This is a genomic window from Pontibacter roseus DSM 17521 (assembly GCF_000373265.1).
Lineage (GTDB): Bacteria > Bacteroidota > Bacteroidia > Cytophagales > Hymenobacteraceae > Pontibacter > Pontibacter roseus.
Genome location: NZ_KB890762.1, coordinates 922,745 through 978,989, shown reverse-complemented (window position 1 = coordinate 978,989; position 56,245 = coordinate 922,745). Strand labels below are relative to the sequence as shown.

The following is a 56,245-nucleotide window of genomic DNA, read 5'->3' as shown; positions in this document are numbered from 1 at the left end:
GTCACTATACTTTCCTGCAGGAGCTGCAGGACATGCCCATGAGCAAAGCCTGGCGCGATGCCAGCGCCTATACCCTGGCTATTTACGGAGAAGCCGATGTAGCTGCCATTGACCCGGATGGTGCCCAGCAGTTGGCTAACTTAGTGAACAACTACTATCCAGGCAAAGGAACCTATGAGTTTCTGCCCCGCACCGACCACGGTTTTATGGAGGTGGGTACTATGAAAGAGTACCTGAGTAGTCAGGAGAACCCGCAGCAGTCCCCAAAGTTCAACCAGAAGTTGGTAGAGTTGGTGGATGCCTGGATGAAAGACAAAATCAAGAGAACTTAGCTTGCGGAACGTCCTACGATATGCGCTTTCCTTCCTGCTGCTGTTCGTGTTGAGCGGCGGCGGGTTAGTCAGCGAAGACCAGAAACTGCAACAGGCGCTCCAGGAGTATGCCAGTGGGTATAGACAACTAGGTATAGCCAACCGTTCGCTTAGTTACTCCCAGAACCTGCGGAACATACAGCAGGCGGCAGGGCTGGCCAGGCAGCTTGCTTTTTTCGCACAGGCGGCTGAGCAGGCAAAGCAGGTGCAGGAAAACAAACTGACAGGTATAAACCGGCTCCACTACCGACAGTGGCTGTATGAACTGGACCTCCACCAAGAGCGGGTGGCGCTGGAGCAAAGGTATAGAGCCGTCAAACCGGATGTGACGGAGGAGGGTCTGCTCCGTCAGCCGCTGGGCAAGGAGTGGTACCGCTATTTCCTGAAGGAGTTCCTTAGTCTGGACCGCAGCCCCGAAGAACTCAAGGCCTTTGGAGTGCGCGAGATACAACAGGTGCAGCAGGAAATGAAGCGGGTGCAGCAGGAGACGGGTTTCGCGCAGGACAGCACCGGCTTCTACAGGCACTTGCAGGATACGCGTTTCTTCCTGACTGATGAGCAGGAGGTTGTGCAGGCCTACCAGGCAAAATGCGCTACTGTGCTGCAACATCTGCCCCGGTTGTTTAAAGTCACGGATGTGCCCAGACTTGCCTTCTCCCCAGTGGCGGACGCCAACCAGGACACACCGCCCGGCCTCTATTCGCAAGCCAACCATACCTTCTTCTTCAACTTTTACGAGCGGCGGCACAACAAGCGGTCCATTGATTTCCTGCTGCTGCACGAAGGTATACCCGGCCACCACTACCAAGCAGGTATAGTAGTGGCAACCGGAGGGCAGAACCCTTTTCAGGATTTGTGCTGGTACTTTGGCTACTCGGAGGGCTGGGCAGCCTACTCCGAGGAATTGGGGCAGGAGCTGGGGCTGTACGAAACGCCCTATGACTACTACGGTAAGTTGGAGTGGGACCTAGTGCGGTCGGTCAGGGTGGTGCTGGACGTGGGCCTGAACTACGAAGGTTGGACGAAAGAGCAGGCGCTGGCCTTCTGGAAGCGGCACATTCCTAACCAAGACGACATTGCCCTGCGCGAAATAAACCGGATGCTGCGCTGGCCTGTGCAGGTGCATACCTATAAAGCGGGCGCTGACGCCATCCTGAAGCTGCGCCAAAAGGCGGAGGCGGCGCAGGGCCAACGATTTGACCTACGTGAGTTTCACGACCAGTTTCTCCGGAACGGCCCCTTGCCGCTGCAGGTCCTGAATGAGTCAACCATGTTATAAAAGGCCGAAGCCCCCGCAAGTGCGGGGGCTTCGGCCTTTATGCTATACCTACTGGTATTGGATGTAGAGTGGTTTCGGGTTCAGCTTCAGGATTTCCTGTGGCGTCATCAGACGTGAGTTGTTGCGGGTGTCGTTTTTGTAGAAGACCTTGAAGCCTGTGTACTGCACCGGCTCCTTCACGATGAAGCGGCGGTAGGTGTCCCGCTTGAGGGCAGGAGGTCCCCATCCGTCCATGTGCATCACTACCTGCACCTCTGGCCGCAATACTATATCTTGGTGGTTCGTGATCATGCGCTGGGTGAAACGGTGCACGATGAGCAACTTGGGAGGCAGGTTGTGCTCCTTTGTAATGTCAGCCAGCAGTTCGGTGGCGTAGTTGATGTCAGCCGCGTCAAAGCTGCCGATGCTCCTGCCGGGCACTCCGTTCTCTTTCATGGCGAACTCCGCGTCTATACCCAGGTGCACGTTGGGCAGCTGCAGGAACTGCTTCAGGCGTGGCAATTCCTCTGGCAGGGTGCTCCGGCCCACCTGCACGTCCAGAAACACGATGGCATCCCGCTGCCTAGCCATTTCCAGCACATCCTCTATCATTTTGTCAGTCATGCGGAGGCGGTATTTGTCACCGCGGCCTGGGTGCCCCTGTGCCGTCACCACAATGGCGTGCAGCGCGGGTTGTACAGGCGTCAGTGAGTCGGCCTTGGTCCAGTTGGCTACCTCTTCGTCCAGTCTGGCTAGCATCTGCTCCGGCGGCAGCTCGCCCAGTATGCCCATGCGTTTGCTCAGCGGGTTGCCGTAGTAGGCCAGTATGCGCTTGTGCGGCAGGATGGCACCCGGCAGCGGCTCCGGCCCCGGGTAGGTATAGGTTTTAGGTTCGGGTGCAGCGGTCGCCTCAGGTACGGCTGTTGACACTGTGGCAGTGACGGTGTCAGCTGAAACGGTGGCTGTGGTATCTGGCAGCGCTGGTGTGGCCGGTACCTCATACGCCTCGACCTGGGCTGGCAGGGTGGCTGAGTGCGCCTCTTTCTCTTGCGTGCAGGAGGCGGAGGTCAGTAGGAGAGCGGCAGCGATGGCGCGTGTGCTGTGCTTCAGGTAATGGTTGAAACGTTGATGGGGTAAGGCGTTTAATCCGAAGCGGTTAAGGGTTTTGGTTTTAAGCGGTACTAAAGGACTCATGTATTGGGTGTAAAGGATGTCGGGAAACTGTTACTCAAAGTATGGATATTATATGAAGAAGCAGCGCCCAGCGCCTCTTTTTTAGTTAAAGTGCCTGCCGCCCCCTAGTCGTGGGTGTAGTGACGCTTCAGCCACTGGCTCAGGCCCGACAGACCCGGAAACAGCACCCGTTCCGTAATATTGGCTTGGTCGAGTTTATCCCGCACTTCCCATTTCAGCTTGGCAGGTATAATGACCCGGAAGTATAGCTCCGGGTGCTGTTCCAGCCATTCGCTCATGTTGGCCTGCGCCGTGGACATCAGTGAAAATAAGGCGTATTGGTGCACGATGCGGGCATCTAGCGAAGGCGGCTCCAGGAAAACCACATACTCTTTCTCCTGCAACAGCGCCAGTTCCTTGAGCGAGGAAATGACAGGCTGCAGCATGTCGGGGGTGAACACATTGGAGCCTTCTTCCTCAATGGCCGTCTTCAGGGACAGCGGCAGGAACTCACTGGACTTAACATAATCTACGCACCATACGACACCGTCTTCATCGTACTTGGAGAGGTCCTGGGTGGCGAAGTGGAGTGCCACGTAAGGGGAGTAGGTCCAGTCAAGCAGGCGGGTGGGTAGCCCGTGGTGCTGCGCCACGGCTAGCCAGTTCCAGATAGAGTCGCCGGGGGCGGCGTTGCTGTGGGCGTACTTCTTGAAGTTGCGCAGGATGTGCGGCTCCAACTCATGGTAGCTGCTGCCCAGCCGGGTGAGGCTCGTGCTCAGGTTGTAGTGCTTGCTCCAACTGCCACGGTATACATAAGAGGAGCGGAAGCGTTGGAGCTTCTCGTTCCAACTATGGTCAAACAGCGCGGACTGTACTTCCGCCCAACTATTCACTACGAGGTCTTTTCCTTGTTCCATCCAGAGGGTTTTTCTGATATGTTCCGGCAGGCGATTGGGTGCCTAAGCGTATACATCCCGCAAGGCATAAATGTTGTGCGTGTATCTACCCCACAAGGGCACTTTTTATATAGCTATACCTATAAACGAATAGTATAATGTTTATTGTTATTTCGATGCGTATTTGTACTTAATCGATAACGAGCCACTCTGATTACCGTAAGTTTAGGTTATGTTTTATGTATAAGCTCTAAGCCTATGTTTTATCATGATCACAAACTACAGTACAAAGTAAGGGTTGAGAAGCCCAATCCGACCTTCGCCAGGATGTTGCAGCAGGCCATTGGAGGCATAGAAGGGGAGATGCGGGTGTGTATGCAGTACCTCTTCCAGGCTTGGAACAGCAGGGGGCCCGCCCGATACCGCGACATGCTGCTGGAGACCGGCACAGAGGAGATAGCCCACATCGAGATGCTGGCCACCGCCGTGGCGCTCAACCTGGAGGGGGCACCCCTGTCCTTGAAGGAGGAGATGGCCAAAGACAAGATGATTGGGGCCGTCATGGGAGGTATGAACCCACAGCACGTGCTGTCGGCGGGGCTGGGTGCCATGGCCGTGGACAGCAACGGCAACCCCTTCAACGGTTCTTGGATTGTGAGCAGCGGTAACCTGGCCGCCGATATGTACGCCAACGTGATGGCCGAATCGACCGGACGCCTGCTGGCCACCCGCTTGTGGGAAGCCACCGATGACCCGGGTATGAAGGACATGCTCTCTTTCCTGATTGCGCGTGACACCATGCACCAGAACCAGTGGCTGGCGGTGCTCGAGGAACTTGGGGGCCTGCACGGCGTACATCCCATCCCGAACAGCTTTCCGCAGGCACAGGAGAACCAGGATTTCAACTATACCTTTGTGAGCACCCACATCGACCGCATGTCCGAGACCGACGCCCGATGGGCGAAAGGCAAGTCCATGGACGGCAAGGGCGAGTTCAGTGTAATCCCTGCTGACCCTATTGGGGGCGAACCAAAGCTCAGCCCACCGGACCCACGCGGCCATGCGCAGGTGGAGCAGCTAGACGGTCGGGCCGGCATCTTTAACAAGATAAAAGGCGCTTTCTAAGCTTGAGGCTATACCTAAAAGTTGAAGCGGATGCAGGTCTAGATTACCTGCATCCGCTTCAACTTTTAGAACAGGGAGGTCTGTATACCTGCTCTGGTACAGAAGTGGTTATAGTTGTAGGGTTTCATGCTGCGGCCTGCCATGTACCTGTTCCGGCTCATCTTGAACAGCCTGCTTATCGCTTCGGCAAACTTCCCCTCGCCGTGCATGCGCGTACCGAAGCGGCTGTCGTTGAGCTGCCCGCCGTGGCAGTCCGCAATCTGGCTGAGCACCTTGTCTGCCCGGTCGGGAAAGGCCTGCCGAATCCAGTCTTCGAAGATGGGGCCGATGCTGCCGTTGAGCCGCACGATGGTATAGGCGGCGCTGCTGGCACCTGCCTCCGCCGCGCTTTTGATGATGGCCGGGATTTCGGAATCGTTGAGGCCGGGAATGATGGGGGCCACCATCACGTTGACAGGTATACCGGCATCTGCCAGTTGTTTCACTACCTGCAGGCGTTTGACGCTGGAGGCGGTGCGGGGCTCCAGTTTCTGTCGCAGCTGCTCATCCAGGGTGGTGATGCTGATGTTCACGTGGACCAGGTCCAGTTGATTGAGTTGCTGCAGCAGGTCCTGGTCTCGGAGGATGAGCGCGTTTTTAGTGATGATGCTCACCGGGTGGCGGTACTGCAGGAGCACTTCCAGCATGCGGCGCGTCAGCTTTTTCTTCGCCTCGATGGGCTGATAGCAGTCGGTGTTGCCGGCTAGCATGATGGGCATCACCTGCCACTTCTGGTTCTCCAGTTGCCGGGCCAACACCTCCGGCGCATTTTCCTTGACGATGATTTTCCGCTCGAAATCCAGACCAGCGCCGTAGCCCCAGTATTGATGCGTGTTGCGGGCATAGCAGTAGATGCAGCCGTGCTCGCAGCCCTGGTAGGGATTCATGGAATAGGTGAGACCTAAGTCCGGGCTGTCCACCTTATTCACAATCTTCTTGGGGTGCTCGGTGAAGAACTCCGTTTTGCTGTTGGAGAGCATCGGCTCGTCCAGCCCCTCGATGTGTGCGGCCACGTATTCCTGTTTGAGGTATGGGTTAGCGGGATTGTACTGCGCGCCGCGTCCTTTCAAGTATTCTTCTGCCTTCATAGTGTCCATGTTTGATGGTTTCACTGATTCTAATCTTGTCATTTCGGTAGCAACGAGAAATCTGGCATGCTTCATAGTCGCCGGCTGCTACTTCTTTAGCGTTTATTCAAGTCTCGTTGCAAGTCTGCTGCTGGCGTAGTCCGCGCTCTCCCGGTGCTCCTATACCTATCGTTTCATGGCTCTAGCTTGAGCGCTCCAGCCGCGGGGGTTTCGTCCTTTGGCCTCGCGCTGTGTATCATGCCTGTCTATCGGCTGCCGCTCGCGCTCCACCTGAGGATTGGATAGGACACTTCTTAGCTGCAGGCTCTGGCTGCGCGACTGGTATTGATTCCCTCTCTAGTGCAGAACCCGCGCACCGATTAACATCCCCCTGCCCCCTTCGAAGGGGGACTTTCTGGTATAGCTCTTTCTAAGGTATAGGCGCTGTAGCAAATTATCACTGGCAGGTATAGCAAAGCATACTTACAACAGCAGCAACAGAGCGGCGGCGTGGGCCAGGTGCACTTTGTGGCGCTCCACTGTTCGAGCGTTCAGCGAGTTTGGAGCGCCTTGATTTTTTTTGCCTACTTTTTCATCAAGGAAAAAAGTAGGTGCCCGCCGCACAGGCGAAGCGATGAAACGATTCAGCGAGCAACTGGGAAAGCTCCCGCTACGAAACCTAAATCAGGAGTAGCATCATGCATGTCAGGTATAGCCTAGCTGCGGTGCCAACGGTAGGTGCAGTTCTGCCCCTGCTCCAACCCACAGGAGTCCCTTTAGCTGCGTGGTATAACAGGGAGATTTCTTCTCGCATTTCAGTTGCCAGGGGCGGGTGGTGCCTTGGGCGGCGCAGGTGACCGCATCGCGGCCCCAGGCGCTGTTGAGCTTGTCGAGGGTCTGCATGAGGCGCTGGTGCTTGTCGCGGTCTATGGTGTCGAGGAGGGAGGCCTGCACCTGGTTCTGCGGCCGCAGCTCCGACACAATCACACCGCTCTTCTTGTAGCGGTAGCCGGGCTTATAGAGCGCCTGCAAGGCCAGACTAGCATAATGGATTAACTCCAGGGTGCTGCTGCTGGCTGTGGGCAGGGCGATGGTCTTGCTGTTGAAGTACTGGGCGTCTGCCTCCCGAAAACGGTTGGTTTCCAAAAACACCGTGATGGCGCCCGCGCAGCTCTTCTGCCGCCGCAGCTTGGCGGCACAGCGCGAGGCATAGTTGGCTGTGGCCTCCTGCAGCTGCGAAAGTGAGGTGACGGCGCTGCCGAAGGAGCGGGAGGTGCAGATGTTCTGCTTATTCGGCGCTGCCAGCTCCAGGTCCAGGCAGGGCTCGCCACGCAGTTCCCGCACGGTGCGCAGCCCTACCACCGTCAGGTGCTTCTTGACGAACGTGTCAGAGGCGTTGCGCAAATCCAGCGCGGTATGGATGCCGAAGCCGGCCAGCTTTTTGGCGTAGCGACGGCCAATGCCCCACACGTCGCTGATTTCGGTTCGCCGCAAAGCTTCCTCGATGTGCCGCTTGTCGGTTAGCACCAGCACCCCATCCGCCTTTTTTGATTTCTTGGAGAGCCGGTTGGCCAGCTTCGCCAATGTCTTGGTAGGCGCCACACCCACCGACACCGGTATACCTGTCCAGGTCCTGACGGTATGGCGCATTTCCCCGGCGTACTGGTTCAGGTCGCGGCCGTAGAAGTTGCCCAAGTCCAGGAAGGCCTCGTCGATGGAGTATACCTCCAGGTTAGGTGTGAACTGCCCTAGCGTCTGCATGACCCGCGCCGACATATCGCCATACAAGGTATAGTTGCTGCTGAAAACGTGTACGTTGTGCTGTTCTATCACATCCTTTGCTTTAAAGGCCGGTTCGCCCATCTGTATGCCCAGCGCCTTGGCCTCGTTGGAGCGCGCGATGATGCAACCGTCGTTATTGGAGAGCACCACGATGGGTTTGCCTTCCAGCTTTGGGTCGAAAACTCGCTCGCAGGAGGCGTAGAAGTTGTTGCAGTCCACAAGGGCGAAGAGACTAGTCATGGCAGCCGTTCACTTTGTGGAGCGACCATACCACCACGCCCCAGGGTTTGAAATCCATTTCCTCGGTTATCTCCATGGGCGGGTAGGCCTCGTTGGCCGGTTGCAGGTATAGCTTGGGCCCTTTCTGGAGCAGCCGCTTTACAGTGAACTCGCCGTCCACCACCCCGATGATGATGTGCCCGTCGCGCGGCTTCAGGGAGCGGTCCACCACCAGTATATCGCCATCGTGCAGGCGGGCGTCGCGCATCGACTCGCCCCGCACCCGCATCAGGAAGGTGGCCGTGGGGTTGTGGATGAGGACTTGTTGCAGGTTTATCTTGTCTTCGAGGTAATCATCGGCGGGTGAGGGAAAACCGGCGGCCACGTAACTCTGGCTGATGGGCAATTCCAGTAACTCCGCCGGGTGCAGGGGCAGCAGCTCCAGGCTGTAGGGCAGGGGATAGGGTGTATGTATTTTTTCCATAGTGTTGTTTGGTGAGGCCGCTCTCGCGGCACAAGGCTCAAATATATATAGGTTTTGCTAATATAGTTGTCATTTTATACTAAAATTTTTAGTATTTAGTTTTACAGGATGTCAACTCAGCAGCAGCCATGCCAGTAAAGGGAGTAGAAAACCAGGGAAAGCAGGGCATGCAGGCGATTATCTTTTGCGGAATACAAGCCAGTGGGAAGTCCTCCTTCTACAAGGAGCACTTTTTTGACACGCACGTGCGCATCAGCCTGGATTTGCTGCGCACCCGCCACCGGGAGCACCTCTTTCTGACAAGCTGCCTGAAGACCCAGATGCGCTTCGTGGTGGACAACACCAACCCCACGCTGGAGGAGCGGAAGCGGTACATTGACTGGGCGAAGGCGGCGCGTTACGAGGTGGTGGGCTATTACTTTGAGACGGGGGTGAAGGAGGCGGTCGGGCGCAACAGCCAGCGCAGTGGCAGGCACCTGATTCCGGAGCGCGGCATCTACGGTACCCTGAAGCGGCTCGTCAAGCCCACGCTCGACGAGGGGTTTGACAGGCTATACCTGGTGCGCCTGCTCCCGGAAGGCGGGTACGAAGTGGTGCCCTTGCATTCGGAGGAAGCGCGTTAGGAAAAAATCAAGCAGGTATAGCAGAGAAGGAAGAGCCTGACCCGATAGCTTAGTGATGCTTGTATAAGAGATTAATAGACATGCTATACCTGGAATTCAGATAAAGCCTAGGTTTAACATGAGTCGTTGCATAGCCATACCGCTGCATAGCATCTATTGTTAATCACGGGAGACGCTGCGGGGAATCTTAGATGGAGGCTTTGTTGTTGCCGGATAGCACACCTGCTTTTAGCCAAGGCTCTTTGTTTGTAATATGGCCTAAAGCGCTAAATTTGGAGAAATTTATACCTACATGATACAGCGCAGCACGCGGCTCGATGCAGTTCAGTACGAACTGTGCGGGCCTATATATGAGAAGGCGAAAGAACTGGAGTCTGAAGGCCACCGCATCACCAAACTGAACATCGGCAACCCGACCCCCTTTGGATTCGATGCGCCGGAGGAAGTGACCCAAAGTGTGATAGAGAACCTGCGCCAGGCCCAGGGCTATTCTGACCACAAAGGCATCCTGTCGGCCCGCGAGGCCATCAAAGACTATTATTCCGCCAAAGGCATACACGGTATCCATACCGACGACATCTCCATCGGGAACGGGGTGAGCGAGCTCATCCTGCATGCGGTGCAGGGGCTGCTCAACGAGGGCGACGAGGTGTTGGTGCCTTCGCCGGACTACCCGCTCTGGACGGCGGCGGTGCGCTTTTCGGGAGGTAAGGCGGTACACTACCTCTGCGATGAGGCCTCGGACTGGAACCCGGACCTGGCCGACATCAAAAGCAAGCTCACGAGCCGCACCAAGGCCATCGTCATCATCAACCCGAACAACCCAACCGGCGCGGTATACGCGCCGGAACTGCTGCAGGAACTGGTGGAACTGGCGGCAGCGCACAACCTGGTCGTCTTCTCAGATGAGATTTACGATAAGATTCTGTACGATGAGGTAGAATACCGCTCCACGGCCACCTTCTCCGACGAGGTGCTGACCGTAACCTTCAGCGGCCTCTCCAAGAACTACCTGGCGGCTGGCTTCCGGGCGGGCTGGATGCTGGTGAGCGGCAACAAAGCTAAGGCAAAAAGCTACATCGACGGACTGAACACGATGGCCAGCCTGCGGGTGTGCAGCAACGTGCCGGCGCAGTTCGCCATACAGGCCGCCCTAGAGGGGCCCCAGCACATGCACGATCTGGTGCTGCCGACGGGCCGGCTCCGGCAGCAGCGCGATATCTGCTACGACAAACTCACCGCTATACCCGGCATCACCTGTGTGAAGCCGAAGGGCGCCTTTTACCTCTTCCCGAAGATAGATGTGAAACGCTACAACATTGCCGATGACCAGGCCTTTGTGCTGGACTTCCTGCGGGAGCAGCATGTGCTACTGGTGCAGGGCAGCGGCTTCAACTGGGCGCAGCCCGACCACTTCCGCATTGTATACCTGCCGCAGCCGGAGGAACTGAGCCAAACCATGGATAAACTGGCCCTCTTCCTGCAGCACTACCAGGGAACCGGTGCGGCGGCCGGCAAGCAGGCGCTGGAACTGGCTTAAGAACACTGCACAATACAAAAAACAGGCGAGGCTCCTGCAATGGGAGCCTCGCCTGTTCTACACCTATACCTATACCTATACCTATACCTATACCTGCTCGCGTTCCAGCAAGCAGTTCTGTTCCTGGTAGGCTTGCAGTTCCTGCAGCAGCGGGAGTAGCCGGTCGATGGTGACATGGTCCATTACCACCACTTTGTACCAGTTAGGCTGCTGGTGGTTGTCGGGCACAAGGCCGTAGCGGGTAGCGATTTCCTTGTTCAGAAACCCGCTCCGGATGGTGATGATGTTGGAGAAGGGGTCGCGGTAGTAGGCGATGCCTGCTTTGTCCAGTTCATGGGTCAGCCAGGCGGCCCGATTCAGCAGGGTGGTGGTTTTCTCTTCCCAGCCGTAGCGCCCGTAGGTCATCAGAATCATCCACACGGCGATGGCGTTGGCACCGGAGCGACTGCCAATTAAGGTATAGTCCTCGCCCTCGACGTAGCTGGCCTCCTTGGTGTTGGCGTGCTGCATAAAGCCTTTCCGTATCAGGAAGATGCCTGTGCCGTAGGGTGCCTGCACCATCTTGTGCGCATCAAGCGTGACAGAGGTAATATGTTTATTCCGGAAGTTGAGCGTATTGTCCGGGTTGGTGAAAGGGTAGAGGAAACCTCCGAAGGCGGCATCCACGTGCATCCTAAACAGGCAGCCATGGGCTTCAAGTGCTGCTGTATACGTGTCTACGTTATCCACTGAGCCAAACATGGTTGTCATCATGTTGGCCACCACAATAAAATGGTTCTTGCCTTGTGTTTTTTTCTCTTGTATCACCTGCTGCAGGTGCTCCTCGTTCAGGCTTCGAGTGTCGTCTTCTACTTGCACAAAAGCGATATCTAGATTGAATACGTTGGCGGCCTTGCTCATGGAGTAGTGGCTGTCGCGGGAGCAGAGGATGCAGATGCTGTCGTTGCTGACACCGTAGCGGTTGCGGAAGTAGTTGCGGTAAATCCAGATGGCCTGCAGGTTGGCCTCCGTCCCGCCCGCCGCCACGTAGCCGTCGCAGCTCTCTGCCTCTGCCTGCAGAATCTGCTCGGCGCACAGGGCTATCAATTCCCGCTCCAGCTGGTGGGTGCCCTTGAAAAACGACTCCGACTTCTCGAGGGTATGGCAGCCGATGTGGTTGGGATTGTGGATGAGCGCCGTCAGGTAAGGGGCATCCTTCAGGAAAGGGGCGTCCTGGTAAAATACTTTGTTGTCGAGGTGGGAGCCGGGTATACCCAGGATGTTCTCCTCATAGAAGTTCACGTTCTCCTCCAGGGCATTGAACACGATGGTCCGGATGGTGTCTTTGCTGAGTTTTGGCCACTGCTGCATATAATCAAGCATAATGTTTCAGGCTGCGATTTAAAGGTATGCTTGACCAAAAGCAATGACATGCATCATTAAAAATAGATTTGGATTCAGAACATATCAATGCTTTACTTTGTATTGTAATAGTAAAGCTATTGTTTTAAGGCGATTACCAGCAGGCGGTCACCTCTACCCACTGAAAAGCAGCAGCAACCCACCATAGATATAGCAAATAGATGAGAACACAGAACAGAGAAACGCAGGCGGAACTGACGCCGGAAAGGGCAAAGGAAATCCTGCTGGAAGGCAACAGAAGGTTTGTGAGCAACCTGAAGGTGAACCGCAACCTGCTGCAGCAGGTCAACGAGACCTCCGAAGGGCAGTATCCTTTCGCTATCGTGCTGAGCTGCATAGATTCCCGCACCTCCGCTGAGTTGATTTTCGACCAAGGCCTGGGTGACATCTTCAGTACCCGCATCGCCGGCAACATCGTGAACGAAGACATCCTGGGAAGTATGGAGTTTGCCTGCAAGGTGGCTGGCTCTAAGCTGATTGTGGTGCTGGGGCACAGCAAGTGCGGCGCCGTGAAAGGCGCCTGTGACCATGTGCAGCTAGGTAACCTGACCGGCCTGCTCGACAAGATAGAGCCTGCCATCAAAGCCGTGGCGTACGCGGGGGACAGAACTGCACAGAACGCGGAGTTCGTGGAGAAGGTGGCCGAGGTCAACGTGTTGCGTATGGTGGAGGAAATCAAGAAGAGGAGCCACATCCTCCGGGAAATGATTGAGAGCGGTGAGATTGGCATCGTGGGCGCCATGTACGATGTGGAGACAGGTATTGTCACGTTCTACGACCATACTAAGGGCATAAGCGAGGTATTGAATGAAGAACTTGCTGGCGAATATTAAAATCAGGGTAGAGGAGAAGGTATACCTCAAAGACCCGGAGACCTCTGCAAAAGGGCGCGACATCGTCCGGCACGGTATCGTGCTGATAGACGAGCTGGGGCTGGAGGCTTTCACTTTTAAAAAGCTGGCGGACAGGATAGGAACCACCGAGGCGACCATCTACCGGTATTTTGAGAGCAAACACATGCTGCTCTCCTACCTGATTTCCTGGTACTGGAACTGGCTGGAATACCGGCTGGTGTTTGCCACCAACAATGTCCGGCCGCCGGAGGAGAGGCTCAGAATCGCCATCCGCATCCTAGCGGGCAAGGTGGAGAACGACCTGGAGTTCGGACACATCGACGAGGCGGCGCTGCAGCGCATCGTGGTGGCGGAGTCAGCCAAGGCTTACCTGAACAAGGAGGTGGACGAGAACAACAAAGAGGGTTTCTTCTTGAGTTACAAGCGGCTCTGCAAGCGCATAGCCGACATCGTGCTGGAAATCAACCCAGACTACAAGTACCCGGCCTCGTTGGTGTCTACGGTAGCGGAGAGCGCCCATTACCAGAAGTTCTTCGCTCTGCACCTGCCCTCGCTGACTGACCTGCGCGATAGCAACGAGGACAAGCTGGAGGATTTCCTGACCCACATGGTACTCCGGACTATTCAGAAGTAAACAACTAGGTATAGCAAGAGAGGGATGGCGCCGGCTTCAGAGAGCCGGCGCCATCCTTTTTTGTTTTCGGGACCTCTGCTCATCCTATTTGTGTGTCGTGTGCACGCGGAGGCGCTTTTTCTGACAATACCATAACCCAGGCAGTGTGTTTCGCATAAAAGTAGGTATACCATAGAGCAGATTATGAATACGAAGAGCATTTTACTGAAGAGTCGCCCACAGGGCATGCCTACGGAGGAGAACTTTGAAAGCAGGGAAGAGCGGCTGCCGCCCCTGGAGGAGGGGCAGGTGCTGCTGAAGGCACTCTACATCTCCGTAGACCCCTACATGCGCGGCCGCATGAGCGAAGGGGAGTCGTACGTGGCACCATACAACCTGAATGAGCCCATAGCTGGGGGTGTGGTGGCAGAGGTGGTGGAGAGCCGCCATGAGCGGTATAGCAAGGGCGCGGTGGTGCTAGGCAACCTTCCTTGGCAGACCTACAGCATCTCCAACGGCAAAGGCCTCAGCCAGCTGGACCCGCACCTGGCGCCGCTGAGCTACCACTTGGGTATACTGGGTATGCCGGGGCTCACCGCCTACTGCGGCCTGCTCTACATCGGGCAGCCGAAGGAAGGGGAGACGGTGGTGGTGTCGGGTGCGGCAGGTGCGGTGGGTACGGTGGTCGGACAGATTGCCAAGCTGAAAGGTTGCCGGGTGGTAGGTATAGCCGGCTCCGATGAGAAGATAGATTACCTGCTGAACGACCTAGGCTTTGACGAGGGCATCAACTACAAGACCACCCAGAACATGCGCGAAGCCATAGCGGCCGCTTGCCCCAATGGGGTGGACATCTACTTCGACAACGTGGGCGGGGAGATTTCTGATGCCGTTTATGCCCGGCTGAACAAGTTCGCCCGCATCGCCATCTGTGGCCAGATTGCGCACTACAACGCCACCTCGCGCCCTACTGGTCCGCGTGTGGAGCCCATCCTGCTGACTAAGAGCGCCCTAATGAAAGGCTTCATTGTGGGGGATTATGCCGCTCATTTCGGGGAGGCGGCCCAGGAACTGGCGGCATGGGTGAAGGCCGGGAAGCTGCAATACGAAGAGCACGTCGTGGAGGGCTTCGACAACCTGCCGCAGGCTTTCTTCGGCCTCTTCAAAGGCGAGAACACGGGTAAGCTGTTCGTGAAAGTGGCTGAGTATGGCCAATAAGGTAGAACCAATCTTCGAAATCTGATGGAAGTACTGTAAAAGTGAAACCGCCGGGCTATTCAGGTCGGGCGGTTTCCAACAATTAGAAGTGGGCTATTGTTTGAGTGGGCGGAGGGCGGAAGTCTCATCAATGAAGAGAAAGGCATCATACCGCTCGGGCAGTATGGTGGGAACATAGTTCCCTGCCTCTGCCCCTGGGCTGTATGAGACGCCAATGGCCCGGTGCCCCCGCCGCTGCAATAGGTTTGGGTCCTGCCGAAGTGGCCTCAGCAGCATGATTTTGTTTGCCGGAGGAATCTGGTGCAGGATGTGTTCCCAGGTGCCTGGTTGTGCCTGCGGCACGCGAATCTCGCGAAGCGGTGCTCCCCAGCGTTCGGCGGCAATCACGCGTCCAGCGTAGGAGCCAAAGCCCACCAGGTATACCCCCTGAGCGGCGTGCTGCTCCCGGACGAGCTGCCCCACGTTAACCATGCCTGCGTTCGCCATGTCGGTATAGCGCGCGTCCCCAACGTGGGTGTTGTGTTCCCAGACTACGATTTTTGCATCTGGCCCATGGTGCTGCGCCAGGTTGTTAATGGTCTGGAGCATGTGCCGGTCGCGTACGTTCCAGGATTCGACGTCGCTTTTGATGGCGGTGCGGTAGTAGCGTTCAGCGTTCAAGGCTACTAGGGCGTTCTGCAGCGCGTTGAAGGCGGCCTCATCTCCGGCGGGGCTCGCCTCGGCCTGTTGCTGTGCCACCTTCAGCAGGTTCTCCAGTTCATCGGCGCAGGAGGCGGAGGCAATGGTGGTAGCGGCCTGCGCATAATCCCACTCGTCGCGGTTGTAGCTGGCAAAGCACTGCAGGGCTGCCGCTGCCGCCTGCGCGCCGCCAGGGTTCGTCTGACGCATGTACCGCTGCACCTCCTCCATAGACTCCCACAGGCTGTAGACATCCAGCCCATAGAAACCCACCTGCCTGTCAGTCGCCTGTGCCTGGTTATGCCTTTTCAGCCACTCGGCCAGTTCCGCTACCTCTTCGTTGGCCCACATCCAGGTGGGCCAGCGTTCAAAGCTCTGCACCAATGTCTCCCTGGCGCTGCCTGACGTGCCGGTGCCGCGTATGTAGCTGTTGAGTTGGTAGGCATCCGGCCAGTCTCCTTCTACGGCCACCAACTTGAATCCCTTTTCCTGAACCAGGCGTCTGGTGATGGCGGCGCGCCAGGTATAGTACTCGGAGGTGCCATGGGAGGCCTCGCCTAGCAGCACGTAACGTGCGTCGCCTATGTCGTTCAGCAGCACATCCAGGTCCTGTTTTGTGTCCAGTTTGGAGATGGCCTCCGCCGGAATCTCCACTTCCGGACTTCTGCTTGCCTCCACGCTATCCTTGGAGCAGGAGCCCAGCAGCATGACCACCCCCCACACCAGTGCGTGCATCCTTAGCTTTGTCATGTCATCCTAGCATTGGTGGATAATCGGCTTTATGCCACGGCGAGATTCTGGTTTGGCCCACTCACTTCTATTTCTGAATTTCCTTGCGGCTGATTGATGAGCAGGTAGGCGTCTTCCAGGGTGGGTACCTGCCTGAACATCTTCTCCAGGTGAAGTAGCCGCAGCAAGTGCTGGGTGTGGCCACTCACCCCGAACAGCACGACCTCTATACCTTGCCTGCGGAGTTGCAGCAATTCGCTGATAAATGAGCTGAAACAGGTCTGTGTAAGCTGAACGCGGTGTAAGTGTGTGCAGTCAAGCCATACCTGTTTTGTGTTTTCCGTGGGAGCATTTCTGACCTTCTCATTTACTTCTGAGAAAGTGCTCTCGCTAAGCAGTCCTTGTGCCACAACTACTGTTAGCCCGTTGTATGTCTGAATTGTAATGTCCATTGCGCCTGAATTTTTGTAGTGTTAAGTCAGAACTCAGGACAGGCAGGTATAGCAGGCGATTGCTTTGCTCTACAGGCTGATGAAGGGTGATGACCTACACAGTTGCCGTTCCCGTACTTTCTGAACTGTTGATTTAGGTGTTGGTAGTAATTGTATTTTATTAAACGGGGTAGAACAGGAGAAGTAATGGCCTGTGCTTGTAAATCAGTGTATATGCGAAACAGAATCAGCTTATATACTGAGATGTTTTTCTGTGCGGTTTGTAAAATATTGTATTATATCAATAATAAGTCAACTAGTTTTTGAAATGATAGGTATAGATGCGGCACAGTGCGGCAGCGTATTTCAGAAGTGGTAGGCATAGGGAAGAGGTGTAGGAGCGGTATGCCCAGAAAGGGGGGGAGGCAGTAAAGCAGAGCGGGTGCCCCTGCAACCAAGGGCACCCGCTCGTTTATCGGTGGAGTTACCGCTCAGGCGGCAACTAGTTGTTTATCTGGAACGAGTGCGTCCTGCAGGCTACGGGCTTTCCCGAAGAGCATATCCAGTTTGAGTAGGATGAATAGCTTTTCGGTTGTTTGGTCCATACCGCAGAGCACGACCTGTACCTGTTCATTCTTGAATTTGAGAAGCTCGCCTACAAACAGGCAAAGGTTGCTGGTGGTAAGTTGGGTGCGGTCTACGTGGGAACAGTCTATCCAAAGCTGCCTGACGTCGGCTTGTGGCGCCGTGGCAAGCGCCTGGCGTATCTCGGAAAAAGCCTGCTGCTTTACAAGGCCTTGTACAAACGTGATGTGGCGGTTGTGGTGGGTGTGGTTGGTTATGTCCATCTCGTTTCTAATTAGTTAAAAAGTGCAACGATACAAAGCCGAATGGAGTGTAAAGCAATACCGTGTTGCTAATCATCCTGGCTTTGATTTCAGTTTAAAGAACAACAACGCCTGTTGATGAGAGTTATTGCAGGGGTTTTGTATTTTTCTGTTACGCTCCAAATTATATATAGTTATTTTATTTGACCATAATTTAGTAAAGAGCCATGGACTTGCTTATTAAGTTAGATTATGCGTAACTGATGGCTTTGGTCTTGGGAAGCAGGTATAGGATAATACTGATTAGCGCTTTGTTTTATCTGGGATAGCTGGAGAAGAACAGGGACGGTTTTATGGAAAGAAGCCTATGGTAAAACATGTTTTGCTGCGCTTATGGCTAATTTTGATGCCTTCAAGGAGTGCAATTGCAGGTATAGCAAAAAGCCCTCGCGTGTAGGCAGGGCTTTTATAGGCTGGGGAAATCAACAGGAAGGTTTACTTTTCCTGCAGCACACCCTCGAAGATGACTCTGACCAAGCCATCGAACACCTGGGCAGAACCCTCAGGCATCTGGCGCGTCAGTTCATCGGGCACCTGCTTTGTAAAATCCGGATTGAAAATGGTTTCAAGTGCACTGGCGTACAGCACGACAGCCAGCGGCCGGTTGATATCCTTCCGCACATGCCCCTTCTGCACCCCCTCCTCCAGCAGGGCGTTGAAACGCAGAAAGGCAGCTTCTACCTTGTAGTTCTGGAGCAACTGCCAGCTGCTGGGGGCGTTCTTTTTGATGTCGGCTATAAACTGTCCGTTCACCGCTGAAAGACGCGTACCCACATAGCTGAAAATCTGGCTGATTTTATCCTTGAAGTCCAGTTCCCTGTCCTGTAGGATGCGCTCCACCTTGCGCGTGCTCTCTGCCAGGTACTCTTTCATCACGGCTTTCAGCACGTCTTCTTTACCATCAAAGTATTGATACAGGGTTTTCTTGCTCATACCCAGTTCTTTGGCCAATTGCGCCATGAGCACTTTTGTGTAACCATGGGTGAAAAAAAGCTCCCGGGCCTGCCGGATAATGCTCTGCCGGATGTCTTTTGGGGTTTCAGTCTGTACTTCCATAGGAGAGAGTAACGCGCGGCAGGGGTGCGGGGTTAAGGTATAGCCGCCTGATGCGGCGCCAAAAGTACGACAGAAGCCTATAAATTTTGTCTATCGGCCGCCATTATTTTCACCCGCGGCAGAGGACAAAAAGCACGTATCAGCTGTTTATGCGTGTTGTTTCACTGAAGAACCCACCGTGCTGAATGGGCCAAAACCTGCGTAGGAGCGAAGGCTTAGAAAGGTGCGGCAATGTTTTGGCTGAAGTTCCAGTTCCGGCAGACTGCTCCTATGGTGGGGAAGGAGGTAGGAGAGGCTATCAGGTGCGTTGGACGTACCCACAGGCAGAGAGCAACTGTCTTCGCTAGCCATTCGCCTAAGGGAAACAAAGTTGCATTATAAGACTGCACCGAGAGTTTAATAGTACCTATCCCATCCTTATGGTCAGGGTCGAACAAGTATACTTTCATAGCTCTAACTTGAAATTAATATATAAGCGGGTGCAGATGAGGTAGTTATAATATAAGGATGTGGGGTAAGGTTGGCCTATTCCGGGAAAAGTTGTAGCTACTATAGTCAAGTATAGTGAAAAGCTATCCACCAATCAGCCTAAAAAAACTGCGAATAGGCCCGTTTCTACGACAAAGTTAAAATTTTGTTAAATTTTTTGGGGGAGGTGCTTGTGAATTAAAAGCTAGCCTCCTAAATTGCACTATGCAGTTTGATAAAACGCATGCTGTAATTCATTTCTAACCAACTATTTAGGGTTTTGATATAGCCAAAGATTAGCTGAAGCCATAGCCAAGTTATGGCACGCTAGTTGGTTATACCAACAAAAATTTAACTTTTAGCCAATGTTAGATATCATCAATTTCGTTGCCCTTGCCGGAATCTTCAACATTTGTTTCTTTTGGTATGCATCCACTAAGATGAAGTCGAAGCCAGACCCGGTAAAGACCCTGATAGTATCGTTTGTATTTTCCATTCCATTGAGTTTCCTATTAATCGGTGTGTATACCACCATGCTGATTTACGCTGCCAGAACTGGCGCCAATGAGGACGCGATGTGGGAGTACATGGAGCAGGAAGAATTACAGTAACAGCTGCTGATTCCGGTTAGCGCCGGTTTCAGAATCAAACCCCAGGCGCGGGCATTTGTGAAGAACAGATGCCCGCGTTTGTCATTTTTAGGGAATATCTTTCTGATGCTTTTCTTGGCAGTTGCTTCTTCTGAGTTATTGTTTTATTGCAGCTGTTTTTGCTGCCTGCTCGCTGAGTTGCTCTGTAGCTTCGCCTGTGCGGCGGGCACCTACTTTTTTCCTTGATGAAAATCGAGGGCCCCTACCCCCAAAGTAGGCAAAAAAATCAAGACGCTCCTTTCTCGAGGGCCCCTACCCCCACTCGCTGACCGCTCGGACAGTGGAGCGCCAAAGGGTGCACCGGGCTGTTGTCTTCGCTCCGTGGCTACATTGGAGACTCTCCCCTTGAGGGGAGTCAGAGGGGTGTCAAGGCTATACATGCCAGCGGTATCTTTCCTAGCCTTCGCCTGCCATACCTGCTCAAGCTCCTGTCACTCTTGTACCCTTTCCCGCAATTCCCATACACTCTTTGTCATTCCGACGAAAGGAGGAATCTGTTACCCTGCCTGCCGCCGGTCAAGCGCAGCGGGAACCGGCGGTGAAACATGCGAGCCAGTCTGTACCTGGTATAATTCCTACTTTCCTCGCTAGTGTCCTCATAAAAGCCGCATCTGCGCTGGCGCTGGATGTACGGCTCGAAAGGTATAAGATTCCTCCTTTCGTCGGAATGACAACATCGTCTAATAAGATTCTCGCAGTCGATTCCCCTCTGGTGAGGGGGTGAGTTAACCAGTAGCAGGAAAGATTGTCGCTACAGCACCTTAACTGAGAATTTGCAGGTCATCCCGCTTGATGAGAGGGGTAGCAGCGTAGCGGTGCTCGCGCGGGCCGTTCTCCAGTTTCAGCACGCCTCTGGGGCAAACGTGGGCACAGATGCCGCAGCCGACGCAGGAGGCACGGATGATGGGCTCGCCTTGCTGCGCGTACCAGCGCACGTCAATACCCATTTCGCAGTAGGTGGAGCAATTGCCGCACGAGATGCACTGGCCGCCGTTTGTGGTGATGCGGAATCGGGAGAAGTGCTTTTGCAGCAAACCCAGGTATGCTGCCATAGGACAGCCAAAGCGGCACCATACCCGGTTGCCCATGATGGGGTAGAATCCCACGCCAACCACTCCCGAGAATATCGCCCCAATAAAAAAGCCATAAGTGCTGGCGAAGCCGCCGGATAAATCTCCCAGCAGTTTTCCCTCACTCCAGGAGTTGACCCAGAGCGCCAGCGTCGTGATGATGACGAAGCCTAGGATAGGATAGAGGATGGCCACTTCCCAGCGCCAGGCCGAGCGGCTCTTGTCAGACAGATGGCGGTAAGGGTCTCCAGCAGTCTCGGCCAGACCGCCGCAGCCGCACACCCAGGAGCAGTACCAGCGTTTGCCGTAGAAGTAGGTGAGCACCGGCGTAGCCAGGAAAGAAAGCACTGCTCCCCAGAAGACCATGAACACCCCCAGCGCCGCACCATCCTGCACCAGATACCCCACTGTGCTTGGGAAAAGGTAATCGTACTTGAGGGGCCAAAAATAACTGAAGTAGAATTCTGGCTTGTTGAGCAGCAACAGCAGCCCAGGCAGCAGGAAGGCGAACCCCAACTGGAAGAACATCACCGAGATGGTCCGGATGATGTGGTAGCGGCTGCTGCGGTACTTTAGCAGGGCGAACACCCCCATGATGAGCACCGCCAGGGTATAGAAGGTGCCGTAGAGGAACCACTGGTCAGCGGGCCTGTTTCGGAGCCATTGGCTGAACGGCTCCACCGCCTGTACCAGCCCCTGCAGCGTTTCCGGAAACCAGTAGAGTAGCACGTAGAAACCTGTCAGCACGAAGCCAATGACCCATGCCGAAGCACCCCGGGCAGTTGCGTCCTGCCGCCATACCTGGTTGTTCTGCTCCGACAGCGCTTTGCCTTGGCGGCTCTGCCAGATGTAGAGCAGGCTACCCAACGTAAACACCAACATACCTCCCCCTCCGGTCAGCACCGGGCTCACCGCCTGCGCTCCAACAGCAGCCACGAGCACACCCAATAGGCCCAGGCTGATGAGCAGCAGGCCGGCGGTTTTACTGAATTGCTGTGTAGGAGGGGCTAAGGTGGTCGTAGTGGTTTGCATGGGTCTAGAATTAGCAGGAGGCAGAGTCAGACAAAAGGCCGAAGCGCTTGCGCAACTGCCACCAGGTGTTCTGGTGCACCGGCGGCGCTTGCTCAGGAAAACGAGTATAGTATTGGTTTAGAAGTTCTTGCTCGTAGCGCTGGAAAAACTCCGGGTCGAAGTTGACAGCCGGCAGTTCTTGCATCACCTGATCCAAGGTATAGCCCTGCTTCAGCCAGTGGTGGCACAGGTCGTGGCGGTAGCGTATGCCCAGCAGGTTGATGCCCAGCAGCAGGTGCGTGTTTTTATCATACACCAGGCGGATGGCCTTGGTCGCTTCGTCATTCTGCCAGTACAGCGACTCCTGCTCTTCTTTGAAGCGGGCCGGCACGAAGCCGTAAGTCTGGTATTCGATGTCCAAAAACTTGGCTGAGTTGAACCAGGGGCCTCGCTCATAAGCTGTGCGTTTTCCCAGCAGCGTTGCCGCCAGGGCCTCGGCATGAAGGCGCGCCGTGTACCACAGCTGCTCCATAGTCGGGTTGCCCGGAGCAGGATTCCGGAATTGGGCGCAATCGCTGATGGCGTATACATCCGGCTGGTTTGTTTCAAAGTATTCGTTCACCAACACGCCTTTATCTGTGTCTATACCTGAATCTTGCAGAAAAGCAACGTTGGGTTTTACCCCAGTGGTGATGCCTACAAACTGGCAGGAAATCTCCTTGCCGCTCCTGGTCAGGATGGCACGTGCGGCACCGTGTTCATCGGCCAGAATCTCCTGCAGTTCCTCCTGCAACAGCAGTTCAATGCCGTGGGACCGGATGTGGTCAGTTATCATTTGCGCCTCTTCCAAGGGCAGCACGTTTTGCCAGTACAGCTTGTCGCGCACGAGCATGGTCACGCCTATGTTTCGGCTTTTGAGCATCTCGGCCATTTCAATCCCTATCAGTCCGCCGCCCACAACCACCGCCTGCTTGATACCCTGGGTGTTCTGTTCCATCAGCTCCAAATCCTGCAGCGTCACCAGGCCCTGCACGCCCTTCAGGTGCTGGCCCGGCCAGTTGTAGAAGGCGGCGCTGGAACCGGTGGCCAGTACCAGCACATCATAGGAAAGAGAGGCACCTGAGCGGAGGGAGAGCGTCTTCTTCGCAGTATCTACCTGCTCGACGTAATCGTGGACCAACTCCAGCTCTTGTTCTGTCCAGTACCAGTCTTCGTAAGGCACGATGTCCTGGAAGCGCATGTGGCCCATGTACACGTACATGAGCGCCGTCCGGGGAAAGTGCGTGGCCGACTCGGCAGAGATGAGCGTGATGCGACATGCACTGTGCCGCCGCACGTGCTGCGCCAGGGTGACGCCCGCTATACCGTTCCCGATGATGACCAAGTGTTGTTCCTGCCGCATAAGCTTACTCATTCAAATTCCAGTCATAGTCCAGGAAGGTGATGTTGGCGCCGGGCTTGATTTTCACCTTGGAGTACCGGTTGATGAAATCGGTCAGCGAGCCCTTCTTCTTGAAATCGCCGCCGAACCAGTCGAAGATAGCGGAAACTTTCGGATTGTCTGGCGTGATGCGGTTGTGTTTCGGGTCGTTGATGAAGCCAAGGGTTTGCTCCTCCAGTTGTTTCTCCAGTTTACTGGCGGTATATGCCTCCCGGCTCAGTTTGGGGCAGGACTTGGAGGCGCAATTGACGGCGAAATGAATGCGTGGTTCGTCAAACTCCTTGCGCAGGATGCGGTGTTCGATGTCGTTCAAAGAATACTCCTTACCCCCCAGCTTGATGAATTTATCGTCCCAAATGGTGTTGACGAGCGGCACCGAGACAGTGGCATTCAGGTCCTTGATGCTCTTGAGCGGGTAATTGTCTACGATGAGCTTCACGGTGTAGGCGTTGTAGGCGTTAATCCAGTAGGCCAGCTGCTCCTCGCGGCTCCAGGTCTTGGGGTCAGGTACACCCTTGCTCAACTGGTTCAGGTATAGCTGCAACTCTTTCCGGTCTTGCTTCATGCCTTTGTAGTCCACATCGCCATCGGCTGCCACGTGCTTTTGCAGGAGCTGTGTCCAGCGCTGGTGGTCGGGCTTCGCTATAGCCTGGCTGGCGCCGGCAGGAGCGGAGCCGAGGCAGGAGACTGGCCCGAAGAGGAGCAAGGCGAAAAGAGGCAAAAAATGCAGGAAGCGTATGGAAAGCAGCATGCGGTCAGCTTATAGTTTAGGTATAGGGTTGGTCACCCTGAAATTGAAACGTAATCCCTGCCAGGAATGTGCCCGGCAGACAGCACATTAACTAAGATGGCGAGACAAAGTTAAGGGAATAGAGCCAAAAATGCAGAAGGCCAGGTATAGCCTGGCCTTCTGTCAGTGGTATGGTATCAAATGTTTAGTGGCTTCCGGCGCTGCTGCCCATATCACGACCGCCATCTTCCACGCTTTTGCCTCCTTGGCGGCCACCGCTCTTCGGCTGGTTGGTGTTCATGCGGCCTGCCTGGTCCTCCTCCTCGGAGCTGAAGTTCACGTCATCTGTCTCTCTCTTTCCAGTCGGGTGGATGTTGGGTACTTTGTTGCCTTCGTTCACTGTCTTGTTAGTGTTCTCGTTTTTGAGTTTGTCCTTATTCTTATCTGTGTTCATAATCTGCTTTTTTAGGTTTATTCACTTCTATTAGAATCGTGTTGGTCCCACGGCTATACCTAATAGCGGTCATAGTCGGGGTTGGAGCCGGTGCGGTCTGGCGGACCATAGCGGCGTGGGTGGCGCTCCGTGTAGTGGTCGCGGTAGCTGCGCATCTCGCCACTCAGCGGGTTGTAGTGCCGGTTGTAGTCCGGGTCTGAGTTGTAATCGCCGTCATACCCAAAGCTGAGCGAGCCGGCCATGTTGCCATAGTTCTCACCGCGGCGGTTGCTATACCTGTCTGGTCCATAGTTGTTGTTGAAGTTGCCGGCCCCTCCGCCGAAGCGCTGTCTGTCATCGTCTTGGCGGCTGCCGCCAAAGCTGGTCCTACGGTCTTCCATACCTGCGGCCCCGCCGTAGCGGCTTCCGAAACCCTCGCGGTCAGAGCGGCGCTGGTCGCTCCACTGCTGCTGGCCGCGGCTGTCGCCGTAGCTTTGCTGGTACTGGTTTTGAGTATAGTCGTCGTTGTCCTGCAGGTTGCGGCTTCGGCGCAACACGTAGTCGCCGCCTTGTTGGCGGGTGCCTCTGTCGTTCATGTCGAAGCCGTCGAAGGTGGTTTCGTTCCGGTGCCTGCTGTCGGTGTCCAGGCGATAGGCACCGCGGTAACTCGATTCGTCGGGGCGGTTCCGGTCGTCGCGGAAGTCGCCTCTGCGACTGTCGCGGTAGCCTTCCCGGTACTGCCAATTATGTCTTTCCATAGCTTTCTGGTTGTTAAGTTCCTCTTTATAAACGGGCTTTTCCGGTATGAGTTTACGCAGCCGGGTTTAACCCTAAGCAAGGGTGCCACCGTAGAACCATGGAGTAAGCATGTACACTTTTAACCCAAAAAGCTATGAGAGACAACAGAGAAGAGAACCGTGACAACCGTAACAGAGAGCCGCGCTGGGTGCATGGGCACCACCATGGGGAGAATTCGGACCGCGGCAACTACACCGTTGATTCAAACTTCAACGCAGGGTATGGCGAGCAGGAAGACGACTTCTATGACACCCGCAGCTTCAACACCAACACCGACCACGGCTATACCTATCCGCAGGGGCGCTACCAGGTAGGAGGCGCGCAGTACAGCGGCGAGGACTACACCAGGCAGAACCGGGGCGGACAGGACAACCCCTATGGCATGACTTATGTGCCGAATGATGACCACAACTCCGACCGCCACTATGACCCGCGTGCCGACTACAGCAACCGAGACTACGATGACCTGCGCGAGAGAGGCCGCTCCCGTGAGCGCCGAGGTATGCCTGATGAGAGTTTTGGGCATGATGTGAGCCGGGGCAACCGGGACCAGAACAGCTACCTGGGCCACGCCTCCATGGGCGACTACGAGTCCTACCGCCGCTATGAGCACGGCAACCGCATGTATGACAACGATTACAGTGGCGGCTTCGCAGGGCGCAACCACACCGAGGGCAGAGACCATTTTGGGGAGGACAGCAGCTACAGCAACCTGGACCGATGGAACCAGGGAAGCGAACGGCGCCATGACCGCTACGAAGACCGGCACAATCGCCATTAATCTATATTGAAAGCAGAAACTACAGCGGCGGGAGCCCCATGGCTCCTGCCGTTTCATTCTAAAGACAAAAGCTATGAGAGATAACAGAGAGAATAACTACGGCGGCTTCAGCCGACGCTATCAGCAGCATCCCGAACAGCCGAGGTTCGACAGGAACCAGCCAGACTGGAGAGGTGAAGACAGCGGCCCGGGCCAGCGCTATCGCGCGCCGCACAGCGAGGAATATGGTCGCAGAGGCGGCTACCAGGGCATGCGCGAAGATTACTACAACCAAGTGTATGACACCACCAACTATACCGGTGTACCGCGCCAGGACGATTATGGCCTACCTTACGGTGCCGAAAACGACTTGGACCAGGTACGGCGCGGCAACCCGCTGCACGCCGACCCCAACGATTTTGAGCGTACCCGCTACCGCTACAGCGCCGGCTACAACCCCAACTACGACAATCCCGAGGAAGGCGACATGTACCGGAACTTTGACAGCCGCGGCAACTTTGGCTACCGGCACGATGCCTCCTATGGCAACGCCGATGAGTTCCGGGACTTTGGTGATGACCGCTACGGCAGCGGCGACACAGGAAACAGGTACTAGTGAAATTGTACCGTTTTAAAAGGCCCTTGAATACTTATTCCGAAAACCACCGTATACAGCTGTATACATTAGTATTGAATTTCCATCTGAGAAAGGCCACAGCGTCAGCTGTGGTTTTTTTCATTTTTCTGTGAAGATTTAAATTGTACTAATACGAAATCATATAGAAATAAATTTACAAAATAGAATAAGGCTGATGAATGTCTTGAATTCCTTTGTCCTTGGTGCAGCGACGCTTGCCGCCATTCTGGCTATCATATCGATTTGCCTGCCCACCCACATACACATCCAGCGCCACGTTATAGTGGAAGCGCCCGTTGAAGATACCTTTGAACAAATACAAGACCTGCGCAACTGGACCAAGCTGTTTCCCTGGCACCTCGAAGACCCGGATATGGAACTGACTTTCTCAGGACCGGCCGGAGGCGAGGGTGCGCAGTACAGCTGGAGAAGCCAGCATGCCAACCCAAAGGCAGGCGTCGTGACCATTGTGGAAGTGGAACCCAACAAGCGGCTGGTGACCAATGTCGCATTTCAGCAGGACGACACCGCCAATGGCACCTTCACCCTCGAGGAGACAGCGGAGGGCACCAAGGTGACCTGGTATTTAGACAAGTACATGGGCAGCCACCCCATCGACAAATTTTCAGGCCTGCTGGTGAACAGCACGGTGGGGGAGGACTTTGAAAAAGGACTCGAAAACCTAAAGAAGAAAGTGGAGTCCCGCCGAAAGTCGCTGACAAGGGTGTCAAACTGAGGCAATCCATACAGTTCGTTTATACAAGTAGACCTGCCATACCTGAAGGTATCGATTTATTCATGCCTTTCAAGCAACCATTTTTTAATCTCCCTAGCTAGAAACGCAAGTAGAGCACGAGACGCTGTGATAAGATTTGACTGTTTCTTAAGTATGACGTATGTTTGCGACATACTTTGCAATTATGACCTATACCAAGGCAACAGCATTTGGGGAAGAACAGCAGGAACTGGCGAAGATGGCCAAGGTTTTGTCGCATCCAGCCCGCATTGCCATTCTCCAACACCTGGCCAGAACGCAACGATGCATTTCTGGTGATATCGCCCAGGAAATACCCTTGAGCCGCACCACGGTATCGCAGCACCTGCAGGAACTCAAAAGCGCCGGACTGATAAAAGGAGAGATAGACGGCCTTACCGTTTGCTACTGCATCGATAAGGAGCAGTTTACTAAGGCTGCTGCGATGATGGCCACCTTTTTACAGCAGGTGGCCTCAAGTTATGACTGTGATTGCCAACCAAATCCTATACCTGCTTAAAAGACCATGCGCATCGCTTTTTTCAGTGACATTCATGCCAACCTGCCGGCACTGGAGGCCGTGCTGCAGGACATGGACCAAAAACAGCCCGACTTCATCTACTGCCTCGGCGACTTGGTTGGCTACAACGTGTGGGCCAATGAGGTCGTGGAGGCTATCCGCAGACGGTATATACCGACACTTACTGGCAACTACGACGAAGGGGTGGGGCTCGATAGTGGGGACTGTGGCTGCGCCTACAAATCGGATGAAGATAAGGAGCGCGGAAACCAGTCCATCGCCTATACCAACAGCATCATCACAGAAGAGAACCGGCGTTATCTGCGCCTGCTGCCACGGCACATGCGCCTGGACTTTGAACAACAGAATGGGAAGCCGCTGCGTGTGCTCATGGTGCACGGAAGCCCGCGCAAGATAAACGAGTACCTGTTTGAAGACCGGCCGGAGAAGAGCCTGCAGCGATTGCTGGAGGAGGCGCAGGCCGATGTGCTGCTCTTCGGCCACACGCACAAGCCCTATCACCGGCAATTGCCCTACGAAGCGTATGGCGAAACCAGGTATAGGCATGCCATTAACCTGGGCTCTGTGGGCAAGCCGAAAGACAGTGACACCCGTGCCTGCTACGTGCTCCTGACGCTGGATGAGCAAAGCAGTGCTTCCCATCCTTCCAGCATACAAGTGGAGTTCGTGCGCGTGGCTTACGATGTAGAGAAGGCCGCCAAAGCGATAGAGGAAAGTCCTTTGCCAAACGAGTTCGCTGACATGCTCCGCAAAGCTTATTAAGCGCTGAACTACAGGCCAATAACTTATTGAGAGTAAATGGATAAATTAGGTATACCTTCCATTAAGTAATTCCCAAAACTCCAAAATACGATGCGCAATACCTGCAATCCGGTTATCAAAAGAAAGCAGCTGTCCTTCCTCGACCGCTTCCTGACACTGTGGATTTTCCTGGCGATGGGAGCAGGAGTGGCACTGGGCTATTTTATACCTGAGGCCGAGGGGTTCATCAATTCCTTCCAGAGCGGCACCACCAACATACCCATTGCCATCGGGTTGATTCTGATGATGTACCCACCCCTTGCCAAGGTACGGTATGAGCAGTTAGGGAAGGTGTTCCGCAACATTCGGGTGCTGTTGGTATCGCTGGTGCTGAATTGGGTACTGGGGCCGGTGCTCATGTTCCTGCTCGCCGTGCTCTTCCTGCGCGACTACCCGGAGTACATGGTGGGTTTGATTATGATTGGTCTGGCGCGCTGCATCGCCATGGTGATTGTATGGAACGAGCTGGCGGAAGGAGACCGGGAATACGCAGCCGGGCTGGTGGCTTTCAACAGCATCTTTCAGGTGCTGTTCTACAGCCTGTTTGCCTACGTGTTCATCACGGTGCTGCCGCCACTTTTCGGTATCAAAGGCGAGGTGATTCAAATAAGCATGAGCGCTGTGGCCGAGAGTGTAGCCATCTACCTGGGTATACCTTTTCTGGCTGGTTTCCTGTCGCGGCTGGTGTTGCGCCGCTTGAAGGGGGAGGAGTGGTACCAGCAGAAATTCATACCTGCCATCAGCCCCATTACGCTGCTTGCGTTGCTGTTCACCATCATGGTCATGTTCAGCCTGAAAGGCCATACCATTGTGGCCATACCTTTCGATGTGCTGCTGATAGCCGTGCCGCTGGTAATCTACTTTGCCATCATGTTTCTGGTCAGTTTTTTTGCCGGCAGGTATGTAGGAGCCGACTACTCACAGATTGCCGCCATCGCCTTTACAGCGGCGGGTAACAATTTTGAATTGGCCATCGCCGTCTCCATCGGGGTGTTCGGGCTAAGCTCAGGCCAGGCCTTTGCCGGCGTGGTGGGGCCGCTGGTGGAGGTGCCGGCCCTGATTCTGCTGGTGAACGTGGCTTTCTGGCTGAAACGCAGATTCTATGACAAGCCGGAGAAAGTGACCGCATAAGCTTCCGCTATACCTTTGGCAGCAAAGAGTGGGGTTACGCCTGCTGCTTTTTTATTCCTCTTTTCTGGGAATGATGGTGATTCTGCCGTCTTTTTCCAGTATGGCATACTTTATCTGGTCGAGCCGTTGCAGCCCCTGCATTTCCCTGGCCGATTCCAGTATATCGTTCTCATCTACACGTACCCGCTGGAGTCGGTCATGCAGGAGTTTACCATCGTCGAGCAGAATGATAGGGACGCCATCCACTACTTTGCCAAACTGCTTGAAGCGCTGTTTGACCAAAGAAAGCGAGATATCCGTGATAATCAGTGTGACGATTAATATCAGGCTGTTAGTCATAGAATGGTCGTCGCTTAGCAGCGCCTGTTCGGCTGTTTCGGCAACGATGAGCAGCAGCACAAAATCAAATACCGTGGTTTCGCTTAAAGTCCTCTTACCGCTTATCCGGAATAAAATCATCAGGAAAAGATAGAGTACCAAGCCTCTGATAACAGTTTCCATTTCGTTGGGTTATGGGTATACGAATTGTGAAATAGCCAGGCTTTTTTCGCCGGTTTTCAGGCTGACCTCCAGGCTGCCCATGTGCTTGGGCTTCAGGTAAAATATGATGGGCGATGTGCTGCCTGCACCCGAGAAGGTATAGGTGATGCCTTGCTCGTGCGTGTAGACCTCCGAAGGTTCTGGTACTACCTGCTCCACTTGTACTTTATCGTAAAAGTCCTTGCTGAACTGCAGTTCCCTTTCAGGGGAAGTGGCTGTAGGATACAGCGTCACTTTCAGTTCGGAGGGTGCTTTGCGGCGCAGGTAGCGCTCGTATTCTACCTCTACACCATCTGCCTGGCTACCTGCGGTCAGAAGATTGATGCCTTTCAGGCCGCCATTGCCGGTAAAGCCCAGCAGCGCAGCTAGTACTACGATAGCCATAAAAACCCAAGCCACCCGCTCCACAGCCCAGTTCTTCCGTTCCAGCTCGATATCTTCGTCTATTTCAAGCTCCTGATTATGCTTTCTCATAGCGTTATACCTGTATTAGAATATTCAGGTATAGAACGCTTGTAACGGATTATGGTTGTGATGCCGGATGCAGCTATAGTACAGGCGCCTGCAGGCTGTCAGAAGCGGCAGTTGCGGGATAGGCTTCGGAACGGAAGGCGGCTACTTTTTTGTACAGTTTTCCCTTGTCAGCTTTGGAAGAGAGGAAGAGGGTGACCTCGGAGGCATTGTAGTGGTTGGACAGGTCTGCCAGCAAATCAGGTATACCGTCGCGGTCCAGGTCTCCGGCCCACAGCAGCACGTATATGGCGCTCTCAAAGTCGGTGTCGCTGGCCAGTTCCTGGCTTATTTTCCTGCCGTTCCGGGTGCCGCTTATTCGCCAGCTGTAGTTCTTCAGGGAGTAGGATTCTGAGCTTTCCTCCTGCACACTGTCACCCTTCGCCTCCAAGGTATAGGTCTTGTCCCGGAATCTCAGGTGGAGCGAAGTGTTAGGTAAAACAACGGAACTGGAGAAGCCAACCGTATCTATAGAGCCGGCTTTCAGTTGCGGCATACCTGTCAGGAAGAAGAGCGTTCCTGGTATTGCGCCGCCCACTTCACGCCCCGACATGGTTTTAGCAGCCTTGCTGTCCAGCACGGGGTCAAAAAATGGGCTTACCGTCACAGCGGCCGGCAGGAGTTGAAACGTGCTATCCTGGTACACCAGCCCCATCCACTGCTTGTGCTCAGCCCCTTGCCATACCTCGTGCTTGTGAAAGCGCCCTTCGATTAGGATTTTGACTGCCGCTGCGGGTTCAGGCGTCAAGCCGGTCGTGTCGATGGTATAGTCTTGCAGTTCTTCGTCAGAGGGAATCGTGGTAGTGTCTGCCGTCTCAGCCTCTTGCGCCGTAGAGTCGAGCAGGTGCGTATGGTCTGTTTGGTTTTCTGTGGCCTTGTCTGTTGAAGTGTTGCAGGCAATCAGGCTCAGGAGCGACAGAATCAGCAGCGGTTGACGCATAAGGGTAAGGTTAAAACATAAAGGAAAGCTAATATAGCAAAATTTAACCAGCCTCCTAACCTGCAGTAGGCAACCGGAAAAACAGGCAAGGCCGGTGTTTGTCCGGCCTTGCTTAGTAGATGAAAGGTAGCTATACCTGTTATAGCTGCCTGTAGAGTCTGTCTTTCAGGCCGGCAGATGCTTCGACCAAGGGAAGTCTGACGGCTGGGCTGCATACGCCAAATCTTTCCAGAAGGGCCTTCACACCTACAGGGTTACCTTCCTCATACATCATGGAGTTGATGTCCACGAAGTCGAAAATTAGCTTGGAGGCTTCGGCGAACTTGCTCTCCAGCCCAAGTCTGACCATGTTGCTGAACTTCTCGGGGAAGGCATTGGCGAGCACGGAAATCACACCCACGGCACCAAAAGCCATCATAGGCAGCGTGAGCAGGTCATCTCCGCTGATGAGCAGGAAATCAGCTGGTTTGTGCTTGGCGATGTACATACATTGCTCCAGGTTACCGGAGGCTTCCTTGATGCCCACAATGTTATGGTGCGTCGCCAGTCGAATGGTAGTCTCCCCAGAAATGTTGCTGCCGGTGCGGCCCGGCACGTTGTATAGGATAACCGGAACCGGACAGGCGTCGGCGATTTGTACGTAGTGTTGGTAAATGCCCTGCTGCGGCGGCTTGTTGTAGTAAGGGCTCACGGAAAGCACCGCGGCTATACCTTCCAGGTCAGTGCTCTGGATGGTAGCCAATATATGCTGTGTGTTGTTTCCGCCCAGGCCATACACCAAGGGCACCCGGCCGTTCACGTGTTTCTTCACAAAAGCCAGTATTTCGGCCTTCTCTGCCGCCGTGGTGGTCACGGATTCGCCGGTGGTGCCGTTCACCACCAGGTACTCTACACCACCTTCCAGCGTGAAATCCAGCAGTTGGCGCAGGCCGTCGTAATCCACTGCCAGGTTGCTGGTAAATGGGGTAACCAGGGCAACGCCTGTTCCTTTTAGTTTATCTTGTATCATGCGCTGTTTTTCTAAAGCACGAAGTTCGAACTATCCAACGGAATCTGCAAACGCATGTGCAGTTAACAGCAATAGGAATCAGCAAACCTGTAGTGTTTTGGCTTATAGTATATTACAGCTTAACTGTCTGGTATTGGTATGACCTATGGTGTCTCAATTAAGTCAATGTGCATCTTAGCCGTGAGGGGAATCTGAAATCTCTTTATTTGAATACCAAGTTTAGGGGGTATCTACACACTTGATGCGGCTTAAAAGCAATCGTCCGGCCTAGTAGAGGCCGGACGATTCTGTAGATTATCTGTATCTTAAAGAACCTTTTTGAGTTCTCTCAGATTGTTCCCATACACATAATTTCCTAGTTCCCTGCCTTGCCTGTTACCAACCTCGACGGCGTTTCTAAAATGATATCCTATGTAAATCCTCGATACAGCGTTTTCAAAAGCCATTTGTGAAAAGCTGCTGAAATTACGCTCAATTCCAGGCAAATAGTATGGGCTGGTAAGGTTCAAATCAATATAGTCGGTTCTGAAAAAGGATTTAAAAACAGCTGCAGCAGCGCCCGCATTATAGGCGTGTGTGGACGGAAACTCCGGAGTGGGGGGCGTTGGTGCCATGAAAGGCTGGTAAATAGTAAAAGTAGGCGTCCAGGAAGCATCGCCCTCTGTAGCCTCCACGCCATCAGAATTCCCTGCTCTAATGGCTGTAATAGGTCTCCAGAAATTGAAGTGGTATTTGCCATCGAAAGAGGCAATCCAAGCGTCTATTTGAGACATTTGGATAAGCCCAACCAGTCTTGCCGCTTCCCATCCATTTAGTTCTCGCTGAACAATCAGCGCCCGTGCCAGTCTGTTCATAGAGCTTGACACACTTTCTATCCAAAAGGCACCGATTTGCGTTTGTTCATCTGTTCTCAAAGGGCAATTATTACAACCAAGTTCTTTAACTTCATTATAATCTGCCAGATATTCAGCTGAGTTTAAAGGATACGGAGCCACATCTGTGAATTGTGCCCCAGATTTGATTCCGAATGGTGTAAGGCTTCCCATATTAGGGGCAAAAACTGCGTTGTCAGGCCAAACAGGAGGGTTCGCCACCATCCACGGCATATAATCGGATTGATGTTGGCCCGGCGCTGTACTTCCCACGTGTGTTGCAAAGGCTAGCTGAAAATCATTCGCTCGTTTAGACAGAACAGCAGCGGCAGCTTCCTGTCCAATCTGAATGCCACTTATATGTAAGTTGTGTTTCCCACCTTTTTTGTAATCCGAATCCTTAATCTCTGAAAGGATTCTACTCAAAAGGTCATCAGCAGCTACAGTGGCAGACGGATAAAGCTGTACCAGCATGTCCCGAGCCGCCTGTGAGACCGCAGCGTCTGCCATTGATTGAACGTTCTTTTTGGTAACGCCTCTCATATCAACTCTCGAATTATTCAATGCATACGTCTCATATTTTGGCACTACATTGTTCAAAGCATCGTGCATAGCCAACGTGGTCATGGCATATATCTTAGCTTCTACCGCTAGAGACACGCGATTGTCTATGGACTGGCTTATTAACTCATACCATTGAATTACAACCGCAGGGCTATAAGAATCGGTCAGGACATCATAGCGACCGCGTTTATGTTCGTCTGTTTCTTCTGCACTCAATTCCATTGAGTCAAATTCATCTTTCTCGCAGGAACCCAGACCGACAAGAAGTATTAGCACACCAAAAAGTTTAATAAATGTTTTCATAAACTACAATATCTCGGTTTAACCAAATGCAACACGGTAAGCAGGTAGAACATCTTTGCTAGAAGAGACAATAGGTATAGACTTCTGGGGCCTGACGGTCGATTTAAATCGACCAACGAAGGAGAGCTATACCTTGTGACTGTGCCTTGGTATAGGCATCAAAAATGCAGCAAAGCAGTAGGGGGAGTAACTACTTTGGAGACAGAACTCCAGTACTCAAAATAGCAGTTTGAACGCGATTTTCTTCTGATACTGCACATGGCCTATTGCAGTAGATTAGGGCAGCATAAAACATGTTTTGTGTAACAGTTTTATTGCACCCTCCGTGGGAGTTTTCGAGAAAGGTTTAAAAGCTAGAGGAACACTCAGAATATCAGCCTTAGGAGGGGGTCTGCAACGGGATTCCAGAACATATCAAAGGCAGAGTGAAAGGCCAATTTCAGCGTAGTTAAACGTGTTTCGTTTAACTACGCTTATACTTTGAATACGCTTATGTATAGGATATGTGAGTTTTTACCTATTAGATATAAATTAATAATAGCAAGAGATACAAAAGCATGGGTAGACGAATAGTATTGGTTTGTTAAAATAAAATATTATTTCGTTCCTATGCACTAAAAGTTTTGTGTGCTGACACTGCCTTATTGGAGTTGTATTATTTCAGCCAACGTATTTCACATTGCATGAATAACAAACCAGATTTCGGATAATACCTAACTCCCGGCTTTCCCAACTCTCAAAGCTTCTACTGTATATTGTTTTCCTCCACCCACTTCAGGAACTGGTCTTTGTATACCTCGCCAATCGGAATCTCTTTGTTGCCGATACGGATACGGCTTTTCTCGATGCTGTCAATCTTCTGGAGCGCCACAATGAAGGAACGGTGCACCCGCAGGAATTTCGATTCCGGTAGCTTCTCCATCGCCTTGTTCATGGAAAGCAGCGTGATGATTTTCTGGTCCTTCGTCTGGATGATGATGTAGTCCTTAAGCCCCTCAACCCATAAAATGTCCCTGAAATCGACGCGCACGGTTTTGTAGTCGGCCTTCACGAACATGAAATCATGCTCGGCTGTCGGAGCCGGGGCTGGGGCAGCCTGTGTGTCCTGTGCTTTGCCATTGCGCTGCAGCCGCTCCTGCGCCTTGGTCACCGCCTTCAGAAAACGGTCGAAGGGAATGGGCTTGAGCAGGTAGTCCACTGCATCCTGGTTGAAGCCCTCCAGCGCGTAGTCGGGGTAAGCGGTGGTGAAGATGATGAGCGGCTGGTTCTTGAGTATATTCAAGAACTGTATACCCGTCAGCTCTGGCATCTCGATGTCGAGAAACATCAAATCCACCTGCTCGGTCTGGAGCACCTGCATGGCCTCCGTGGCGCTGGAGCAGGTCTTGACCAGCTTCAGGAAAGGAAGTTTGCCCACGTAGCTCTCAATGATATCGAGGGCCAGGGGTTCGTCGTCAACGGCAAGGCAGCGGATGGTCATAGGTTTATTTTTTTGGTTGGAAGTATAGTTTGAGCGAGGCGTAGAACGTGCCGTCTTTCTCCTCAAAGTTCAGTTCGTGGCGGTTGTGGTACAGCAAGTTAAGGCGCTGCTGCAGGTTTTGCAAGCCGATGCCGCCAAACTCGCGCTTTTTGTGGCTGCTGGTGTTGTTGACGGTGGTAAAGAGCAGCGCATCGTCCTGTACCTTGAGGTCCAGCCCGATGCCAATCTCGTTGCGGCTCACCAGTCCATGTTTAAAGGCGTTCTCCACCAGCGTCATGAGCAGCATGGGGGCAATCTGTTTGCCTGCTAATTCACCGTCAATGTTGAAGCGGATGCTCGTCTGCTCCCGCAGGCGCAGCTTTTGCAGGTCAATGAAATTGTGAATATGGTCCACTTCCTTCTCCAGGCTCACCAGCGTGTCGTTGCTTTCATAGAGCATGTAGCGCATCAGGAGCGAGAGCTTCATGATGGCGTCGGGCGTCTCAGGGGACTGCTTGTAGGCCAGGGAATAGATGTTATTGAGCGTGTTGAAGAGGAAGTGCGGGTTCACCTGCGACTTGAGGAAGTTAAGTTCCGCCGTCAGTTTCTGGTTCTCCAGTTCCTTGTTTCGCCGCTCGTTTCGGATGTAATTGCCCGTCACTTTGAGGGCCGAACTGATGAAGACCACTATAAGGCCCGCCAGCACATAGTTCAGGATGCGGTCAGAGGAGTAGAGCACCTGCATGCCCGGATTGAACTCCCGGAACACAAAGAAGTCAAGAGGAGAGCGCACGAGTGCCACGGTGGTGAGCGTGGCCAGAATCAGGGCGATATAGAGCAAGATACGGTTGCGGGCCAGGTAGCGGGGAATGAGCACGTACCAGTTGAGATAAAAGATGAGCATCGCAAAGCTCAGTCCCACCAGCGAGTCGATGGCCTTGCCCAGGGTAAGGCCGCGCTGAAACTGGATGTAGAAAATCCAGGCGCCAAAGAACGCCCACGCCGCAACGTGTATGGCCAGCTTGTACCGCTTCTTCATGGAGAACTCTGGGAGGGCAAATGTATTCAACTCGCTGATTTTTAAGGGTAGTGGCAGGACAGTGGTAGCCTCTTGCTTTCTGGAGGACCTCTGTCATTCAAGCTAAAGATAAAGAAATAATAGGGTTTTATAGGTATAGCCGAGGGCCCTCTATACCAAGGGCTGCTTTGGGACTATGAAGGATACTCTTTGCCAGACAAAACAGAACAATCCGGAATGTGGTTGTTGGTATAGGGTTTCCTGCCGTTCGTCTAATTCATTTTTTTATGTCTCGGAAATGGATTCTCTTTGTGTCACCGGAAAGACATAAACCCGGTGTGAGTTTAGCTAGTTGTTTTATGTATTGTTTGTTTGTTAATGGTTGAATCGCCGGACTACCCATAGCCCGGCGATTCTCTTTTACAACAAAGTATAGAAGGTCCGTTAGCTGTTCACCATCTCCAGGAACTGGTCCTCGGAGAGTATCGTGATGCCTAGTTTTGTCGCCTTCTCCAGCTTGGATGGACCCATTTTGTCGCCGGCCACCAGGTAGGAGAGCTTGGCAGAGATGGAGCTGACTACCTTGCCGCCATGGCTGGTGATAATGCGTTGCAGCTCATCGCGGCTCACGCTCTCGAACACCCCCGATATCACAAAGGTTTTTCCCGTTAGCCTGTCGCTCTCCATCTCAGGGGCCGTGCTCTCGAACTTGAAGTTAAGTCCGGCTGCCTTGAGGCGCTCAATCAGCTGCTGGTGCTCCGGCTCGCTGAAGTACTGCAGCAGCGACTGCGCAATGCGGTCGCCAATCTCGTTCACGGCAATCAGTTCTTCATAGATGGCGCTGCGCAAAGCCTCGATGTCGGGGAAATGCTCCGCCAGCTTTTTAGCCACCGTGCTGCCGACGAAACGGATACCCAGCGCAAACAGCACCCGGTCAAAAGGCGCTTCCTTAGATTTCTGCAGCCCCTCCAGTATGTTGTTAACGGATTTCTCACCCATACGCTCCAGTTCTATCAGCTGCTCAAAGCGCAGGTCGTACAAATCGGCGGCATTGCGCACCAGTCCGGTACGGTAGAGCTGCTCAATAGTCTCTGGCCCGATGCCCTCGATGTTCATGGCCTTGCGCGAGATAAAGTGCTCCAACTTCGCCTGTATCTGAGGGGCGCAGCCTTCGTCGTTGGGGCAGTAGAAGTTGGCTTCTCCCTCGGCCCGTATCAACAAGGTGCCACAAGCAGGGCAATGGGTAGGGTACTCAATAGGTATGGCATCGGCAGGCCGTTGGCTGAAGTCTACTCCCGTGATTTTAGGTATGATTTCACCGCCTTTCTCCACGAATACGATATCGCCCAGGCGGAGGTCGAGGCGCTGTATCTCATTGGCATTGTGCACGGAAGCCCGCTTCACGACAGTGCCGGCCAGCAGCACCGGCTCCATGTGGGCAACTGGGGTGACGGCACCTGTGCGGCCCACCTGGTAGCGGATTTCGAGCAGGCGACTTACTGCGCTCATGGCCGGATACTTGTAGGCGATGGCCCAGCGTGGGCTCTTCGAGGTATAGCCGAGTTCTTCCTGAAGAGCATAACTGTTCACTTTCACCACCACGCCATCCGTGGCGATGGGCAGCTCATGGCGCTTGCCTTCCCACTCGGTGATGTACTCCAGCACTTTATCGATAGAGGTACACTTGCGCCAGGTATCCGATACTTTGAACCCCCACTTCTGGATAGCTTGCAGGCTTTCGGAGTGCGTATCGAAAGGATTGGAGGAGCTCATGAAGCCATAGGAGAAGCAACCGAGCCTGCGGCTGGCCACAATGGCGGAGTCCTGCTGCTTGAGTGTGCCAGAGGCCGCGTTTCTGGGGTTTGCCAGCAGTTGTTCCCCTGCCTCTTCGCGCTCCACGTTCAATTGCTCAAACACCTGCAGGGGCAGAAACACCTCGCCCCGCACCTCAAATAAATCCGGGAAGTCCTGGCCATGCACCTGCAAGGGTATGTCGCGGATGGTACGCACGTTGGCGGTGATGTCATCGCCGCGGGTGCCGTCGCCGCGCGTGGCCCCTTGCACGAAACTGCCATTCTCATAGGTCAGACTGATGGCCACACCGTCAAACTTCTGTTCGCAGACATACTCCACCTCGTCGCCCACCACCTTTCGCACCCGCTTGTCAAACTCGCGCAGGTCCTCTTCAGAATAGGTGTTGCTCAGGGAGAGCATCGGGTATTTGTGGTATACCGTCTTAAAGCTCTTGGTAATGGTGCCGCCCACGCGCATGGTGGGGGAATTGGACTGGCGCAGTTCCGGATGCTGCTGCTCCAGTTGCTGCAGCCGCTCCAGCATCATGTCAAACTCGTAGTCGGTGACTTCGGATACGCTGTTTTGGTAATATTGGAAGTTGAGGTAGTTTATACGGTGGGTGAGCTCCTGAATCTCAGCAGCAGGGTCTTTCTCTAATGCCATAGGGTTGTGGTTATACTCCTGTAAAAATACCGAATGCCGGCCGTGTTGCCAAGTATGGGATCGGCCTATCAGCGCAAATAGCAGCCAGGGCAGCAGAATATTTTACCGTATACCTGCTAAGCCCATGTGCCTCAGTTAAAAAGAAAAAGACTGCCTTGGGAGCAGCCTTCTATACCTGAATATTTTTGGGTATTACTTCAGTATCACACCGTCGGCCACGAAGCGGAGTTCCTCTCTGGGTGCGGTGATAGCCTGTATCGCTTCTGCTGACTTTCCGGCGTCTTCGGCGAAATGGCGCTGGTCCTCTACCGATATCACCTCATGCTTGGCCGTGCCGGTGAAGACGACTGTTTTGCCAGACAAATCCTCTACCGGCAGGAAGAAGCCATAGTCGCGGAAAGTCACTTTCATGGTGCTGCCGTCCTCTAGTTTCACATCCATCCAGCAGCCTTTGGACTGGCAGCTTTCCACCACCTCCGCCGTAACGGTCGCCTGTATGGAGTCCTGCCCAGTCACGGCCTGCTGCAGTTGCGATGCTGTCAGCACGTTGTCTTCCACGAAGGCGGCACCGTAGGTATTTTCGCTGGCAGTGGCTTCTGTCGCCTCAGTCACTTCGGTTTCCGGTTTGGTTTGGGAGCAACCATAGCAGGAAGCGGCTATCAAGGCAAGGGCAAGCAATTTTTTCATAACGGTTGGATTCTAGGTTGAAGACCAAATGTAGCAAATAATTTAGATTTTCTATACACAGCAAGGTATAGGAGTAACGTGGTCGGGATTGTCTATACCTGATTAGCAGTAAGTTTACTCCAGTGCCCGGTTTTGGAAGAGCAGGAAGCCCATGTGGAACAGTACGCCCCAGCTTTTGGCATCGTCGGTGTAGTAGTTAAGGTTCAGGGCGACAGGACCCAACACGCCATGGAACACAACGGCTGCCGTAGCCGCCAGTTCGGTTCCAGTGAGAGGTTTGCCATAATAGGCCTGCTGCTCCTCGTTTTGCCGGATGGGCCGGTAGGGCTGGAACACATAGCCTTCCGCCCTGAACTCGAGACGGGTAGTGGCCAGGTATACGTACTGCAGACCGCCGGCTACGAATTGATGTGCCCGGAACTTGTCCAGAAACAATGTCCTGCTGTCGGTGAGGGGGTAGAAGGCAGGCGCAGCGGTGAGGGTGGAGCGGTAATTCCGGAAGAAGGGCAATGTGGAGAACACCCCTTCCAGCCTATACCCGAAGCGGTGTCTGCTGTTGCCGTGGAAATCCTCGAAGAGCAGCCTGCCCAGAAACCACTCATGCTGCCGCGTGCTGTTACCCCAAACGGTGGCCGTAGAGCCCGGTTCGTGCCTTTCGGTCGCGTTCACATAGCGGGCCGTGGCGGTGAACATGCGTCCAGAAGAGGCATACTGCCGCCGGTTGAGCTGCCCACGCCGGAACGAACTCACCACTGTAAAAGCTTCCGTGTCGGTGCGGTCGAGCGTGTCAGAACTCAGGATTTCGAGGCGATTGCTGTAGCGGTCAATGGTCTGGGCAAAAGCAGTGCCCAGTACAAGCTTGTCTTTATAGGTGTTGGTAAAGCCCAGGTTCAGGGCATAGCTCCGGTCCGACTGCTCGATGAAGGGTAGCTTGTTGCGCTCCATCAAGAAACCGGCCGTGGAAAGGTAATTCCAGTTATTGTAGGTGAAGGCTGGCTCCACATAGAAAGGGATACGAGCGGGTACATCCACCCGGGTACGGAGATTGGCCGACTGGTAGAATCGCCCGGTATGAAAGTTCGCCGAGAAGGTATAGAGTTGCCGCCCGAGCAGGCTGTACTCGACCCCCGCGAAGATGTTGTCGATGGGTCGGGAGGCGAGCACTCCGCCCAATTCAAGTTTCAGGCCATCCTCTTTTTTCACGTCCAGCAGCAGGTCGTAATGCCCACCAGTAGCATTGTAACGCATGGTAGGGTATAGGTATCTGAATTTGTCGATGGCCGCCAGCCTGTAATAGCCCTTCTTGATTTCCTGCATGCTATAAATGCCGTCCTCGGCGCCCCTGAAAAACCGCTCTACAAAGCCTTTTTGGTACCCCTTCAGGCCTTGGATTTGGATGTCCTGGAAGGTGTGGGGCTGAAAGCCGCTACGAAACCGCTCACGCTTGCTGACGAGTTCCTCTTGGGAGCTGCGCCTGCTGATTTTGGATTTCAATTGCTCCATTTTGGCGCTGGCCTCGGCATAGCCGGCATCGAACAGGTCGCTGACCTGATGGAAATCAAGGGAAGTGAAGTTGCCTACATCAGGCTGCAGATATACGTCCCGGTCGCTGAGGGCGGTGGAGTCGGAGTTGGACATCATGGCGTACATCAGGGTGTGGGCCAGGTCGAACTCGTCTTTGTCGTAGGGGTACTCGCTGTATACCTTGGAGGATACGTTCACCCCAATAATGACGTCCGGTTTGAAATCTTTCTTCGCCACATCCACCGGGAAGTTGTTATAGAGCCCACCATCGAAGAGCAGGCGCTTCTCAATGCGGATGGGCTTGAAGAACAGCGGCACCGTGAGCGTTGCCCGAACCGCGTCGGCCAGCTGGCCTTTTCGCAGCACTACCTGTTGCTGCGTGAAAATATCGGAAGCCACGCAGCGGTAGGGCACCATCAGTTTGTCAAAATCATAACCCGCCCGGGCCGCAGGCTGTGACAACAGCTGCGCCAGCGCGAAGTTGAGAGAGGCGTCATTAACCAGGTTGGAAGTCAATTTGGCCTGCAGGGTGGTGTCGAAGGAGATGTGGAGCTTCAGCAGCGCGGGGTTGTGGTCGGGGGAGGAGAAGTCGTACAGGTAGTTCTGCTCTGGTTTGCCAGTGGCCCAGGCCTGAAAAGCCTCCGTGCTGATAAGATACTCAATTTCAGAAGGAGAGTAGCCGGCAGCATACAGCGCCCCCACTATACCTCCCATGGAAGTGCCCACGATGTAATCGATGGGGATGTTGTTTTCTTCCAGCGCCTTGAGCACCCCCACATGGGCTATGCCTTTGGCACCTCCGCCACTCAGCACCAGCGCCACCTTCTGGGCAGGGGCCTGTGTGCAGGCCACCAGCAGAAGTAGGGTGGTCAGCAGGCGGAGACAGTAGGTATACCTGGTTCTCTGTTTTTTATCGTCAGCCATGGGGTGAAGCATGTCCAGCGTTTAACGGGCCCCTCTGAGGTCGGCCCAGCGTGCATTGTGAATGGTGAAAACGATACGTCCGGTGAGCATGGGTACGTACTTGGCCGGTATGGTCAGGCGCATGTCATCGAGCAGCACCTCGAAGCTGCTACTGAACGAGATGGTGTTCCGGTCTGGGGTGAACGTGACCGGCGTCACGATTTCCTTGTTTATACCTTGTATGTTGATGAAAAGGCGACTGTTCATGGTTTGCGGGCTCCGCTTGCCGGCGTTTATCCTGTCTATGGGCGCCTCTATCTGGATGTAGATTTCGGGGAAGCGCGAAGTGAAGAACACATCATGCGCCATCACAAGGGGGGTGGAGTCGTTGGCGGCCGTCAGGTAACTGAGCGGGAGCAGGCACTCCAGGTTCCGGGTTTCCTTGTTGTAGCGCACCAGCAGCCTGTCAGAAGTGTAGTCATACGTGCCTGTTTGTCCTTCCATGTTCACCAGAATGGTGTTATTGGCGGTATAGGGCGTCCTGTTCTGCTGGGCCTCCGCCCACGGAGCGAGGAGCAGCAGCAGCAGCAGCAGAAAAGAGAGTATAACTTTTGGCATACCTGGCGCATTCAAGGAGTGTATACCTGCTAACGCAAAACAGGCAGGAAAGATAAAGCGAGCGATTGCTTTTTGCTTCGGCCTCTGTTATTTATACTATTTGAGGCTACTGTCAGGCCACGCTGCTACCGCCACGAACTGACAGCAGATAATCCCAAAGGTGGGCAGGTGGGAGAGAAAGGGCCAAAGTGAATTTTTTTGTGGGGCATTTACAAAACTATAACATGGCTGAACAGGTATACAGATATAGAAAAATTACCTTTAATCCATTGCAATTGAGTGTCCTCGTCTGGCAGGCCGGTGATGCTCCGGGAGAAGGCAAATCATGAATCAGGATAGAAAGAATAAAGTAGACTCCCGCCAAGGTTCGGCCTTCGGCAAAATGGAGCACATGCACCCTATCCGCATGCTGCTATACCTGAGCATGATTGGCATTGGGGTGCTTTTCTTCATATTGGTCATTGCCTTTATACGTACCGGTGGCTTTGAGAGCGAGCAGTTCAGTCTGCCTAAATTCTTCAGCATCAGCACACTTCTCCTGCTCTTCAGCAGCTATACCATCAGCAAGATTCCCCGCATCTATAAGAAAGACAAGCTGCACAAGATGACGCGCTACCTGGGCTTTACCTTCGGGTTGAGCATCGCCTTCATCGGGGCGCAACTGCTGGGCTGGCGCGAGCTGTCCGATTCAGGGGCGAACTTCACCGATAAGGCGTCTGGAACCTACCTATACCTGATTTCGGCCTTGCACCTGCTGCACCTGCTGGGTGGCATCATCTTCCTGGCTTTCCTGCTTTTCAAGACGGGCCACATGGCTAGCGACGGCGTGCGCAGCCTCATCTTCATACGCGACCCTTACCGCCGACTGCAGCTCTCCATGCTGTGTAGCTACTGGCATTTCATGGGTATGCTGTGGCTGTCGCTCTACCTCGTTATCCTCTTCATGTCCTAAGCTTCCTTAGCGTACGAGCGTCACAGAACCTTTGAACCGTTCAGAGCGGTAGTCTATCACATAAAAGTAAACCCCGTCATTCACGCCTTTTCCGTCCCACTTGAAGTTCGTGTTCGTGCTCGCGAAGACTTCCTTGCCCCACCTGTTGTAGATTTTCACGTTGTCGAAGGCGCCTGTACAGACATCGGCTGGCAGACCTGGCACCTCAAAATAATCATTCAACCCATCGCCGTTTGGTGTGAAGATGTTGGGAGGCACAAAGGCATTGAGATTAGGCACCTTCACCCGGAACTCCATCGTGATGGTTTGGTCAGGGGAGGGTACGCAGGCGTTCTCTTTCAGGAAAAATGTCACCCGCGTGACTTCCTGGTTGAAAGCGTTGCAATTGGCCACCCAGCTGAAGAGCCCTTGCGCTGTGCCATTGCCGCCAATGGAAGTGAATTTCATGCCCAACTCTTCCAGGGTGAAGCCCTCACCGGCCGCCGCCATACCTAGTTGGTGCAGGTCCAGGTCCGTGCCGTTGAATTTCGCCTCAAACGCCTCGTTCAGTTCCAGCTCAAATGTCAGCACCTCCTTGTCCGTAGTCAGCACAGGTATGTTGTTCGGATAATTGGTGCGCACCTCTATCAGTTCCGTCCGTGTCACAGGCTTCTCGCACACCACAGACGTCACGGTGAACTCTATCTGGTATGACTTTTTCTGCAGCGCCTGGCAATCTATCTGCCACGAAAAGGGAGACGTTACCCGACCTACGCCGCTGCGGTTCTCAAATTCAATCTGATGCGTTTTGATGTCAAAGTCCTTGCCGGCGGCGGAGAGAGTGACCTCTTCCTCATCCGGGTCAAAACCCAGCACATCGAAATCAATTACATCCCCTTCCTCCACAAAGAACACCCTGTCTGGTTTGGAGAGATTGATGGTAGGCGGCGCGTTGGGAATGGGCTCAATCACGAAGCTGACCTGCAGCGTGTCCTGTTTGGGCAGACTGCAGCCATTGTCCTTCACAATCAGGTCCAGCCGGTATACCTTGCCTTCCGTATCAAAACACTCGGCAAAGCAGAGGGTGGCTTTCAAGGAGTCAGACACAGAAGTGGTGTTCACCACGCCCGTAGTCACCCCACTGAAGGTATAGTTGCTGCTGTTGAAGTTGACTGGCCGCGCATACAACGTGAGGGAGGAGCTGGGGTCGGCATCAGTAAACACAATGTTCAGGCAACGGGCATCGTCCGGAGTGATGCGCAGCACCTCGCCCTGCCTGTAGAGGTTCTTCTGTCCAGCTACTTTGGCCACTACCGCCGGAGTATCATTGCGCGGGCAGTCTTTGACAAGCAGCTGAAAGTCGCGACGCACCTCCCCAATCTTGATGCCGTTCCGGAACTCCTGCACCCGAACGCCAAACACGAACAGGCCTTTGCTCGCTGGCCGCACGGTCAGCCGCCCTGTCTGCGCCTCGATGCGGATGGGAGGGGAACCCTGTATCTGATTCGTGCTGCCATACCCGGGCAGCCACCTCACTTCAGGGTAAGGACCCGGGCGGGGAAGAGGCGCTTCATTGCCGGTGGCGCTGCTGCTGAAACCGTTAAGCGGTGTCACCATGTCGTATACCAGCGAATCGCCATCGGTATCGGTGCCACTGAAATCATAGTAGAAGAGCTCGTTGGCGCAGGCATAGTCGCTGAGCGGGGAGAACAGCCTGGGAGAAGAATTGACGAAGGGCACTCCGCCAGATGTAATAGCTGGGAACTCCATGTAGAAAGCCTGGGCAGCCTCACCCGGAAACTGGATGTTGTTGATGGTCATGTTGCGGCAGCAGCGCTCCCACACCATGTAATACCCTTGTGGACTACTGAAAACATTGGCCGGAAGGATGACATCCTGGTAGTACACCAGCCTGCGGGTACGGAGTTCGCCGGTGGTGCAAGCGATGTCAGTATACGTAAGGTAGGTGTCGGAGCGCAGCGGCAGCCGCACATCCCCCTGCACCCTATTACTTTGCTTGTCGAATATACGCACCAGAATGCTGGGGTCCAGGGCGCCGGGACTGCCGTTTATGTCATCAAAGTAAAGGTTGAGAGTGATGCGATACGTAAAGCCTGACCGGTGTTCCATCTCAAACTCTCCGCCCACTATGTGCGTGGCAAAGCCCCTCAAGCTAAGCAGCAACAGGAATACCAGCAGGAGTATACGTAGCCTCATGTGATGTGCAGAAAGGAAAAGGGTGAAACAATAGTAGATAGTACGATTAATAGAAAATTTAGTAACGTCATCCAAAAGCTATATCTGCTTTAGAATAGCAGAAATTGAATGAAAGGCAGAATTAAGTTATGGGGTATTATAGCTTAAGAAGTATACAGACTGATTATTAATGATTTATAACTAATTCTATACTAGTTTTCTGTCATCTTAGGTATGATTCCTAAAGCAAAAGATTGGTTGATTTTCTCCCTAACATTCGGCTCAGAAATACGTTATACGGACTTCTAAGTATTGCCACTCCCATACACAATACCTTATTAACTGACATAAATTTTCAGGCGGATATAATAATTACCCTTGAAAAAAGTTAGGACTATGAAAACAATAACTTGCACGCTCAGTTAAGAAATCGAACAGCTACCTGAGGTATGCGCTGCTTACCTGTAGGCTGGTTTACTATAACATTGAAGCTATACCTATGAACATGCTGACACAAGAACTCGAACTAAAGAAAAAGCTGTTACAGGAATCTACCAAGGTGCTGAACCAGCAGATTCAAGCGGCCAAGGAAGCCATGGACGAAGCGCAGGAGAGCGCCAACGAGCACCACGGCGCCATTGAAGATAAATTTGAATCCTTCCGGGAGGCCTGCCAGATACAGCGCGACATGTACGCCAGACAACTCGATGAACTCATTTCCACGATGGGCCTTCTGAAACGGGTGAACGCCACCCGGGAGAACCGGGAGGTGTCGCTTGGCGCCGTGGTCATGACGGAACTGCAGAATTACTTTATAGGCGTGAGCTTGGGCGAACTCAAAGTGGAAGGGGAGTCGTTCTATGCCATCTCGGGTATGTCCCCGCTCTACAAGGCCATGGCCGGCAAAACTACCGGCGAGACCTTCGTGTTCAGAGACAAAGAGTACAAAGTACTGCAGGTGTTCTAAGATCTTCAGGTACGTGCTAAGGCGCGTATTCTGAAAGAAAGCTGACCCATCAGGTTATCACAAACGAAAAGGGCTGGCCACATGTGGCCAGCCCTTTTCGTTTGTAGAAATTATATGCTTAGTTAACGCGCGTCCAGTTCTGCGACCTGCCTATGAGTGAGATGCCAATATAGCCTTTCACCTCCATCTTGTCTTTGCCGTTCATTTTCATGTAGCAGGAGTAGGTCTTGCCGCTCTCGGGGTCATAGATAGTGCCCTCATCCCACTTGTTGTCACCATCGTATTCAAAGCCCTGCAGGAACACCAGTCCTTGCAACGGACGGTTGCGCAGCTTCTTGTCAGGATTGTTGTCGTCCAGTTTTGGTTTTCCGTTGCGCATAGGCTCTTTCAGGGAAACGATTTTACCACATAGCTTGGTGCCACATTCGTAAATCTCGAAGCGGGCTTTGCCCTCCTCGTTTGTCCAGGTTCCCACTGGCGACATTTTCTGAGCCCATGCTACAGTAGAAAAGAGCATAAGCACGGCAAGAGTTAACAGGTGCTTTTTCATGTTGGTTTGTTTGTTGATATGAGTAACGAAATATAGATAAAATAATTCATTTTTCAACCACAACCTGACTTCAGTCGATTTTCATAAAACCTACTATAGGTATGGGCTTTGGTCTAGTACTTATCAATACTCATGCCTAGTTGATGCAATTGCTGTAGAAAGGTTAACTTACTGATAATAAAATCACTGTGCTTTTTAGCAGGATTCTGGTAGTCATAGAATCAGAAATGCAGGAAGTGACACAGATAAAAGAGGTAAAAATAAGTGCCAAACCTTGTGAACTTATCTGCGTTCATTTATCTTTATACTATCAGTTATGTAGCGAGTGCTACGGCTCTGCTCCGGCAGCCACTAACATAGTCGGCCAAAAGCGCAGGGTTCATGTCGGACTAAAGAGAAAGGAGGTGCTATGTCTAATCCATCAGTCGTCTTAGTAAGCCTTGGTAATAGTGTTCACCTCAACAGTGAACTGGCTTAGTAAGCAGTGATTAGCTACTGCTTATGCAGTAATTATTACCTTTGGTCTTCAGTGATGGTGCTGCTGCAAAACAGGGCGCCGCTTGTTAAGATTTGAAGGATTCATAAAGCGCTTGATGTAACTTGACGGGCTACATCAGGCGCTTTTTCTTTTGGCTATACCTTATAAATCCTCTTTGTACACGGTGTTGTTTTTCAGCCTGCGCTCTTGCACGAATGTGGCCACAAAGGAAAGCACAGCCAGGAAGCAACTCACTCCCAGCAGCAGGTATAGCACATTCTCAGCATTCCATTCAAATGTATCCGGATTGATGTGCACTATCAGCACGAATCCAACCAGCAAGGTGAGTGCCGTCACGGTGTGGAAAACGAAGCGGTTGTGTTTGCGCAGATGATAGGTGCAGGCCAGGAGCAACACACCGAAAGCGGGCGCTAGAAGCAGTGCCAGCCCACGCTCAGGAACCAGGACGTAAGCGATAAAACCGCCTAGTAGAAGCACCAGGCCATTGATGGTATTGGCAACATAGGGATGCACCATAGAGCAAGTCTTTTAATGAAAAGAATCGGACAGGCGTTACACCTGTCCTGCTATATAGTGTATATTACGTAAAGAGGGTGTTACAAAGTTAAGTCAGGCTGTTATTAGAGCACACGCCTGATATCCAGGAAGCGGTCCTCGTAACCAGTGCCTTCCACCTGGCTAATCTTCACGCCTCCGTTCGATGACGAATGCACAAAAGAAATGGTATCGCCTGGCTCAGAGATGACAATGCCAACATGACCCGGCTCACGCACCTCCTCATTGGTGCCAGTGAAAATCACCAAATCACCCGGCTGCGCGTCTTCCCGCTCCACCGATATACCATCTTGTGACTGTGTTCCAGATGAACGCGTCACCGGCACCCCGAATTCTTTAAAGACGTGCGAGGTGAAGCCAGAGCAGTCAAAGCCATTTGGACTGGTGCCGCCATACACGTAAGGGCTTCCAATCAGGCCCAGGGCGTACGACACCAACGGTTCGGAATCGGCTGACTTGGCAGCGTACCATTGCTGCACATCGGCTTTTGCTTTCCTGGAATCTCTTTTGTTGGCTTTAATGGGTTGTTCTGCCTGAGGCTCAGTTATGGCAGCTGTCAGGTATACAGGAGTAGCTTCGGGAGAAGGTCCAGCGACTTGGCCAGGAGCCAGCGTCAGCCATAATAACAACAGGACAACGGGAGCAGCAAATAATAAGAATATCTTTTTCATAGCAGTTTCGGGTTTAGTTCTCAACAACTTACATGAGAATATCGTGCCACACTTTCCAAATTACCTCAACATTCCGCCCCTATCGAAAACGGCAACCGGCGCTTGACAGGTATAGTGGACCTGTTCATCCCTTTATTTTAGCTATTCATCTAAATGCTGCCAAGTAATATTATAATTTGGTATAATTATATTATATATTAGTATAATATTTATAACTTTGTAATATTCTTTAGAGGTAGCCAGAATGGAGGTATACAAATCAGACTCTTGTAGGATTGAGCATAGTGTGGCGGAAAGGAGGCTGTTGCTCCAGTGTGAGCATACCCTGAATTCAGCGGATTTCAGAAAGGGTCTGATGTTGGCACTTGAGTATGCGCGGCGGCACCGGGTCAAGCAATGGCTGCTGGACGTACGCCAGATAGGGGAGCTGAGCGAGGAGGAGGAAACTTGGGTGCAACTGCAATTATTCCCTCAGATTATGATGTACCTGGGCGCCGACAACTACATCGCCGTGGTGCTGTCGGAGCGCTGTTACGCACAGCGGGTCAATGAGTCCGGGCTACTGGGACTGAAGAGCTACAACTCCTTCATCATCATGAACACCTTTTGCCATTTGGAAGACGCTGTCGCCTGGCTGGACGGTAGGCAGGCCAACTGCGCCTGAGGCGCTCATTGCATCGCCCTGAGCAGGGCAGGGATTTTGAAAAGCACGGTTTTTGTTGTAAAATGCCTCAAGCTTTCACTAAACTCCCTATATCGCATGCTTAAACAAAAGCAATTCATCCTTTTCCTTCTTTTAATCTTCTTATGCTGCAATACGGTCGCGGCACTCGCCGCTGACCTGAAGTACACACTTTCCATGCCAGAGCCGCACACCCATTACTTTCAGGTGGAGGTAGAACTGACCGGTGCGCGTAAAAACCACATCGACTATAAAATGCCTGTCTGGGCTCCGGGGTCATACCTGGTGCGGGAGTTCGCCAAGAATGTAGACAGCTTCACGGCCACTGACAAAGCTGGCATAACCCTTCGTTCTGAAAAGATAGACAAGAACACCTGGCGCGTGTATAGCAACAAGGCTGACGCGGTGCGGGTGAAATACAATGTGTACGCCTTCGAGATGAGCGTGCGCACCAGTTTTCTGGACGCTGCCCACGGTTATGTGAACGGCACCAGCATGTTCATGTATCCGGATGGTTTTCAGAACCAAAGTGGTACTTTAGTCGTGCAGCCCTACAAAGACTGGAAAAAAGTGTCTACCGGCCTGAAGAGCACCGGCACCTATACCTATACCTTCCCTAACTATGATGTGCTGGCCGATTCGCCGCTGGAGATAGGAAACCATGAAGTGCTTTTTTTCGAGGCGGGCGGTGTGCCGCATGAAGTAGCCATGTACGACGAAGGCAACTATGAGCCAAAGCGCCTGCTGGCCGATATGAAAAAGGTGGTGGAGGAGTGCATCAGCCTGATGGGTGAACTGCCCGTCGACCGCTACGTATTCATCGTGCACAACCTGCACAAGGGTGGAGGCGGACTGGAGCACCTCAATTCTACCACGCTGCAGACCAGCCGCTGGAACTATGGCACCGAGACAGGCTATACCAATTTCATGAGCCTGGTGGCGCACGAGTATTTCCACCTCTGGAACGTGAAGCGCCTCCGGCCGGCGCCGCTTGGACCCTTCGACTATGACAAAGAGAACTACACTCGCCTACTGTGGGTGTCGGAGGGCATCACCAGTTACTACGATGACTTAATTACACGCCGAGCGGGACTTATGGAGCCACAGCGCTACCTGGACGTTGTTGCCGGCAGCATCAGTTCGGTGGAGAACACACCCGGGAACAAGATACAGTCGGTGAGCGAGTCCAGCTTCGACGCATGGATTAAGTACTACCGCCGCAACGAGAACTCCAACAACGCGGAAGTTTCCTACTACACCAAAGGGGGCGTGATGGGCCAGCTGCTGAACATGGAAATCATGAAGTCGACGAAAGGGGAGAAGAGCCTGGACGATGTGATGCGCTACATGTATGACCGCTACTACAAAAAGCTGGACCGTGCCTTTACGGAGCAGGAGTTCAAAGAGGCTTTGGAGCGTGCGGCTGGCAAGAAGTTCGACGACTTCTTCCGTGACTACATCCACGGCACCAGAACCCCTGACTACAACAGCTACTTTGAGGCGGCTGGCCTGCGACTGGTAGACCTGAACAAAGATGTGCTGAACCTAAACTGGGGCGCCGGCACGGCCATGGAAAACGGCCGGATGGTCATAAAGAGCGTCTCGCGTGGCAGCAGTGCCTGGGAGGGCGGTCTTAACGTGAACGATGAAATCATCGCCATAGATGGCTACCGTGTAGAAGATGACATCAAACCCCTCATCAGTGGCCGCGCCATAGGAGAGAAACTGCCCGTGACGGTGAGCCGCGACGGCAAACTGCTAACGCTAGAGGTGCCTATTGTGGAGGACAAGAACGTGCGCTACCGCTTGGAGCGTGTGGAGAACCCAACTGCCCTGCAGCAGAAAATCTACAGCAAATGGCTCAAACTGAAAGAAGTATAATCCAGAACCATACCTGGAAAAGTTGGGCTATACCTGAAAACGAAGCGGCAGCACCAAATCAGGTGCTGCCGCTTCGTTTTCAGGTATAGCATTATCTCAGTCGAGCCGGAAAGAGGCATTGACCACGGCCGTGATTTCCTTTTCTATGGAGCTGACATCGTTTATACCATAATCAGATACCAGATTGGAGTTGACAGGCGTGATTTGCAGCACCCCCATCCGGGCATTGCTGATGGGCCCCAATTGGCTTCCGGTAGCCTCGGCTATTTTCTGGGCACGGTTTAGGGCATCTTTGGCAGCATCGGCCTGTATCTCTATTTTCAGGTCCGCCAGTTTGGAATAATAATATTCCGGCGGCATCACCGAGAAGTCCACTCCCTGGCTGACGAGTTCCGTTATGCTCAGCGATACCTCCTTTATTTTGTTTACGTTATTAGAGCGCACCTCAATCATCTGGTTGCCCTGGTAGCGTATGATATTACTGGTTTGAAAACCCTGGCTGCTCATCTCATAGATGGGGTTGAGGTTGATGGTGGTCAGGTCGATGCTTTCCTCCCCAAATCCCGCCTTTTTCAGATAAGCAATCACAAGGGGCCGCTGACGCAACAGGCTTTGGTAGGCCTCGTCGGCGGTAGGGGCACTGGCTTGCACATTGCCGCGCAGTATGCCAAAGTCAGAGACTATTTCGCGCTTGGCAGAGCCGGTCACCGTGATGGTTTGGTTCTCCTTGCCGCGCTTGCTCCAGAAAGTGACGAAAAGCAGCATGCACAGCAGCAGGCTCAACCCCACAATGGCTGCCGGTAGTACGAAGGCGTTGTTGTTTTTCATGTTGGTTGAGTAGAGTCTCTCTAGGTATACTGCACAAAAATATAAAGTTTGTGATTCAAATAAACAGTAAAATAAAAAGTGCAAGTGTATCGCTTGTATGCTAGTTCCAAACTTCAATATTCCAGCACAATTTTAAGGGTAAAGTGATTTGTATTGATTTTAAGTGATTTAGGTGTGTTAGGTCTTGTGAGTTATTTAAATATATTTTATATTTCGAATATTTAATTTACAAGACATCTGCCTATTAGTTGCATGGTCATAAGCGAGACATGCTTTGCTAGCATAACGTATTCAAGGAAACCGGAGGCCCTTTTCATAAAATGGAAGACGAAGCCAGACACACAGCAGTTTGTTGACGTGTATTGGCAGGTGCTGCAGTTTGTGAAGAACAACCCTCGTATTTGCTTTTACTGCACTGACATCTCGCAGAGTGGCCCCTTTGATTCAGAGCAGGAAGCTTGGTTGAACGCCGAATACTATCCAAAAGTGTTTGACTGCATACAGTCGGATATTTATGCCGCGGTGGTTTTCTCTGAAGGCCATTTCAAAGCTTTGGTCAGCAATTATGTCGCAACGCAACTCCTGCCCCTGCACGAGTTCATCCACTTCAACTACTTCACGAACCCGGACGAAGCTTGGGATTGGATTGCCTATATGCAAGAGAGTCAGGACTTCGCACTCTCGGCAACGTCCTGACTCACTAGTTTTCTATATATCTCGTCTTCAGTTTACGGGAAGATTCCCAGCGCCTCGTAGCTCACCCCAATCTTCTCGATGGCCGAAAGGAAAGCGGCCGTCCGCATATCTTCTATATTCTTTTTAATCATCACACCCCGTATCTCATGGTAGGCGTTTATCATGGTGTCCTCCAGGCCGGAGCGGACCAGGCTAATCTCGTCCGCACCTTGAATGAGCAGGCTTCGTTCCGTTGCCGTCAGGCTCTTGCCAGAGGAACTCTCGATGGCGTTCACCAGTCGGCGGTGGCTGGCTTCTTCCGCGCGCTTGCCCATGCGCCCGAAACGCACGTTGGATAGGTTCTTGAGCCATTCAAAGTAGGATACCGTTACGCCACCTGCGTTGATATACAGGTCAGGTATGATGATAATGCCATTCTGGAGCATGACTTTCTCAGCGTCACGGGTTACCGGGCCGTTGGCACCTTCGGCCACAATCTTCGCTTTGATGCGTCCGGCGTTGTCGGCATGAATTTGGTTCTCGAGTGCGGCCGGTATTAGGATGTCGCATTCTTCCTCCAGCAGCGCGGCAGAGTTCTCGAAGTTTTTCGCGTTGCCGAAGTTCAGGATGGAGCCCGTCTCGGTGCGGTGTTTGAAGGCCTCAGCCACATCAATGCCGTTGGAGTTGTAGATACCGCCTTCCCGCTCTGCTATACCTATGATGATGGCCCCGTCCTGCTGACAGAAGTGCGCAGCGTTGTAGCCAACATTCCCCAGACCCTGCACAATAATGCGCTTGCCTTCCATGGTATTGCCGTTGATGCCGGTGCTTTTCAGCATGTCAGTATCGGCCAGCGCCTCCCGGATGCCATAATAGACGCCCAGACCGGTAGCCTCGGCGCGCCCCCTAATGCCACCCTGCCCAACCGGTTTTCCGGTCACACAGCCCAGGCCATTGGTCTCGCCATACTTGAGTGCCTGATAAGTATCGGCAATCCAGGCCATTTCACGGCTACCTGTGCCATAGTCAGGAGCCGGTACATCCATACCTGGGCCAATGAGGTTCTTCTTGATGAGCTCAGCGGCATAGCGACGGGTCACTTTCTCCAGCGTCTTGACGGAGCTGGTGCGTGGGTTAATCTTCACACCTCCCTTGGCGCCTCCGAAAGGAACGTCCACCACGGCGCATTTGAACGTCATCAGCGTGGCCAGTGCTTTCACCTCGTCCTCGTCTACCTGCATGCTGAAACGGATACCACCTTTTGACGGGAGTTTGTGGTGACTATGCTGTACACGTATTCCCTCAAATACTTCGATTTTCCCATCAATCTCAACAGGAAACGATACTTTGTAAACACTGTTGCAGGTCTTTATCTGCGCGAGTATACCTGGGTCAAGTCTCGAAAAGCTGGCAGCGTGGTCGAAGAACTGATGCACGCTGTCCAGGAATTTCTTGCCTTCATTTTGGGTGTTTGCCATACAAGTATAGAATTTTGGTGAATGCACTAAATGACTTTAGAACGGCTGGCAGCCTGTTTTGTTCTATAGGAGGTGCCGTGCTAACGCTACAGCTGTTTACAGATAGAACCTATGCCACAGTCTACCACCTGCTAGCGAGTTAATTAGCTGCTGGTTATTCTATATTTCCATATTTAGTTTTATTATTTCTTGTAATATTGAAGTGTTAATCGCATCTTTGCCTATACCCTGACTGCAGTTGCTGCCATGGTATAGAACTAAGCCAATCTAACTAAACAAAGCCTTTACAAGGCGTTTACTCATATTTGTATGTTCACAGACAATCTAAAAGGCACTACTGCCTTCAGTAAACATTTCACTGTAAGCGATTTGGAGAGGAAGGTGCTGCAGGAGAACCTGACGCTGAGTTATAACCAGGAGGAGGAGACCTTGTATATAAAGTGGAGCGGTAAAGTGACTTCGGTGGAGCTTAGGCAAGGCTATGCGCACATCATGTACATGGTGCATGTGTACAAACCCCAGAAATGGGTGATGGACCTGCAGCAACGGGTAACTATTGAGAAGGAGGACCAGCAATGGGTTTTCAAATACATTTTCCCGGAGGTGCTGCGCGCTGTGCAGAAGAATGTCTTCATCGCCATCATCATGCCAGTGTTTGCCTACAACAGCTTGGTACACGAAATTGACGGGGATGAGATGATGGATGGAGAGAACTTTTTAATCCTGAACCACTTCCTATACCGGGAGGAGAGCCGCCGTTGGCTACATGAAATGTCAACTACTGATATGAAAGTGGCTAGTATGTAGAGGTATAGGCCACTATCAAAATGAAGCGGGGGTATGGCTGTACAGCCATACCCCCGCTTCGTTAAGGAAGATTAATGAACTGAAATCAGCTCTACATCAAATATCAACGTTGTGTTCGGTCCTATCACGTCGCCGGCTCCTTGTGAGCCATAGGCTAGGTTAGACGGGATGAAAAGCCTCCACTTAGCGCCTTCTTTCATCAGTTGCAAGGCTTCTGTCCAGCCTGCAATCACGCCATTCACCGGGAAGGTGGCAGGCTGTCCCCGCTCATAGCTGGAGTCGAATACGGTGCCGTCAATGAGTGTGCCGTGGTAGTGGGTGGTTACCTTGTCGGAAGCAGCTGGCGACTTGCCGGTGCCTTCCTGCAGCACCTGGTATTGGAGCCCGCTCGGCAATGTCTTCACACCTTCTTTGCCCTTGTTCTCAGCCAGGAACGCTTCCCCTTTTTTCTG

The 56,245-nt window shown here is 53.1% G+C and carries 55 protein-coding genes (2 of these 55 cut by a window edge); 21 read left to right on the top strand and 34 right to left on the bottom strand.

The window, feature by feature from the left end; translation table 11 throughout:
* Positions 1 to 332: the final stretch of an alpha/beta hydrolase family protein gene (locus tag B051_RS0110905; protein WP_018478241.1), read on the top strand. Its footprint begins 1,042 nt before the window's first position; only the last 332 of its 1,374 coding nucleotides appear in the window; its start codon lies beyond the left edge, outside the window; its stop codon occupies positions 330 to 332.
* A 1-nt stretch (position 333) separates the two neighbouring features.
* On the top strand, positions 334 to 1,650 hold the full coding sequence (locus B051_RS0110900; RefSeq protein ID WP_018478240.1) for a DUF885 domain-containing protein: 1,317 nt from the start codon (positions 334 to 336) through the stop codon (positions 1,648 to 1,650).
* 48 nt (positions 1,651 to 1,698) lie between these two features.
* On the opposite strand, the gene B051_RS0110895 is transcribed toward B051_RS0110900, so the two are convergent.
* On the bottom strand, positions 1,699 to 2,823 hold the full coding sequence (locus B051_RS0110895) for a hypothetical protein (protein WP_018478239.1): 1,125 nt from the start codon (positions 2,821 to 2,823) through the stop codon (positions 1,699 to 1,701).
* Between the two features lie 104 nt (positions 2,824 to 2,927).
* Positions 2,928 to 3,719 carry an FRG domain-containing protein gene (locus tag B051_RS0110890; protein ID WP_018478238.1) on the bottom strand — a complete coding sequence of 264 codons (792 nt, stop codon included), beginning with the start codon at positions 3,717 to 3,719 and terminating at the stop codon, positions 2,928 to 2,930.
* A 237-nt stretch (positions 3,720 to 3,956) separates the two neighbouring features.
* On the opposite strand from B051_RS0110890, the gene B051_RS0110885 reads away from it, so the two are divergent.
* Positions 3,957 to 4,823 (top strand): manganese catalase family protein, encoded by an 867-nt coding sequence (locus tag B051_RS0110885; protein WP_026236336.1) that lies wholly within the window; start codon positions 3,957 to 3,959, stop codon positions 4,821 to 4,823.
* A gap of 65 nt (positions 4,824 to 4,888) precedes the next feature.
* On the opposite strand, the gene B051_RS0110880 is transcribed toward B051_RS0110885, so the two are convergent.
* The 3 genes from B051_RS0110880 to B051_RS0110870 all read right to left on the bottom strand — a co-directional run bounded on the left by B051_RS0110880 (position 4,889) and on the right by B051_RS0110870 (position 8,414).
* Complete coding sequence (locus tag B051_RS0110880) at positions 4,889 to 5,950, bottom strand: PA0069 family radical SAM protein (RefSeq protein ID WP_051080659.1); 1,062 nt, start codon at positions 5,948 to 5,950, stop codon at positions 4,889 to 4,891.
* Positions 5,951 to 6,634: 684 nt separating this feature from the next.
* Positions 6,635 to 7,951 carry a Y-family DNA polymerase gene (locus tag B051_RS0110875; RefSeq protein WP_018478235.1) on the bottom strand — a complete coding sequence of 439 codons (1,317 nt, stop codon included), beginning with the start codon at positions 7,949 to 7,951 and terminating at the stop codon, positions 6,635 to 6,637.
* Positions 7,944 to 8,414 (bottom strand): LexA family protein, encoded by a 471-nt coding sequence (locus tag B051_RS0110870; RefSeq protein WP_018478234.1) that lies wholly within the window; start codon positions 8,412 to 8,414, stop codon positions 7,944 to 7,946. Before B051_RS0110870 ends, B051_RS0110875 begins: the two co-directional genes overlap by 8 nt.
* A gap of 128 nt (positions 8,415 to 8,542) precedes the next feature.
* On the opposite strand from B051_RS0110870, the gene B051_RS0110865 reads away from it, so the two are divergent.
* Positions 8,543 to 9,037 (top strand): AAA family ATPase, encoded by a 495-nt coding sequence (locus B051_RS0110865; RefSeq protein ID WP_018478233.1) that lies wholly within the window; start codon positions 8,543 to 8,545, stop codon positions 9,035 to 9,037.
* Between the two features lie 292 nt (positions 9,038 to 9,329).
* Entirely contained in the window at positions 9,330 to 10,577 is a 1,248-nt protein-coding gene (locus tag B051_RS0110860; protein ID WP_018478232.1) for a pyridoxal phosphate-dependent aminotransferase, read from the top strand.
* A gap of 87 nt (positions 10,578 to 10,664) precedes the next feature.
* Here B051_RS0110860 and B051_RS0110855 read toward each other — a convergent pair whose 3' ends face one another.
* Entirely contained in the window at positions 10,665 to 11,939 is a 1,275-nt protein-coding gene (locus B051_RS0110855; RefSeq protein ID WP_018478231.1) for a pyridoxal phosphate-dependent decarboxylase family protein, read from the bottom strand.
* 200 nt (positions 11,940 to 12,139) lie between these two features.
* On the opposite strand from B051_RS0110855, the gene B051_RS0110850 reads away from it, so the two are divergent.
* The 3 genes from B051_RS0110850 (at position 12,140) to B051_RS0110840 (ending at position 14,663) form a co-directional block, all read left to right on the top strand.
* Positions 12,140 to 12,811, top strand: coding sequence for a carbonic anhydrase family protein (locus tag B051_RS0110850; RefSeq protein WP_018478230.1), 672 nt, complete (start codon positions 12,140 to 12,142; stop codon positions 12,809 to 12,811).
* Positions 12,786 to 13,466 carry a TetR/AcrR family transcriptional regulator gene (locus B051_RS0110845; RefSeq protein WP_018478229.1) on the top strand — a complete coding sequence of 227 codons (681 nt, stop codon included), beginning with the start codon at positions 12,786 to 12,788 and terminating at the stop codon, positions 13,464 to 13,466. Before B051_RS0110850 ends, B051_RS0110845 begins: the two co-directional genes overlap by 26 nt.
* A 183-nt stretch (positions 13,467 to 13,649) precedes the next feature.
* A complete protein-coding gene (locus tag B051_RS0110840; RefSeq protein ID WP_018478228.1) occupies positions 13,650 to 14,663 on the top strand; it encodes an NADP-dependent oxidoreductase in 1,014 nt (337 codons plus the stop codon).
* 93 nt (positions 14,664 to 14,756) lie between these two features.
* On the opposite strand, the gene B051_RS0110835 is transcribed toward B051_RS0110840, so the two are convergent.
* The 5 genes from B051_RS0110835 to B051_RS22445 all read right to left on the bottom strand — a co-directional run bounded on the left by B051_RS0110835 (position 14,757) and on the right by B051_RS22445 (position 18,893).
* Positions 14,757 to 16,091 carry an erythromycin esterase family protein gene (locus tag B051_RS0110835; RefSeq protein ID WP_018478227.1) on the bottom strand — a complete coding sequence of 445 codons (1,335 nt, stop codon included), beginning with the start codon at positions 16,089 to 16,091 and terminating at the stop codon, positions 14,757 to 14,759.
* A 29-nt stretch (positions 16,092 to 16,120) separates the two neighbouring features.
* On the bottom strand, positions 16,121 to 16,522 hold the full coding sequence (locus B051_RS0110830; protein WP_018478226.1) for an STAS domain-containing protein: 402 nt from the start codon (positions 16,520 to 16,522) through the stop codon (positions 16,121 to 16,123).
* A gap of 470 nt (positions 16,523 to 16,992) precedes the next feature.
* Positions 16,993 to 17,349, bottom strand: a complete 357-nt coding sequence (locus B051_RS0110825) for an STAS domain-containing protein (protein WP_018478225.1) — start codon at positions 17,347 to 17,349, stop codon at positions 16,993 to 16,995.
* A gap of 474 nt (positions 17,350 to 17,823) precedes the next feature.
* Positions 17,824 to 18,444: a TetR/AcrR family transcriptional regulator gene (locus B051_RS0110820; protein ID WP_018478224.1), complete on the bottom strand. Its 621-nt coding sequence runs from the start codon at positions 18,442 to 18,444 to the stop codon at positions 17,824 to 17,826.
* Positions 18,445 to 18,659: 215 nt separating this feature from the next.
* Positions 18,660 to 18,893 (bottom strand): hypothetical protein, encoded by a 234-nt coding sequence (locus tag B051_RS22445; RefSeq protein ID WP_157578746.1) that lies wholly within the window; start codon positions 18,891 to 18,893, stop codon positions 18,660 to 18,662.
* 384 nt (positions 18,894 to 19,277) lie between these two features.
* Here B051_RS22445 and B051_RS0110815 point away from each other — a divergent pair, with 384 nt between their 5' ends.
* On the top strand, positions 19,278 to 19,523 hold the full coding sequence (locus B051_RS0110815; protein WP_018478223.1) for a hypothetical protein: 246 nt from the start codon (positions 19,278 to 19,280) through the stop codon (positions 19,521 to 19,523).
* 800 nt (positions 19,524 to 20,323) lie between these two features.
* Here B051_RS0110815 and B051_RS0110805 read toward each other — a convergent pair.
* The 5 genes from B051_RS0110805 to B051_RS21990 all read right to left on the bottom strand — a co-directional run bounded on the left by B051_RS0110805 (position 20,324) and on the right by B051_RS21990 (position 25,005).
* Positions 20,324 to 21,664, bottom strand: a complete 1,341-nt coding sequence (locus B051_RS0110805; RefSeq protein ID WP_018478221.1) for a 4Fe-4S binding protein — start codon at positions 21,662 to 21,664, stop codon at positions 20,324 to 20,326.
* 10 nt (positions 21,665 to 21,674) lie between these two features.
* A complete protein-coding gene (locus B051_RS0110800) occupies positions 21,675 to 23,057 on the bottom strand; it encodes an NAD(P)/FAD-dependent oxidoreductase (protein WP_245539610.1) in 1,383 nt (460 codons plus the stop codon).
* Positions 23,050 to 23,835, bottom strand: coding sequence for a DUF547 domain-containing protein (locus B051_RS0110795; protein ID WP_018478219.1), 786 nt, complete (start codon positions 23,833 to 23,835; stop codon positions 23,050 to 23,052). Before B051_RS0110795 ends, B051_RS0110800 begins: the two co-directional genes overlap by 8 nt.
* Positions 23,836 to 24,019: 184 nt before the next feature.
* Complete coding sequence (locus B051_RS0110790) at positions 24,020 to 24,268, bottom strand: hypothetical protein (RefSeq protein ID WP_018478218.1); 249 nt, start codon at positions 24,266 to 24,268, stop codon at positions 24,020 to 24,022.
* 59 nt (positions 24,269 to 24,327) lie between these two features.
* On the bottom strand, positions 24,328 to 25,005 hold the full coding sequence (locus tag B051_RS21990; protein ID WP_018478217.1) for a hypothetical protein: 678 nt from the start codon (positions 25,003 to 25,005) through the stop codon (positions 24,328 to 24,330).
* A 134-nt stretch (positions 25,006 to 25,139) separates the two neighbouring features.
* On the opposite strand from B051_RS21990, the gene B051_RS0110780 reads away from it, so the two are divergent.
* The 6 genes from B051_RS0110780 to arsB all read left to right on the top strand — a co-directional run bounded on the left by B051_RS0110780 (position 25,140) and on the right by arsB (position 29,669).
* Positions 25,140 to 25,826: a hypothetical protein gene (locus B051_RS0110780; RefSeq protein WP_018478216.1), complete on the top strand. Its 687-nt coding sequence runs from the start codon at positions 25,140 to 25,142 to the stop codon at positions 25,824 to 25,826.
* 73 nt (positions 25,827 to 25,899) lie between these two features.
* Positions 25,900 to 26,421, top strand: a complete 522-nt coding sequence (locus B051_RS0110775) for a hypothetical protein (RefSeq protein WP_018478215.1) — start codon at positions 25,900 to 25,902, stop codon at positions 26,419 to 26,421.
* A gap of 196 nt (positions 26,422 to 26,617) precedes the next feature.
* Positions 26,618 to 27,178, top strand: coding sequence for an SRPBCC family protein (locus B051_RS0110770; protein WP_018478214.1), 561 nt, complete (start codon positions 26,618 to 26,620; stop codon positions 27,176 to 27,178).
* 184 nt (positions 27,179 to 27,362) lie between these two features.
* On the top strand, positions 27,363 to 27,716 hold the full coding sequence (locus B051_RS0110765) for an ArsR/SmtB family transcription factor (protein ID WP_033316848.1): 354 nt from the start codon (positions 27,363 to 27,365) through the stop codon (positions 27,714 to 27,716).
* A gap of 6 nt (positions 27,717 to 27,722) precedes the next feature.
* Entirely contained in the window at positions 27,723 to 28,499 is a 777-nt protein-coding gene (locus tag B051_RS0110760) for a metallophosphoesterase family protein (protein WP_018478212.1), read from the top strand.
* Between the two features lie 90 nt (positions 28,500 to 28,589).
* Positions 28,590 to 29,669, top strand: a complete 1,080-nt coding sequence (gene arsB, locus B051_RS0110755; RefSeq protein WP_018478211.1) for an ACR3 family arsenite efflux transporter — start codon at positions 28,590 to 28,592, stop codon at positions 29,667 to 29,669.
* A 51-nt stretch (positions 29,670 to 29,720) separates the two neighbouring features.
* Here arsB and B051_RS0110750 read toward each other — a convergent pair whose 3' ends face one another.
* From B051_RS0110750 to B051_RS0110700, 11 genes are all read right to left on the bottom strand, one after another.
* Positions 29,721 to 30,170, bottom strand: a complete 450-nt coding sequence (locus B051_RS0110750) for a DUF421 domain-containing protein (RefSeq protein ID WP_018478210.1) — start codon at positions 30,168 to 30,170, stop codon at positions 29,721 to 29,723.
* A gap of 9 nt (positions 30,171 to 30,179) precedes the next feature.
* Entirely contained in the window at positions 30,180 to 30,683 is a 504-nt protein-coding gene (locus B051_RS0110745) for a hypothetical protein (RefSeq protein ID WP_018478209.1), read from the bottom strand.
* A gap of 73 nt (positions 30,684 to 30,756) precedes the next feature.
* On the bottom strand, positions 30,757 to 31,659 hold the full coding sequence (locus B051_RS0110740) for a hypothetical protein (RefSeq protein WP_018478208.1): 903 nt from the start codon (positions 31,657 to 31,659) through the stop codon (positions 30,757 to 30,759).
* 139 nt (positions 31,660 to 31,798) lie between these two features.
* Positions 31,799 to 32,668 (bottom strand): 4-hydroxy-tetrahydrodipicolinate synthase, encoded by an 870-nt coding sequence (dapA, locus tag B051_RS0110735; protein WP_018478207.1) that lies wholly within the window; start codon positions 32,666 to 32,668, stop codon positions 31,799 to 31,801.
* 305 nt (positions 32,669 to 32,973) lie between these two features.
* Complete coding sequence (locus B051_RS0110730; RefSeq protein ID WP_018478206.1) at positions 32,974 to 34,407, bottom strand: vanadium-dependent haloperoxidase; 1,434 nt, start codon at positions 34,405 to 34,407, stop codon at positions 32,974 to 32,976.
* 745 nt (positions 34,408 to 35,152) lie between these two features.
* Positions 35,153 to 35,887 carry a LytR/AlgR family response regulator transcription factor gene (locus tag B051_RS0110725; RefSeq protein WP_018478205.1) on the bottom strand — a complete coding sequence of 245 codons (735 nt, stop codon included), beginning with the start codon at positions 35,885 to 35,887 and terminating at the stop codon, positions 35,153 to 35,155.
* 4 nt (positions 35,888 to 35,891) lie between these two features.
* Positions 35,892 to 36,935 carry a sensor histidine kinase gene (locus B051_RS0110720; RefSeq protein ID WP_018478204.1) on the bottom strand — a complete coding sequence of 348 codons (1,044 nt, stop codon included), beginning with the start codon at positions 36,933 to 36,935 and terminating at the stop codon, positions 35,892 to 35,894.
* Between the two features lie 393 nt (positions 36,936 to 37,328).
* Positions 37,329 to 39,341, bottom strand: a complete 2,013-nt coding sequence (ligA, locus tag B051_RS0110715; RefSeq protein ID WP_018478203.1) for an NAD-dependent DNA ligase LigA — start codon at positions 39,339 to 39,341, stop codon at positions 37,329 to 37,331.
* Positions 39,342 to 39,533: 192 nt separating this feature from the next.
* Entirely contained in the window at positions 39,534 to 40,028 is a 495-nt protein-coding gene (locus B051_RS0110710) for a DUF4920 domain-containing protein (protein WP_018478202.1), read from the bottom strand.
* A gap of 114 nt (positions 40,029 to 40,142) precedes the next feature.
* Entirely contained in the window at positions 40,143 to 42,476 is a 2,334-nt protein-coding gene (locus B051_RS0110705) for a patatin-like phospholipase family protein (RefSeq protein WP_018478201.1), read from the bottom strand.
* Between the two features lie 21 nt (positions 42,477 to 42,497).
* Positions 42,498 to 43,073, bottom strand: coding sequence for a hypothetical protein (locus B051_RS0110700; RefSeq protein ID WP_018478200.1), 576 nt, complete (start codon positions 43,071 to 43,073; stop codon positions 42,498 to 42,500).
* Between the two features lie 325 nt (positions 43,074 to 43,398).
* Between B051_RS0110700 and B051_RS0110695 the strand changes: the two genes are divergently transcribed.
* The gene (locus B051_RS0110695) at positions 43,399 to 44,025 is read left to right on the top strand and encodes a cytochrome c oxidase subunit 3 (protein ID WP_026236331.1); all 627 of its coding nucleotides are present in this window, start codon (positions 43,399 to 43,401) and stop codon (positions 44,023 to 44,025) included.
* A gap of 6 nt (positions 44,026 to 44,031) precedes the next feature.
* On the opposite strand, the gene B051_RS0110690 is transcribed toward B051_RS0110695, so the two are convergent.
* On the bottom strand, positions 44,032 to 46,221 hold the full coding sequence (locus B051_RS0110690) for a gliding motility-associated C-terminal domain-containing protein (RefSeq protein ID WP_018478198.1): 2,190 nt from the start codon (positions 46,219 to 46,221) through the stop codon (positions 44,032 to 44,034).
* A 478-nt stretch (positions 46,222 to 46,699) separates the two neighbouring features.
* Here B051_RS0110690 and B051_RS0110685 point away from each other — a divergent pair, with 478 nt between their 5' ends.
* A complete protein-coding gene (locus B051_RS0110685) occupies positions 46,700 to 47,167 on the top strand; it encodes a hypothetical protein (RefSeq protein WP_018478197.1) in 468 nt (155 codons plus the stop codon).
* 118 nt (positions 47,168 to 47,285) lie between these two features.
* On the opposite strand, the gene B051_RS0110680 is transcribed toward B051_RS0110685, so the two are convergent.
* From B051_RS0110680 to B051_RS0110670, 3 genes are all read right to left on the bottom strand, one after another.
* Entirely contained in the window at positions 47,286 to 47,717 is a 432-nt protein-coding gene (locus B051_RS0110680; protein WP_026236330.1) for a DUF2147 domain-containing protein, read from the bottom strand.
* A 640-nt stretch (positions 47,718 to 48,357) separates the two neighbouring features.
* Positions 48,358 to 48,732, bottom strand: a complete 375-nt coding sequence (locus B051_RS0110675; protein ID WP_018478195.1) for a hypothetical protein — start codon at positions 48,730 to 48,732, stop codon at positions 48,358 to 48,360.
* A gap of 104 nt (positions 48,733 to 48,836) precedes the next feature.
* Positions 48,837 to 49,442, bottom strand: a complete 606-nt coding sequence (locus B051_RS0110670) for a C40 family peptidase (RefSeq protein ID WP_018478194.1) — start codon at positions 49,440 to 49,442, stop codon at positions 48,837 to 48,839.
* Positions 49,443 to 49,797: 355 nt separating this feature from the next.
* Between B051_RS0110670 and B051_RS0110665 the strand changes: the two genes are divergently transcribed.
* Together B051_RS0110665 and B051_RS0110660 are read left to right on the top strand one after the other, a co-directional pair.
* Positions 49,798 to 50,106, top strand: a complete 309-nt coding sequence (locus B051_RS0110665) for a hypothetical protein (protein WP_245539609.1) — start codon at positions 49,798 to 49,800, stop codon at positions 50,104 to 50,106.
* A gap of 96 nt (positions 50,107 to 50,202) precedes the next feature.
* Positions 50,203 to 52,005 (top strand): M61 family metallopeptidase, encoded by a 1,803-nt coding sequence (locus B051_RS0110660; RefSeq protein WP_033316777.1) that lies wholly within the window; start codon positions 50,203 to 50,205, stop codon positions 52,003 to 52,005.
* Between the two features lie 96 nt (positions 52,006 to 52,101).
* On the opposite strand, the gene B051_RS0110655 is transcribed toward B051_RS0110660, so the two are convergent.
* Positions 52,102 to 52,833, bottom strand: a complete 732-nt coding sequence (locus tag B051_RS0110655; RefSeq protein WP_018478190.1) for an SIMPL domain-containing protein — start codon at positions 52,831 to 52,833, stop codon at positions 52,102 to 52,104.
* A gap of 252 nt (positions 52,834 to 53,085) precedes the next feature.
* Between B051_RS0110655 and B051_RS0110650 the strand changes: the two genes are divergently transcribed.
* Entirely contained in the window at positions 53,086 to 53,529 is a 444-nt protein-coding gene (locus B051_RS0110650; protein ID WP_018478189.1) for a hypothetical protein, read from the top strand.
* Between the two features lie 32 nt (positions 53,530 to 53,561).
* Here B051_RS0110650 and B051_RS0110645 read toward each other — a convergent pair whose 3' ends face one another.
* Entirely contained in the window at positions 53,562 to 54,986 is a 1,425-nt protein-coding gene (locus tag B051_RS0110645; RefSeq protein WP_018478188.1) for a Glu/Leu/Phe/Val family dehydrogenase, read from the bottom strand.
* Between the two features lie 309 nt (positions 54,987 to 55,295).
* Here B051_RS0110645 and B051_RS0110640 point away from each other — a divergent pair, with 309 nt between their 5' ends.
* Positions 55,296 to 55,793 (top strand): hypothetical protein, encoded by a 498-nt coding sequence (locus B051_RS0110640; RefSeq protein WP_018478187.1) that lies wholly within the window; start codon positions 55,296 to 55,298, stop codon positions 55,791 to 55,793.
* A gap of 71 nt (positions 55,794 to 55,864) precedes the next feature.
* Here the strand turns inward: B051_RS0110640 and B051_RS0110635 are convergent, their stop codons facing one another.
* On the bottom strand, positions 55,865 to 56,245 hold the 3' portion of the coding sequence (locus B051_RS0110635; RefSeq protein WP_018478186.1) for an FKBP-type peptidyl-prolyl cis-trans isomerase. Its footprint extends 219 nt past the window's final position; 381 of the gene's 600 nt are visible here — the last part of the coding sequence; its start codon lies off the right edge, out of view; its stop codon occupies positions 55,865 to 55,867.

Bases quoted from the DNA above. Each gene is read 5' to 3' on its own strand.
- B051_RS0110745 (WP_018478209.1), bottom strand. From the start codon at position 30,683: ATGAGAAAGCATAATCAGGAGCTTGAAATAGACGAAGATATCGAGCTG.
- B051_RS0110835 (WP_018478227.1), bottom strand. From the start codon at position 16,091: ATGACAAAGCTAAGGATGCACGCACTGGTGTGGGGGGTGGTCATGCTG.
- B051_RS0110650 (WP_018478189.1), top strand. From the start codon at position 53,086: ATGGTCATAAGCGAGACATGCTTTGCTAGCATAACGTATTCAAGGAAA.
- B051_RS0110645 (WP_018478188.1), bottom strand. From the start codon at position 54,986: ATGGCAAACACCCAAAATGAAGGCAAGAAATTCCTGGACAGCGTGCAT.
- B051_RS0110675 (WP_018478195.1), bottom strand. From the start codon at position 48,732: ATGGTGCATCCCTATGTTGCCAATACCATCAATGGCCTGGTGCTTCTA.
- B051_RS0110730 (WP_018478206.1), bottom strand. From the start codon at position 34,407: ATGAAAACATTTATTAAACTTTTTGGTGTGCTAATACTTCTTGTCGGT.
- B051_RS0110750 (WP_018478210.1), bottom strand. From the start codon at position 30,170: ATGGAAACTGTTATCAGAGGCTTGGTACTCTATCTTTTCCTGATGATT.
- B051_RS0110695 (WP_026236331.1), top strand. From the start codon at position 43,399: ATGAATCAGGATAGAAAGAATAAAGTAGACTCCCGCCAAGGTTCGGCC.
- B051_RS0110665 (WP_245539609.1), top strand. From the start codon at position 49,798: ATGTTGGCACTTGAGTATGCGCGGCGGCACCGGGTCAAGCAATGGCTG.
- B051_RS0110870 (WP_018478234.1), bottom strand. From the start codon at position 8,414: ATGGAAAAAATACATACACCCTATCCCCTGCCCTACAGCCTGGAGCTG.
- B051_RS0110690 (WP_018478198.1), bottom strand. From the start codon at position 46,221: ATGAGGCTACGTATACTCCTGCTGGTATTCCTGTTGCTGCTTAGCTTG.
- B051_RS0110840 (WP_018478228.1), top strand. From the start codon at position 13,650: ATGAATACGAAGAGCATTTTACTGAAGAGTCGCCCACAGGGCATGCCT.
- B051_RS0110660 (WP_033316777.1), top strand. From the start codon at position 50,203: ATGCTTAAACAAAAGCAATTCATCCTTTTCCTTCTTTTAATCTTCTTA.
- B051_RS0110770 (WP_018478214.1), top strand. From the start codon at position 26,618: ATGAATGTCTTGAATTCCTTTGTCCTTGGTGCAGCGACGCTTGCCGCC.
- B051_RS0110875 (WP_018478235.1), bottom strand. From the start codon at position 7,951: ATGACTAGTCTCTTCGCCCTTGTGGACTGCAACAACTTCTACGCCTCC.
- B051_RS0110880 (WP_051080659.1), bottom strand. From the start codon at position 5,950: ATGAAGGCAGAAGAATACTTGAAAGGACGCGGCGCGCAGTACAATCCC.
- ligA (WP_018478203.1), bottom strand. From the start codon at position 39,341: ATGGCATTAGAGAAAGACCCTGCTGCTGAGATTCAGGAGCTCACCCAC.
- B051_RS0110890 (WP_018478238.1), bottom strand. From the start codon at position 3,719: ATGGAACAAGGAAAAGACCTCGTAGTGAATAGTTGGGCGGAAGTACAG.
- B051_RS0110885 (WP_026236336.1), top strand. From the start codon at position 3,957: ATGTTTTATCATGATCACAAACTACAGTACAAAGTAAGGGTTGAGAAG.
- B051_RS0110795 (WP_018478219.1), bottom strand. From the start codon at position 23,835: ATGCTGCTTTCCATACGCTTCCTGCATTTTTTGCCTCTTTTCGCCTTG.
- B051_RS0110705 (WP_018478201.1), bottom strand. From the start codon at position 42,476: ATGGCTGACGATAAAAAACAGAGAACCAGGTATACCTACTGTCTCCGC.
- B051_RS0110860 (WP_018478232.1), top strand. From the start codon at position 9,330: ATGATACAGCGCAGCACGCGGCTCGATGCAGTTCAGTACGAACTGTGC.
- B051_RS0110815 (WP_018478223.1), top strand. From the start codon at position 19,278: ATGTTAGATATCATCAATTTCGTTGCCCTTGCCGGAATCTTCAACATT.
- B051_RS0110825 (WP_018478225.1), bottom strand. From the start codon at position 17,349: ATGGACATAACCAACCACACCCACCACAACCGCCACATCACGTTTGTA.
- B051_RS0110740 (WP_018478208.1), bottom strand. From the start codon at position 31,659: ATGCGTCAACCGCTGCTGATTCTGTCGCTCCTGAGCCTGATTGCCTGC.
- arsB (WP_018478211.1), top strand. From the start codon at position 28,590: ATGCGCAATACCTGCAATCCGGTTATCAAAAGAAAGCAGCTGTCCTTC.
- B051_RS0110670 (WP_018478194.1), bottom strand. From the start codon at position 49,442: ATGAAAAAGATATTCTTATTATTTGCTGCTCCCGTTGTCCTGTTGTTA.
- B051_RS0110820 (WP_018478224.1), bottom strand. From the start codon at position 18,444: ATGGAAGTACAGACTGAAACCCCAAAAGACATCCGGCAGAGCATTATC.
- B051_RS0110640 (WP_018478187.1), top strand. From the start codon at position 55,296: ATGTTCACAGACAATCTAAAAGGCACTACTGCCTTCAGTAAACATTTC.
- B051_RS0110850 (WP_018478230.1), top strand. From the start codon at position 12,140: ATGAGAACACAGAACAGAGAAACGCAGGCGGAACTGACGCCGGAAAGG.
- B051_RS0110680 (WP_026236330.1), bottom strand. From the start codon at position 47,717: ATGAAAAAGCACCTGTTAACTCTTGCCGTGCTTATGCTCTTTTCTACT.
- B051_RS0110895 (WP_018478239.1), bottom strand. From the start codon at position 2,823: ATGAGTCCTTTAGTACCGCTTAAAACCAAAACCCTTAACCGCTTCGGA.
- B051_RS0110760 (WP_018478212.1), top strand. From the start codon at position 27,723: ATGCGCATCGCTTTTTTCAGTGACATTCATGCCAACCTGCCGGCACTG.
- B051_RS0110710 (WP_018478202.1), bottom strand. From the start codon at position 40,028: ATGAAAAAATTGCTTGCCCTTGCCTTGATAGCCGCTTCCTGCTATGGT.
- B051_RS0110790 (WP_018478218.1), bottom strand. From the start codon at position 24,268: ATGAACACAGATAAGAATAAGGACAAACTCAAAAACGAGAACACTAAC.
- dapA (WP_018478207.1), bottom strand. From the start codon at position 32,668: ATGATACAAGATAAACTAAAAGGAACAGGCGTTGCCCTGGTTACCCCA.
- B051_RS0110780 (WP_018478216.1), top strand. From the start codon at position 25,140: ATGAGAGACAACAGAGAAGAGAACCGTGACAACCGTAACAGAGAGCCG.
- B051_RS21990 (WP_018478217.1), bottom strand. From the start codon at position 25,005: ATGGAAAGACATAATTGGCAGTACCGGGAAGGCTACCGCGACAGTCGC.
- B051_RS0110830 (WP_018478226.1), bottom strand. From the start codon at position 16,522: ATGGACATTACAATTCAGACATACAACGGGCTAACAGTAGTTGTGGCA.
- B051_RS0110805 (WP_018478221.1), bottom strand. From the start codon at position 21,664: ATGCAAACCACTACGACCACCTTAGCCCCTCCTACACAGCAATTCAGT.
- B051_RS0110845 (WP_018478229.1), top strand. From the start codon at position 12,786: ATGAAGAACTTGCTGGCGAATATTAAAATCAGGGTAGAGGAGAAGGTA.
- B051_RS22445 (WP_157578746.1), bottom strand. From the start codon at position 18,893: ATGAAAGTATACTTGTTCGACCCTGACCATAAGGATGGGATAGGTACT.
- B051_RS0110725 (WP_018478205.1), bottom strand. From the start codon at position 35,887: ATGACCATCCGCTGCCTTGCCGTTGACGACGAACCCCTGGCCCTCGAT.
- B051_RS0110865 (WP_018478233.1), top strand. From the start codon at position 8,543: ATGCCAGTAAAGGGAGTAGAAAACCAGGGAAAGCAGGGCATGCAGGCG.
- B051_RS0110765 (WP_033316848.1), top strand. From the start codon at position 27,363: ATGACCTATACCAAGGCAACAGCATTTGGGGAAGAACAGCAGGAACTG.
- B051_RS0110700 (WP_018478200.1), bottom strand. From the start codon at position 43,073: ATGCCAAAAGTTATACTCTCTTTTCTGCTGCTGCTGCTGCTGCTCCTC.
- B051_RS0110685 (WP_018478197.1), top strand. From the start codon at position 46,700: ATGAACATGCTGACACAAGAACTCGAACTAAAGAAAAAGCTGTTACAG.
- B051_RS0110855 (WP_018478231.1), bottom strand. From the start codon at position 11,939: ATGCTTGATTATATGCAGCAGTGGCCAAAACTCAGCAAAGACACCATC.
- B051_RS0110775 (WP_018478215.1), top strand. From the start codon at position 25,900: ATGAGAGATAACAGAGAGAATAACTACGGCGGCTTCAGCCGACGCTAT.
- B051_RS0110655 (WP_018478190.1), bottom strand. From the start codon at position 52,833: ATGAAAAACAACAACGCCTTCGTACTACCGGCAGCCATTGTGGGGTTG.
- B051_RS0110800 (WP_245539610.1), bottom strand. From the start codon at position 23,057: ATGAGTAAGCTTATGCGGCAGGAACAACACTTGGTCATCATCGGGAAC.